This window comes from Nocardia sp. NPDC046763 (genome assembly GCF_040645495.1).
In the GTDB taxonomy this organism is placed as follows: domain Bacteria; phylum Actinomycetota; class Actinomycetes; order Mycobacteriales; family Mycobacteriaceae; genus Nocardia.
The window spans coordinates 113,685-171,355 of record NZ_JBEYYI010000018.1 but is presented as its reverse complement, the minus strand read 5'-3'; the positions used below and the strand labels follow the sequence as shown (position 1 = coordinate 171,355).

The following is a 57,671-nucleotide window of genomic DNA, read 5'->3' as shown; positions in this document are numbered from 1 at the left end:
TGCGGCGCTCACCAGCACGAGCAACGTGTTCGTGCAGGAGACCGCCCCTGTCGAGGTTCTCGAATACGACGAGATCATGGACGCCATCTTCGAGAACCCGAAGCAAGGTAAGAAGTATTACTCGCGCACGGCCGCCGACAACCGCCCACTCGCGGACCAGTTGCCCAAGCGCGTCGGCACGCGCACCCAGAGCGATGCGGCCAGCAGCGTGTGGATGGGGCAGGCGGGCAACCTGACTCCGCTGCACCAGGATCCGTGGCACGGCCTGCTCATCCAGTTGTATGGGCGTAAGCGGGTGCGGCTGTTCCCGCCGGACGAATACCACAACGTCTACGGCCGTGTCCCGGTGACCGCGTCCGATATGTACACCGAACTGCCATCCGAGGATTACGACCCTGATCTGGAAGAATTCCCGAAACTGCGAAATTCGCAATACTTCGACGTGACCCTAGACATCGGCGACATCCTGTATATTCCGATGTTCTGGTGGCACCAGGTCGAATCGATCGACCCGGCGATCTCCTATGTCGCGCGGTACAACCCGAACTATTTCGAGTTTATGCGTGCCGCTTTCTTCCCTCTCGCAGTCCGCGGCATCCTGCGCATCGTCGACACGGTGAAAGGTCTGATCCTCCGTCGCCGCTGACCTCGACCACTCCTCTGTTTCTGGCCGGACGGGAACGACCGTCCGGCCCGAAGAGTGGTCGGGGGCGACACGGCCTCGTGGCAGCCGTGGCCGACAGCGACCTCACGCCGGCGCGGTTGGCAACCCCACCACAGTGTCGGGTCGGCTTCGACAACGGATTCGACCCTGCATCGGCGACTTCCCATCGGAGGGAATAGTCGAACTTGGCGGGTTCACTACTTTCGTCGAGGTTCGAGGCTCGCTCGTTTGATCGGGGCGAGCCATGACGTGAAGCGCTGTCGAAGGGTTGAGGATTCGTATGCAGTCGGGGCGTCGTTCCGCACGCGGCACCCGCCGCCGCACCCATTTCCTCTCGTTCGCACAAGTGCTGACCGCGGCCGTCGACTCCCACGCCGATTCCATCGCACTGCGCTTCGATCCGACCGGAATGCCGGGGGATCAACGCGTCCTGACCTACCGGGAGCTCGACGAAACATCCACGCGGCTGGCACGCGAACTGATCGCCCGCGGAATAGGACCGGGCGACATGGTCGCCGTCGGCATCCGGCGGTCGGTGGAATCGATAATGTCGGTCTGGGCAGTAGCCAAGACCGGCGCGGCGTACGTCCCCATCGATCCCGCGTATCCCGCCGACCGAATCGAACACATCGTCACCGATTCCGGCGTCGCGCTCGGACTCACAACCACCGCACACCGAGATTCCCTCGGCACACACATCGAATGGCTCGAACTCGACGATCCGTTCATCCGAGCGGCCGTGAACGAGCGTGCCGCGCACCCCATTTCCTATCTCGATCAAACTCCCCCGCTGCCCGGCCACGCGGCCTACGTGATCTACACCTCCGGTTCGACCGGCAAACCCAAAGGCGCGGTGATCACCCACGCCGGCATCGCCACCATGGCGCTCGTCGGAGCCCGCTACCTGGTGACCAGCCAGTCACGGGTATTGCACCTGAGCTCGCCCAGCTTCGATTTCTCAATGATGGAAATGCTGTTCACCTTCGCGGTGGGCGCGACATTGGTGATCGCCCCGCCCACCGTTTTCGGTGGCCCCGAACTGGCGGATCTGGTACGACGGCAACAGGTTTCACACCTACTCATCACCCCGGGCGCACTGGAATCGGTCGATCCGACCGGCCTCGACGATGTGCGCGTCGTGGTGTGTGGCGGCGACCGCCTGGGCTCGGATCTGGTGTCGCGGTGGGTTGTCGGCGGCCGGAGACTGTTCAATGCCTACGGCCCCACCGAGGCCACAGTCATGGTCACCACCGGGGAAATGCTGCCGGACCGAGCAATCACCGTGGGCTCGGAGATCGATGGCGTCGGCGCCTTCATCCTGGATGCGCGGCTGCGACCGGTCCCCGAGGGCGTCGTCGGTGAGCTGTACCTGTCGGGTGCGGGCCTGGGCCGCGGCTACCTGAACCGACCCGCTCTGACCGCGGAGCGGTTTCTGGCCAACCCGTTCGGCGCCCCGGACGAAACCCTCGGCAGCCGGCTCTACCGGACCGGTGACCTGGTTCGCCGCAACCCGGACGGCCTCATCGAATATTTAGGCCGGTCCGATTTCCAGGTCAAGATCCGCGGCCTGCGCATCGAACTCGGCGAGATCGACAGCGTCCTCACCGCGCACCCGGACGTAGCTTTCGCGGTGACCCTGGGCACCACCCTGCCCTCGGGCGTCACCGGACTGGTCGCCTATGCCCTACCCCACCCGGGCACCGTTCTCGACTCGGCCGAGCTGCTGCGTTTCGCCGCCGAGTCGTTGCCCGCCTACATGATTCCCTCGGCGCTCGTCGTGATCGACGAGGTCCCACTGACCCCCGTCGGCAAGCTGGACCGCGATGCGTTGCCGCAACCGGTGTTCGCCTCCCGGGAATTCCGCGCCCCCACCACCCCGGCCGAGGAGACGATCGCGACGGTGTTCGCGGCGCTGCTGCTGCCCGCCGACAGCGACACCCGGATCGGACTCGACGACGACTTCTTCGAGTTGGGCGGCAACTCACTGCTGGCGGCGCAAGCAGTCGCGCGTATCGGGGACGCTCTGGGCGTCCGAGTGTCGGTGCAGTCGCTGTTCGAGGACTCTTCGGTGGCGGGTCTGGCCACTCTGATCGCGCAAACGGCGGAGGGGCGAGGCGGTTCACGCCTGCAGGCGATGCCGCGACCGGCGCAGATCCCGCTGTCCTACGCACAGCAGCGGATGTGGTTTCACACTCGCTTCGACCCGGCGAGCGCGGTGGACAATATGCCCTTCGTCGTGCGCCTCAGTGGCATATTGCACGTCGACGCCCTCACCGAGGCAGCCCGTGACCTCGTACAACGACACGAGGTACTGCGCACCCGCTATCCCGAACTCGACGGTGTCGGATACCAGGAGATACTGCCGCTCACCGATTCACGTGCGCTGCCGACGGTCACGGTCCTCGATGTGAGCGAGGACGAAGTGCCCGCACTCGTCGCCGAGATCGCCACGACCCCGTTCGACCTGACCGCCGCACCACCGATTCGACTGCGATTGCTGCGAATCGAGGCCACCGAACACGTCGTGGTCTGCGTGGTTCACCACATCGCGGGCGACGGAGTGTCGATTCGCCCGCTGACCCGTGATCTCATGACCTCCTACCTGGCTCGTACGCGTGCGACCGCGCCGAACTGGGACCCGCTGCCCGTGCAATACGCCGATTACACGCTGTGGCAACGCGAGGCCCTCGGCTCGGAAGACGACGAGCAGTCCGTAATCTCCCAGCAGATCGCCTACTGGCGCCAGCAGCTCTCCGGCCTACCCGATCAGCTGGACTTGTCCTCGGATCGACCGCGGCCGGCGACTGCGTCCGGGCGCGGCGCCGCCGCCGGCATCCACATCGATGCGGCACTGCATGCCGCGTTGACTCGCCTCGCACAGCAGCACAATTCAACGCTGTTCATGGTGATGCACGCCGCGCTGGCGATCGTGCTGGCGCGGCAGAGCAGCACTCGCGACATCGCCATCGGCACGCCGATCGCCGGTCGCGGTGAAGCGGCGCTCGACGATCTGATCGGCATGTTCGTCAACACCCTGGTGTTGCGGGCCGATATCGATCCGAGTCTTTCGTTCACCGAACTCCTGCACCAGGTCCGGCGATCCGACGCGGCTGCCTTCGGCCACTCCGACGTTCCCTTCGAACAACTGGTGGACGTGCTCAACCCGCCACGGTCACCCGGGATGAATCCGCTGTTCCAGGTGATGCTGTCGTTCCACAACATGGAAACCGGCACCTTGGAACTGCCGGAACTCACCATTTCCGGCGTCGATCTGCGGACCCACCTGGCCAAGATGGACCTCGATCTGACTGTGGTGCCATTCGAAATCGACGGCGCACCCGCCGGTATCGACGCGACCTTCATCTACGCGACCGATATGTTCGACGAAGGCACGGTCGCGGCGCTGGCCGATCGACTGCGGCGCACATTGAGCGCCGCCGCCCAGCAGCCGCAGCGCCCGATCGGCGACCTCGACCTGCTCAGCGATGCCGAACGCCAAGCAATGCTGGTGAGCTGCAACGATACCGCGCATACGCTCGCACCCGAGTTGCTGCTGGACGGCTACCGCAGAACCGTCGCCCAGTATCCGGCCCGGGTCGCGATCACCTTCGAAGGCACGGCCCTGACCTATGCCGAATTCGACGCACGGGTCAACCAATTGGCGCGCCTGCTGATCGCACGCGGAATAGGCGCCGAGTCCCTGGTAGGTCTCTCGATTCGGCGCTCGCTGGATCTCGTCGTCGGCATGTACGCGATCCTCACGGCGGGCGGCGCGTGGGTACCGCTGGATCCCGATCACCCCGCCGACCGCATCAGGCACATTCTCGACATCGCCCGCCCCGACTGCGTTCTATCCACCACCGCGGACGCGATCGAGATTCCCTTCGATATCGACATCGTGCACACGGATACCGCTGCGCTGCAGTACTTCTCGACAGAGCCTGTCACGGCGGACGAATTGCGGCGGCCGGTGCGGCCGGACAATCCGGCCTATGTCATCTTCACCTCCGGTTCGACCGGTCGCCCCAAAGGTGTGACAGTCAGCCACGGCGCCATTCACAACCAGATCAGCTGGATGCTGAGCGAATACCCGCTGGGCCCGGGCGACGCCTACTTCCAGAAGACCGCCACCACCTTCGATGTGTCGCTCTGGGGCTATTTCATGCCTCTGCGAAGCGGTGCGAGACTGGTGATCGCCGACCACGACGGTCACCGCGACACTGAATATCTGGCTGAACTCATTGCTGCACAAGGTATTACGGTCACCGACTTCGTGCCGTCCATGCTCACCGTGTTCGCGGCACACACCCGCCCGGGCAGCATGCCGTCACTGCGCGACATCTTCGTCATCGGCGAAGCCCTGCCGCCGGAAACTGTCACGGCCGCAAGGGCTTTGGGATCGGACATCCGGGTCCACAACCTTTACGGGCCGACCGAGGCCGCGGTCTCCATCACGTCCTGGCTTGCGGACGGAACCGATCGAAGCAGCGTGCCGATCGGATCGCCGCAGTGGAACAGCCAGGTATATGTGCTCGACGCGCGCCTGCATCCCGTCGCAGCCGGAGTCCCGGGCGAACTGTATCTGGCCGGTGACCAACTGGCCCGCGGCTACCTGGGCCGCCCCGACCTCACCGCGGACCGCTTTCTGGCCAATCCGTTCGGGCCGAAGGGTTCCCGTATGTACCGCACCGGCGACCTGGTGCGCTGGCGGGCCGCGGACACGGAGCAGCCGGCACGACTCGAGTACATCGGCCGCACCGATTTCCAGGTCAAGTTCCGCGGTCAGCGCATCGAGCTGGGCGAGATCGAAACCGCGCTGCTGGCGCAGCCCACCGTCTCCCAGGCCGTGGCATCTGTCGTGGCTACCCCGCTCGGAGATCACCTGGTGGCCTACGTCGTGCCGACCCCCGGCGCGGTCATCGACCCGCAGTCGCTGCTGACTGCTGTCGCGGACAGCCTGCCCGCCTACATGATTCCATCCACTGTGGTGGCCCTGGACGCTGTCCCGTTGAACACCAGCGGCAAGCTGGATCGCAGGGCCCTGCCGGAACCGATCTTCAGCACCCGCGAATTCCGCGCTCCCGCCGGCGAGTCCGAGATCACGGTAGCCCGCGTGTTCGCGGATGTCCTCGGCCTCGAACAGATCGGCGCGGACGACGACTTCTTCGACCTCGGCGGCAACTCGCTGATGGCTACCCGCCTTGCCGCACGCCTGGGCGAGGCGCTCGGCACCCGGATCGCGGTGCGCGAACTGTTCGACACCTCGACCGTGGCGACCCTGGCCGCACGGCTGGTACAGGATTCACGACCATCCGAACGCCCGCGCCTGCAGCCCGTGCCCCGGCCCGATCACGTGCCATTGTCGCTTGCGCAGCAACGCATCTGGGTGATCAATCAGATCGATCCAGCCTCCCCCGCGTACAACCTGCCCTTCGCAATCCGTCTGACCGGCGCGTTGCGTGTCGACGCGCTACAGCAGGCCGTCCTCGATGTGCTCGAGCGGCACGAGGCACTGCGCACCCGATTCCCGATCGCCGACGGTCTCCCCTTCCAGGACATCCTCTCCGCCGACGCGGCATTGCCGCACGGGCTCGAGGTCGTCGCGGGCAGCGCCTCGGTCACCGACCACGTCGTAGCGATGATGACCGCGGGCTTCGACGTCACCGCGTCCGTGCCACTGCGCGCCCGCCTGTTCACCGACGCGGCAGCCGAAGAACACATCCTGGTGCTGGTCATCCACCACATCATTGCCGACGGAGCCTCCTTGGCTCCGCTGGCACGTGATCTGGTGACCGCGTACCTGGCCCGCAGCAATGGCAGCGCTCCGGCCTGGACTCCACTTGCGGTGCAATACGCGGACTTCACGCTGTGGCAGCGATCGACGATCGGGAGCGACGACGACGAGAATTCCATAGCCACCGCACAATTGGTGTACTGGCGCGAGCAGCTTCGCGACCTCACCGACCGGGAACTGCCGACCGATCGGCCTCGGCCGCACACACCGTCGGGGCGGGCCGGCACGATCGAGTTCACGGTGCCGGACGACGTGCACCGAGCGCTGCATACCCTGGCCCACGCGCATCGCTCGTCACTGTTCATGGTGGTCCACGCCGCACTGGCAGCACTGCTGGCCCGGCTCTCGGGTGGCGACGACATCATCGTCGGCACACCGATCGCGGGCAGGGGCGAGCAGGCTCTCGACGACCTGGTCGGCATGTTCGTCAATACCCTGGCGCTGAGGACCCGCGTCGATGGCGGCACTGCTTTCGCGGACCTCATCGACAGCGTGCGCGAGACCGACCTGTCGGCCTTCGCACACGCCGACATCGCGTTCGAACGAGTCGTCGAGGTCGCCGCACCCACCCGCAATACCGGGGGAAGGCCCCTGGTCGAAGTTGTGCTCTCGTTCGAGAATGTCGAACAGGCGAGTGTGGAGCTGCCCGACCTGACCGTGTCAGCACTCGAAACCGGTGAGATCGCGGCCAAATTCGACCTTCAGGTCGTGGTCGTGCCGCAGGTCGATGCCGACGGCACGATCGGCGAGATCACGATCGGACTCGTCTATGCGACCGACCTGTTCGACGAGCCGACCGTGGCCGCATTCGGCCGGCGCTTCGCACGCGTGCTGGGGGCCGTCGCCGCCGACTCCCGAATCGCCGTGGGAGCCATCGACATTCTCGACGACAGTGAACGCGCACGTTTGTTCGCCGGGCCAGCACCGACGACGTCAGCCGTCTCGGTGACCACACCGCAAGTCGCGACCTTGCCGGAGCTGCTCGAGGCCGCCGTCGAGCAGAATCCCGACGGTCTGGCACTCGTTCATGCCGATGCCGTCGAAACCCTGTCCACGATGGAGTATTTCGAGCTCGACGAACACTCGACACGCCTGGCGAGACTGCTCATCGACCGTGGTGTGGGCCCCGAGGATCGAGTGGCGCTGGCCATCACCCGGTCCGTCGAGTCGGTGGTGGCGCTCTGGGCGATCGCCAAGACCGGCGCGGCCTTCGTTCCTGTGGACCCGCGGTATCCGAGCGAACGCATCGCCTACTTGCTGACCGATTCGGGTGCGACCCTGGGTCTCACCGTGGACGCCGTCCGCACCGAACTGCCCGACACCCTGGACTGGCTGGTGCTCGACAGCACCGAACTGGGCCGGCGAATCGACGACTACCCGAGTGACCCGATCACCGACGCCGACCGGGTACGGCCGCTGCGCGCGGCTCACCCGGCCTATGTCATCTACACCTCCGGTTCTACCGGCCGCCCCAAGGGCGTAGCGGTCAGCCACGCGGGCTTGGCGGGCCTGTGTACGCAGCAGCGTGAACGCTTTCGGGTCACCAATTCGTCGCGCACACTGCATTTCGCCTCGCCGTCCTTCGATGCCTCGATCCTGGAGCTGCTGCTGGCCGTAGGCGCGGCGGCGACCATGGTGGTGGTCTCCCCCGACGTCTACGGCGGCGACGACTTGGCGGCTGTGCTGCGTCGAGAGAAGGTGACCCACGCCTTCATGACCCCGGCCGCGGTGGCGTCGCTGGACCCGGCCGGGCTGGACCGGCTGCGCGTCGCGGTGGTGGGTGGTGAATCCTGCCCGCCCGATCTCGTACGGCGTTGGGTGACACCGATTTCCGGTCGGCGTACACGGGAGTTCTACAACCTCTATGGACCGACGGAAACCACGGTCGCGACCAATATCAGCGCCGCGCTGACGCCGGGAGACCCGGTGACCATCGGCGGACCGATCCACGCGGTGGCCGAATACATCCTCGATAGCCGGCTCGCGCCCGTCCCCGACGGAGTGGCGGGCGAGTTGTACATCGCTGGTGCGCAACTCGCGCGTGGCTATGTGGACCGTCCTGCCTTGACCGCCTCGCGGTTCGTGGCCAACCCGTTCGAGCCGGGCGAGCGCATGTATCGCACCGGCGACCTGGTGCGCTGGGCCGGCGACGACATCGAATTCCTGGGACGCAACGACTTCCAGGTCAAGATTCGCGGATTCCGCATCGAACTCGGCGAAATCGACGCACTGCTCACGGCTCATGACGGCGTGGACTTCGCCGCGACCGTCGGCCATCGGCTCGACACCGACGCGACGATACTTGCTGCCTACGTTCATGCCGCACCAGGCGCGCAGCTGAACGTCGAGTCGCTGCGCGGTTACGCCGCCGAGCGTTTGCCCGCGCACATGGTGCCGAGTTCGATCACTATCCTCGAGTCGATTCCCCTGACCCCGACCGGCAAACTGGATCGCCAGGCACTGCCGAGACCTGTCCTGCGGGTCAAAGACTTCCGTGCCCCCACCGGGGACCTCGAGATCTTGGTCGCGGAGATATTCGGCGAACTGCTGAATGTCGAGAATCCGATCGGCGCCGACGACGACTTCTTCGACCTGGGCGGCAACTCCCTCATCGCCACTCGAGTGACAGCCCGGGTCGGTGCGGCGATCTCGTCGCATGTGCCGGTGATTCTGTTGTTCGAGGCATCCACGGTAGCCGGATTCGCCGCGCGACTGCCCGAGCACGACCTCGACCGCCGTCGCCCGATGACGGTAGTCCCGCGACCGCAACACATTCCGCTCTCCCCAGCGCAGCAGCGCATGTGGCTGCTCAATCAGTTCGACCCAGCCTCGACCGCCTACAACATTCCCCTCGCGGTGCGGCTGTCCGGTGTACTCGACACCCACGCGCTTCAGGCTGCGATCACCGACGTCGTCGCCCGTCACGAAATTCTGCGCACCGTCTATCCGCGAGCCCAGGACACGGCGGCTCTACCGACACAGGTGATTCTGCCGGTCGAGCAGGCAGCCGTGCGGATGGGCATTCACGCGGTCGCCGTGGCAGACGTCGTCGCGGCGGTGTCCGCGTTCATCACCGGCACAAGTTTCGATGTCACCCTCGAGGTGCCGCTGCGGGTGGCGCTGTTCGAGATCATCGACGCCGACGCCCCAGAGTTCGTGCTGGCCTTGGTGATTCACCACATCTCCGGCGACGGCTCCTCTATCTCTCCCCTCGCCCGCGACTTGATGATCGCCTACACCGCCCGTGCGTGCGGACACGCGCCCGAGTGGGAGCCGCTGGCAGTGCAGTACGCGGACTATACGTTGTGGCAGCACACCCTGCTCGGGTCGGAATCCGATCCTGATTCCCTTGCCGCTCGGCAGATTGCGCACTGGAAGACCGCTCTGGCCGGGCTGCCTGAGCAACTCGGGCTTCCCACCGATCGCCCGCGTCCGCCGGTCCAGTCTTTCGTCGGCGACAAAGTAACGTTCGGTGTCGACGCCGAAACACACACCTGCCTGGCAGCTTTGGCACGGGCGCACAACATGACGTTGTTCATGGTGGTTCACACCGCCCTGGCGGTGTTGTTGGCGCGCCTGGCGAACGCTTCGGACATCGCCATCGGCACGCCGGTGGCGGGACGCGGCGACGCCCAGCTGGACGGCTTGATCGGGATGTTCGTCAATACCCTTGTCTTCCGAACCCAGGTGGACACGGGGGCCTCCTTCGCCGAGCTGCTCGTGCGGCAACGCGAGACCGATCTCGCCGCCTTGGCCAACGCGGACGTGCCGTTCGAACGACTTGTCGAAGTTCTCGATCCGCCACGCTCGGCGGCTCGCCACCCGTTGTTCCAGGTCGGGCTGTCTTTCCAGAATCTGGCTCGCAGCAGCCTCTCACTTCCGGGACTGGCCGTGTCCACCGTCGACTTCGATCTGGAAGTCTCCCAGTTCGACTTGCACTGGATCATCAGCGACCACTACCTCGAGGACGGCAATCCGGCGGGAATGGACGGGGCGCTCACTTTCGCGACGGCCTTGTTCGACCCGGCCACCGCTCAACGGTTCGTCGCCCAGTTCATTCGGCTGCTGACCGCCGTCGCCACCGATCCCGAGCTACCGGTCGGCGACGTCGAGCTGCTCGACGACGACGAACGCGCCCGCATGATCGACCAGTGGAACTCCACCGCCCGGCAGACACCCGATCCGGCAACCCTGCCGCAGCTACTGGCCGCCGCCGTCGCACGAAATCCCGATGCCCCAGCGCTGATCTCCGGAGATATCCGCCTCAGCTACGCGGAGCTGGACAAACGGGTCAACCGCCTCGCGCGACACTTGATTTCCCGGGGTGTCGGTCCCGAACAGCCGGTCGTGCTGGCGTTGCGTCGTTCGGTGAGCCTGGTCGTAGCCATGTACGCGGTATCGGTCGCAGGCGGAGCTTACGTGCCGGTGGATACGGATCAGCCGGCCGATCGCATTCGCCACATCCTCGAATCAGCCGCCCCGGTCTGCGTCCTGACGGACGCCGATGCCAGGTTCCAGACCGCGATCGCGCCGATGGTACGACTCGACGAACTGGTCCTCGACGACGTCAGCGCAGACCCGGTCTCCGATTCGGAACGCACAGCGCCACTGCGTGATTCGAATACCGCGTATGTCATCTTCACCTCCGGTTCCACAGGTCGCCCCAAGGGTGTGGCGTTGCCGCATGGCGCGGTGGTGAACCAGTTGTTGTGGAAGGTCACCGAATTCGGGCTCGACCCGGCGGATGCGGTGCTGCTCAAGACGGCCGCGACCTTCGACTTGTCGGTGTGGGAGTTCTGGTCTGCGGTGGCTTGTGGTGGCCGTCTGGTCATCGCCGCGCCCGACGGGCACAAGGATCCGGCCTACCTCAATGAGCTCATGGCGCGCGAGTGGGTGACCACGCTGCATGTGGTGCCGTCGATGCTGGACGCGTTGCTCACCGACGGGCTGCCGGACTCGTTGTGGCGCATCCTGGCTATCGGTGAGGCGCTGCCAGGCCCGCTGGCCCAGCGGGTGCTGCGGGAACGTCCGCGCACCGAGCTGTTCAACCTGTACGGCCCGACCGAGGCCGCGGTATCGGTCACTAACCACCGGGTCACCGAGCGCGACGAGTTGTCGGTGTCGGTCGGCTCGCCCGAATGGAACTCCCAGGTGTACGTGCTGGATTCGCGGCTGCGGCCGGTGCCGGTGGGCGTGTCGGGCGAGCTGTACCTGGCCGGTGCGCAGCTGGCACGCGGCTACTTCGGCCGCGCCGACCTGACCGCCGACCGCTTCGTGGCGAACCCGTTCGCCGAGAACGGTGCTCGCATGTACCGCACCGGTGACCTGGTCGCGTGGGAGGCGAACGGCGAGCTGGAGTACCGGGGCCGTACCGACTTCCAGGTGAAGATCCGTGGCTTCCGTATCGAGCTCGGCGATATCGAATCGGCGCTGCTGCGGGTGGAGTCGATCGCCTCGGCGGCCGTGGTCGCGCATACCGATCCGGTGCTGGGTGACCGCTTGGTGGCCTATGTGGTCGGTACCGACGGTGATCCGGACAAGAAGGAGTTGCAATCGGCGCTGGCCGCTGAGCTGCCGTCCTACATGATTCCGTCGGTCTTCATGCCGTTGAACGCGTTGCCGCTCAACGCCAACGGCAAGCTCGACCGCAAGGCACTGCCCACACCCGTCCTTGCCGCACAGGAATTCCGTGAACCGGTCACCACCCGGGAACGGACGGTCTGCGCGGTATTCGCCGAGGTGCTCGGTGCCCAACGAATAGGTTTGGACGACAACTTCTTCGAACACGGAGGCAATTCACTGAGCGCGACTCGATTGGCGAATCTTCTCGGCCACGCGCTCGGACACCGAGTTCCCGTCATGCTGGTATTCACCACACCCACCCCCGCCGGGCTGATCGACGCAATAGCCGAGCAGGACACCGGCAGCGCGGCATTCGACGTACTGCTGCCGCTGCGAACCACCGGCTCCGCGCAACCTCTGTTCTGTGTACACCCGATCGGTGGCATCGCCTGGTCATTCGCGGGTCTGGCCGCACACCTCGACCGTGACCGGCCGCTGTACGGACTACAGTCTCCAGCCCTGCGCGGCGACGAGCCGCTTCCCGACTCGATCGAGGACTGGGCCCGCCGCTATGTGAAAGAGATCCGAACCGTCCAGCCGACAGGTCCCTATCATCTGCTCGGCTGGTCGCTCGGCGGCGTCATCGCACACGCCATGGCGGTACAGCTACAGGAAGAGGGCGCGGAGGTCGCCTTGCTCGCCATGCTGGACAGCCACCTCGAAACCACCGCACGCACGGCCGCATCCCCGCAGGGAGCAGTCCCACTCGCGGAGCTGCTGGGCGGCCTGCTCGGCGACGTCGCCGACACCTTGCCCAGCCTGGACTCCACACCGGAGCAACTGGCCCAGCAGCTCGCCGTACTCGGAGAACCGTTCGCCTCCTTCGGTGCCGACCGAATCGCGGCGGCGATCGACAACGCCGCCCGATCAGCCCAACTCATAGGCAGCTACCACGCTCGCACATTCCACGGCGACCTGACGTATTTCACTGCCGCACAAGTCCTCTCGCCCAATAGACAAGGGGCCGGCACGTGGATCGAAGTCATCGATGGACACATCCACAACACCCACGTGGACGCCACCCACTGGAGAATGACCAGCGACAAGGCACTCCGGCACATCGCGGATGTGCTCGCGAATGTCCTGACTACCCAGACGACCGCTGAGTGAGACGCGCCTCCACCTGATCTGCAAAATCCCACACCCACAGAAGCATGCACAACGCAATCGGCAACCCGAGCTTCTCACGCCGGACCACACCCCGCCCCGGCGCGAGAAGCTATGACCATCCACAGTCGTCACGCTTCACGCCCCAGCGGCAACCTCCGCAGCGAATAGCAGTGGGCAGCAAACACTTTCGCTGCACGCGAGCAGGTCGTCGCAACCGGAGGCCAACGCTGCCCGCAGGGTATCTCGAACGGCAGCTTGGGTCTGTCCAGATATCTGGACAGACTCCGTCAGAGCGAGATGTATCGGATGATCAGCAACTTCGCCGAGATGACACAGTGACAGACCCGACCAGCTCGTTGTCCTGGCCGGGGCGGTCAGCTGGGGTTATGCCGTCGGCGAATGGTTCTTACGTGGTTACGAACCCTCATCCTGCCGATGAGTCGGCCGAGTATTGGCTGGCTGTCCAGGGCGGCGCACCGGGTGTCGGGGAGAGCGTCACCGTGATCTCGGTTTTGCCTGCGGTTTCCGAGCCTGGGAGTGGGTAGGCGTCTTCCAGCCAACGGTGGATGTTGTTGCTGCGGGCTTGTAGCCAGGTGCCGGTGGGTTTGTCGTCGACGAATACCTCTGCCGACTGGTTGCCGGCGATCTGGTCGGAGATCCGGCGCAGCAGAACGCCGCGGTTGTCGGGATGTATCTGCAGCCGGAAGGTGATCCGGCCGCTTCCCACGTCGACCGTGCCGGGCACCGCAACCGCGTCTTGGGTTCCTTCATACTGGCTGACCAGGTGGTATCGGGTGCTGTCAGGGGCGGAATAGGCGTGCTGGCTACGACTGGCCGGGTCGGCGAGGTCGAGGCTGTCGCTGTTGCTCATCGCGGCGTCGGGTTGGGTGTACAGGAAGGTGGTGGAGCTGTAGTCGGCGTCGATGAGGTCCCGTTTGCCGTGTTCCATGCCGAACCTGATCCCCGACCGGTAACCGATGGCGTCGGCCAGCATGACCCGGTAGGTGGACAGACAGTAGTCCGCGCAACCGGGACTTGCCCCGTCGTGGGCCGGCATACCGGTGAACGGCGCGCTGTAGTTGGTTCCGCCGATCGGGAAATGATCGGGTTCCGCCTTGATGTCGGGCGCCCATTCGATGTGCGCCAGAAAATACCAGCCACCTTCGTAGAAGTCCTCGGTTCCAGTGCCATACAGCTGCGGTGAGCGCAACCCGTCCACGTACACTCGCTCGGCGCCTTCGAGGAAAGTCGGGGCCGCAGGCGAGAACGAGGTCGGCGTGCGGGTGCCGCGCATGGTCGCGTTGACACCGACGATCTTGCCCTGGCCGGACCGGTCGGTGAACATCCAATCCTTGCCGGATGCGGTCGGCGCGGAGTCGGAAACAGTGGTGAAGTAGCCGGCACTGTGATTGTCCAGCGCCTTGGCCCACTGCGGATCCGGCGCGTACGCGACGTCGGTGTGGACTCCGGCGATCTTATTCATCGTGGTGTTGACCAGGCTGACGTGTACATCGTGCCCATACGGCATGGGCCACCAACTCGACATCCAGCCGTTCGGGTCGCCTGCGAACAGCAACGACCGCACAGGGTCTGTGCCCAGGCCGGAGCCGAAGTACTCACCCACCGGTGTATCGACGGTCTGGTGCCCGTCGAACGATATCCGCAGCCGTAACCCGGATCTGGCTTCCTCACTGTCGGCCGAAAGCCGCAATCGCAGCGCCGCGATACTGCCCGACCCGGTCGCTGTCGCGATCGGGAGCGTCGCGCCGGGCGGGACGTCGACAGTGTGCGTTTCGTCATGGGTTCCCGCGAGCGCGGGTTTGGGGTCGCGGGTTCCGGCTGACTGGAGGGCCGCCACCACATCGTCGGCGTGGTCGGATGGATCGAAGGCCCGTACTCCGTCCGCGCTAGGGAAATGGCGGTAGTAGACGTGGTAGTACTTCAGCTTCGCCTGGACACTGACGCGCATCGAGTCGCGGTAGGCCATCGGGACTTTGATGTACACCCCGCCGCCTGCCTGTTGGGCGTTCGCGACGAGCGGGAACATGTAGGGTGCGCCGAGGCTGCCGTTGACCACCGATTGCAGTGGAGCGTTCAGCGCGGTTCGCCCGTCGAGTTCGATCTGGATGTTCCCCATGGCCGAGACGTCACCGCGGACACCGTTCACGTCGTTGGTGAACCAGATCGAGGAAATCTCACCCGCCCCGGTGCCCTGGGCGATCACGCATCCCGCGCCGCCCGTGCTCAGACATCCCCCGCTGCCGTTGTCATTTCCGGTATATGCCTCATAGGTGCCGCCCGAGCGATCGAAACTGGAGAACTCGAGCGTCCGGGAGTCGTCCTGGAGATACGGCAATCGATCCAGTCGGCGGTAGGTGTCCCAACCGGTCAGCGGCACTTGGGTTTCCGTAGGGTGTGCTCCCTTCGACACAGACGTGCCCGGTCCACTAGTGCAGCCGGTCAACAGCATGATCACCCCCGCAGCGGCGAACCCGGATAGCACAGGTCTTCACCGGCTCCGCCTCGACATCACGGCAAGAATCTCCGCCACCTCCTCGACCTCATGAACGTGATCGAGATCTTCCAGCTCGACCACCGGAGCTGTCCCCAGCGGTACCACCACATCCGGGAAGGCCACCCCTGGATGTCGGCGATGGATGCGGGTTACCGCACGGCGAAAAGCGAGCCTCACGAGCATGTTCGGAGCCGCCGGTAAGTCGCCCGTGACTGGGCAGCGCTTGGTCGTGAACGTGAGCCACCACACAGGAGCTGCGGTATTCGTGGTCGCGAATCTGAGAACCACCACGGAGTCGTAATGGCTAGATGGCCGCGCGTCACCAACCGGTATCACTGACATACTCATGCGGCCTGGCCACTGAAGTCACACACAGGAAACTGGCCTCTACGTGGAGAAACTCCTCTTCGACGCTTGATAAGAGAAGTTATCGAGCTTCAGAACAAAACATCTCCAACCGACTTGCCGGGGGGTAGATACTCCACAGAAATCCATGCTTCGGCTCGCGCGCTCGGATGCGATGCCGGAGGCCGCCAGCGGCCTCGAAGTTCGACAGAACACCAGGTCAACGGCAGGAATACCGCCTTCCCCAAGGCTACAGAAGAACCTGGGACACACAGCGGTGACGAGCAACCGAATCGAGAGCCCCGCTCGACCGACCAGCCGGTGGCCTTGCCCGGCCAGACAGGCCACCCGCCTCCTCGAGATGCGATTCCCCAACACGCTGCGGTACGCCGGCGCTCGCCCGCAGCGGTCAGGACAGCTAGAAACCAAAGTCCGTGTCGGCGCCCCCTCCCCCACACGATCGATGACTCGGGCCGCGATCCACCGCTCTTCCCGAACTCGCAGCGCACCTGAGCTCCGCCATGGGTTCTGGTGCGCCATTTACGCAGGTCAGCAGGCAATTGCCCCCCATTTCCTCGTGGAGCCGTTTTTGGCGCAAAATCGGGCACAGACACCATTTGGGCGCCCAGTTCGCCCCACGGCCCAAATAGGGCACATTCTCGCTATCGTCAGGGATTGAGACACCGGAATATGACCGAAACTGTCAGCTTTGTCCCGTGAATCAGCATCCTCTCAGCAATCACCATGCCACGGGTGGTTCACCCGCGGACGGGGCGCCCCGGCAGCCGGTGAAGGATGAGAAGACGGCGATGCCGCCGCACTCGACGCCACTGCCGAGGACGTTCGGATCCACTCGGCATCACGGTCTCGGCCCCGGATCGACAAGACAGTTCGCCGACATCCCACCGAGGTCATCGTCTCGCTGCCATTGGCCACCGCTCCCCCATCAGGGCCGCGCGTCCGTTCGCCGTGGCGACCACGCCGAGGAGGTGAGAGGTTCTGCGCTCCGACCTTGGAGGATTCAATACACCTCTCCCGCGCCGGGCGATCGGCGACACAGGGCAATTCGGGTAACTCATTGCTCGATCGTCGAACTCTGCACCCTGTCGGGTATCGACGAAGCGACGACACAATCGAGCCCAACACAAGTTCTCAACGTCGATGGCATGTCGGCTGCCTGCCAGCAGTACTCGGAGCCGCGATCGTCGCCCACGTCCGGCATCACATTCGACCTTTCGGTTCCCCCAAGGTTCCAGCGGATCGGCACGATGCACGGTGCATCTCACCGCTATCGACAATCACCTGGGGTTCGGCGCACAAGACTTCGAATCGTGCCGACAGCCGCCGCACGGTGTTGAACACCTCCGCGGTTGCACGAGGGTCCGCGCTTTGAGGTCGGAACCAGCTGCCACGCCGGACGCTTGCCGCTGTCAGTCGCGCTCGACCGATCGCTCATCGGATCCGTATCCACTTCCCCCGGCCCGCTTGTCCGTCATGCCCTCCGAAAGGCGCGTACCTATGGGTGTTGCCGACGCCGGTGCACCACCGACGAGCCGCCCGGAAGATGCAGCCGCGAGCGCACACTCCCCGGGCACCCGACATGTAGGCAGGCTTCGATTTCCAACGAGTCCTCGTCTTCGAATCCTGTTGCCTGGGTAACGCGAATCCGCCGGTTCTCGGAGGTCTTCGTCACTCCTGAGCGATGCGTGCCGCTCGCGGTACCGATTTGCTTCGCCTGAACCGATCCCGCCATTGAAGACGAAATGCACAGCCCTCCTCGTTGCAATGTGAACCGGGGACTTGGATGCTTCAGTAGCCGCTTCGAACGAGGCGGGGGAGGTCGGCTGGGCATCCGTGTGGTGACTCTGACCCTACGTTTGATTGCCGACGCCGTCCATCAGGTCGGGCATTGATTTCGGGTTTCGCGCTAGACTTCGCTGCAGCAACGACAGGCCGAGTGCGCAACGCGGAGAGGAGGAGTCATGACGGAGCAGTCCGCGAATGTGCACCCCCGGCCAGCTTCGATTCCTTCCTCCTCCAGCGCCCGCAGACGCCCTCGATCCTGGCCTGACGCACAGGCTGATCTGGCGATAGAAAAGCGTCCCTGCCTGCTGTTTTATATGAATGCATGCCATTCGACCGTCAATGTAGCCGTCAGTACGACCGTTGCTAACGTCGTACATACGACGGCTTCACAGACTGATCGTACGACGTTAGATACGACAGTGCGTACGACGTTAGCAACGGCAGTACATTCGGGGGCTTTGCGTACCGACAGAACTGCGATGTCCTGTGCCAATAGTGTGATCGATCATCGGAACGGTCGACATGCCGCTAAGATCACTTCGTCGCAGGCCTTTCGGATCGTTTCACAATGTGCCGTATGCATGAGCAGTGTTGGGGCCACTGCAATGGTCTTTTACTTGGCCTGTGAGAGTTCCATTGGAAGCACTCCTGATATGGCAGCATTTCGAGTCAGGTTTGGCGCATCGAAACGGGTACGTCAAAAGATCACTGAACCTGTTCGTTTTACGGATGTCTATCAGGTCTTTGTGCAGGTAGGTTCAGTGCCGCCGTATGCGGTCTTGTCATCTACGTGTGTTCAGACAGTTGAGAATGTGGTACACAAGCCTCGTGTGTCGACAAGAAAGACAACCGTGACCACCACCGGTCGAATGGTTGTTCCTGTCGCATCATTTGATGGGAACTCCTCGGCCCATCATTCGACACCACTAACACCTCTACATCAGGTAGATTTCTGGACCGCACTTACGAACAGTCTCTATGCATGTTCAGAGACCGCTATTCGGGACGTCGTCAGTACTGTTGATACGAAAGCTGAGAAGGTCGACGAATCAGCCGTCAGCATGGCGAGAACTCAGCTCATCGAACATGGCACACGTCATGTTGCTTCTATGCTCGGAAAACCTGCGGTTCCTCATGCAGGCAGCTATGCATGTCAACTTGGCGTATACGGTGCCTGTGTCACTTGCGTTCCAACGACAGCACCCATGGACAGGCGCGACGCCTCTTCTCTCACCTCGCATGCGCACCAACGAAAGATCGCTGATATACCCGGAAATCCGCCCTGTACTCCTGAAGCAGACATGGCAGCTCCAATGAACGCCGTCGCTACCTCGCCAGAGACCCTGAAACCAACCGCTGGACAGGGGATCTCGAACGCTTCTGTCTGGACCAGCAACCCGGTCTGTCCCGCGAGCAAGAAGCAGGCGTCTTTCCGGGTCTGATGCGAGGTAGACACACTGGGCATTCGGGTGATGGTCTCCACTGTCGCATCACCTTCCCGTTGATTGCTCGGACGCTGTGCTGGAAGGGAGATATGTTGCGTGGGACAGGGATTGACGATCTGACCAGCCTTGGGACAGAACCGTCCGAAGAGTGCGACACACCCCCTTCCGGTTGTTGTTCGTGAGGTGATCACTCGGGTAGCGTCGTCGGCGTGACAAGTACGCGTTTGCTGCCCGTTCCCCGCGCCGTGAGACGAACCATCTTGGTGGCCAATCAGAAGGGGGGAGTGGGCAAGTCGTCGATCGTCGCCGCCATCGCGGTGGCTGTCGCCAAACGGGGCAAACGAGTACTCGTCGTCGACGCAGACCAGCAGGGCAACTGCACCATCCGCGATCTCGGCGTCAACGGTTCCGACGAGGGCCGCTCCCTCGCCATGACTCTCCAGTACGGGTCCGCGCTCGAGCCGGTGCTCGATGTCCGCGAAGGCCTCGATGTGGTCTGCGGGGGAAAGCTTCTGGCCATGGCGGGCACCGTGGTGTCCAATGCTGAGCAGCACGGGATCGACCCTCGCCACAACCTGCTGACCGCGCTGGAGGCACTGATCGAGTCGGGTCGCTATGACCTGGTGCTGATCGACTCGGGCCCGGGGGACCGTGGCGTCCTCGACCTGCTGTTGCAGGTGGTGAGCTGGCTCGTCGTGCCGACCAAGGAGGACGACGGCAGCATCGACGGCGCCGAGTTGCTGGCCCGCCGGTATCTGTGGGCCCGCAAGAACGGTGCGCTGGTCGAGTTGATGGGAATGATCCTTTTCGATTGCAATCCTCGTGCCGTGCGTCGCAACGAGGACACTCTCGGCAAGATCATGGATCTGCTGGACGGCACCGGAATTCAGCCCTTCCGGAACTTCATCCGCCAGGACAAGGCGACCGCGCTCGACGCGCGAGCATTCCACCTGACCCCGGAAGAGCTGATCAACTTCACGCCGCCGAAGGCCGGAGACAGCGCCGGCGGCGAGGACGGCCCGACCAAGCGATGGTCACGTGACACCGAGCCGCTGGCCTCGGACTATCAGGCCTTGACCAAGGAAATACTCGTTCGCCTGGCTACCGGCGAACGCACGAAGGAGGCTGTGTAAATGAGCCGCAAAGGGGCTTTCAAGGCCGACGATCTCGACGACATCGACGATCTGCTCCCGCCGCCTCCACCCGTCGCCGCGCCGGTCGCGCCTGTCCCTACGCCCGAAACTGTCCGCGTCGACCCCGTCGCGGCCTCGACCGCGGCAAAGTCGACCCGCAAGGTCCCGGCTAAGGCCGCCGCCGAGACCGCGACTCCAAAACGGCCGCGCCAGACCGCTGTTCGTGCCCGCGCCACTCAGTCCACGCCCGAGGCCCATGTCGCGGCCGTGGTCGCCGAGGCGCTGCGCCAGGTGACCCACCGTGAGAAGCAACAGCGTGGACGTGGCCGCAGCTACGGCGAGGTGGTGCTCGACGCCATCGAGCAGTTCGAAACCGAGCTGCGAGACCATTTCGCCACCGCGGCCGCCGCACAACCCAAGGGGCGGTTGTTTCAGCGCGTCGACCACTCTCGTCCGCGGCGGCGCCGTCACGCCGAACCTCCGGTGAAGATCCCGCTCGCCGGGATCATCACCACCGACGTCGAATCGCTGGACACCCTGGCCGAGGAGTGGCATGCAGGCAGTCGCAGCGCACTCGTGGACCAGGCACTGAAGTTCTATCTCGCCGAGGAGATCGCTGAACGCGCCGGTGACTCCGAGGACTCCGAGACCTCCGAGACCTCAGCGGACAACTCGGCAGCGATCTGACCCGACCGCACAGCAAGGCCTTCGGGGCGTACGCCGCTCGGTGGTACACGCCCCGAAGGCGGGGTTTGCGGACGAGGCCGCCAGTGATGCCTGCTCGATCATCTGGAGCGCGGTGGACCTGATATCCGGGGGCCAAGCCGAGAACAGCCGGGGCCTCTGTGGGGACGTGCGTGGCCAGGCCTCACGGCGGAAGTGTCAGCGGCCGCGGTTGCACTGGTGACGTGCTGCGAAAGCGCTGCGGGGGTCGCCAGCGGTTGGTCATGAGGTGCGATCTTCGAACGGGGTCCGAAAAGGCGTGCCGGGAAGAGGGTGGGTGTCCGGTGGGTCTCGACCGAACGGCATTGAGGGACATCAAGCCCGAGCCTGGAAGGGAGGGAGTCCGGATCCTGGTTGCGGACAATGTTGCAGGACAACCAATTCCACCGCGATCAAGTGTGGGTGGACGGATCAGACGCTCGGAGAAGAACTTTCACGGCTCGGACGGCCGGGACATTTGGGGGTGCGGCCGTGCGAGGTCTCTATCCACAGCCTCCACCACCCTACTACAGGAATCTCTTCTAGGAAAAGAACTACATGGGGCCGCGATTTATGGCGTGTCACCTGCGGAAATACCGTGTCGGTGTCCGCAAGTTATGCGTGCGGTGTCCGCAAGTTATGCGTGCGGTCCTGGGAAAACAGTCTCGGGCCTGTCCGCGAGATATGCGTGAACAGAAGCCTTTTCGGCCACGTTATCCACAGGCTGAGTCCCCACGCGTCCGCAGGATATGCGTGGATAACCGCAGCGATCGGGTGTCCGCATCTTATGCGGAGCTACTCGTAATCGAGCACGCATAAGACACGGACACGCCGGAGCAGAATCCGGTCGCAACCAGCACCCAAGCTGTTCCAGCCCGATGGCGCGACCCGTCATGGCCACGCATATCTCGCGGACACAAGTTATCCACCGTCCGCGAGATATGCGCACGCCATGTCCCGATGTCCGCAAGGTATGCGCGGGCCGGGGTCGAACGTCCGCAAGATATGCGTGCCGATCGTGGGGGCGTCCGCAAGTTATGCGTATCGGGGGGAGTGGTCGGGCGAGGTGTACGCACCCAGCCGGGCGGACGTCCGCAAGGTATGCGCAGCCGACCGCCGGTCAGCGCGTGTCCGCAAGATATGCGTGTCCAGACCCCTGTTCCTGGGGCCGGAATCCAGGCCTCTGACCGCGGCGGTGTCCGCAAGTTATGCGTATCCGCCCACACAGTGGTGGCGTGTTCACCAGCGGATGTCCGCAAGATATGCGCGTTAGGCAGTGCGGAGAGGCTCTGCTACCGGGGGTGGGGGGAGAGAGAACCGAACACACCGGGGCCGGGGTGAACTGGCAAATCCCGGCGTACGTGCAATGCTAGGGGCCATGCCGCGACCCAAAAGATCTCCTTTGGACATCGTGCGCGCTGCCGCCGAGGTGTGGGATGGCGAGCAAGAGGTCGGCTACCTGGCTCGTGTGTTCACCCAGACCTCGCTGCCGTACCGGGATCCGGGTGACGTGCCCGCCTGGGGACGGCGCAACGGCGACCTGGCGCTCACGGTGCAGCCCGGAATGACCACAGACGAGAACAACAAGCCGCAATCGATCGGTTACCCCTACGGCACGATGCCGCGCCTGATCCTGACCTTCCTATCGACCGAGGCGGTCCGCACCGGATCCCAGGAGATCGTGCTCGGCGACAGCCTCACCGATTTCATGGGCTCGATGGGCCTGACCGCGACCGGCGGGAAGAACGGGTCGCTGACCCGGATGCGTACCCAGTCGCACCGGCTGTTCAACGCCACCTTGACCATCGAGTACAAGGGCGACGCCAACCGGCGCATCGGTGCGAAACTCTATGTGGCCAGCGCCTACAACATCTGGTGCGGCAGCGACGACGAACAACCGTCGCTGTTCACCTCGACGGTGCGGCTGAGCGACGAGTTCTTCCGCGAGGTGACCGCCCATCCGGTCCCCCTGGACATGAACGCGATCAAGGCGCTGGGCGGATCGGCGTTGCGCCTGGACATCTATGCCTGGTTGACCTACCGCATGTTCTCGGTGAAACGGGAAACCACGGTGCCGTGGGAGTCACTGATGGTGCAGTTCGGTTCCGCCGCCGACAGTTCCGATCGCCGCCGCCGTCACCAGTTCCGCCGCGATTTCACCGCCGCCCTCAAGCAGGTCGTGATTGTCTATCCGCAGGCCAATGTCGACACCACCGACGCGGGAGTGGTGCTGCGGCCCGGTCTGCCGCACATCCCGATGGCTCCCGGATTCCGCGCGCTGGCGCGCCCCTGAATCGATGCTCCCGGAGCCCTTCCCGGAGACGGCGTCAACTCGGCTGGACGAGAGGCGATTTCGACTCGTGTCCGATCTCCGCGAGATATGCGGTCGGGGCGGGGTATTCCAACGGCTGGGAAGTCCCGAAACTCATGCGAAGCTGGGGCTGTGTCACGACCGAAACGCAGCCCGCTGGACATCGTGCGTGCTGCCGCCGAGGTGTGGGATGGCGAGCAAGAGGTCGGATATCTCGCCCGGGTGTTCACCCAGACCTCGCTGCCCTACCGCGACCCGGGTGACGTGCCCGCCTGGGGACGGCGTAACGGAGACCTGTCGCTCACCGTGCAGCCGGGCATGACCACCGACACGAATAACAAGCCGCAGTCGATCGGTTATCCGTACGGGACGATGCCGCGGCTGATCCTGACCTTCCTGTCGACCGAAGCGGTCCGCACCGGCTCCCAGGACATCGTGCTCGGCAACAGCCTGACAGATTTCATGAATTCCATGGGGTTGGCTGCGACCGGGGGGAAAAACGGATCCCTCACGCGCATGCGCAATCAGTCGCATCGTCTGTTCAACGCGACCTTGACCATCGAGTACAAGGGCGACGCGAATCGCAAGGTCGGTGCGAAACTCTATGTGGCCAGCGCGTACAACATTTGGTGTGGTGGCGAGGAAGAACAGTCATCGCAGTCTGCCTCGACGGTGCACCTGAGCGATGAGTTCTTTCGTGAGGTGACCGCCCATCCGGTCCCGTTGGACATGAACGCGATCAAGGCCCTCGGCGGTTCAGCTCTGCGTCTGGATGTCTACGCCTGGCTCACCTACCGCATGTTCTCGGTCAACCGCGCAACCACGGTGCCGTGGGAGTCGCTGATGGTCCAGTTCGGTTCGGCCGCCGAATCCAGCGATCGCCGCCGCCGTTATCAGTTCCGCCGCGACTTCACCGATGCACTCAACCAGGTCGTGACGGTGTACCCGCAGGCCAATGTCGAGCCCACCGATGCCGGCGTGGTGCTGCGCCCGGGCCTTCCACACATTCCGATGGTGCCGGGTTTCCGGACGCTGGCCCGTCTCTGAGCGGAGTCGCCGAGCGGCCGTTCAGAGTTCGTCGACGAGTGCGGCCGCCTCGCGTGCGCAGCCGTAGGCGATCGTGACGCCGGAGCCCCCGTGCCCGTAGTTGTGAATCACCGGGACGCTCGGCCAGCAATCGGTGTCGAGCTCGAGACGGACCTCTGCTCTGCCCGGGCGCAGACCGACCAGTGTTTCGATGACCCTGCACTCCGCCAGCCGCGGCGCCAGATCACGGCATCTGTCGAGGATCGACTGTGTCAACTGCGGATTCGCGGTGGTGTCCCATCGATCACGATCCAGTGATCCGCCGAGGATGCAGTCGTTCTCCCGGGGATGGACGTACGCGCGTCCGAGCGGGTGCGCCTCGTCACGAATCGACACCGACAGGCCCGGATTGGTCACACGCACGATCTGGCCGCGGATCGGATAGGTTTGCCGATCACCGACCAGTTCGCTCGCGCGCAACCCCGCGCAATTGACGACCACATCCGGTGCCAAGTCCGCGAGATCGTCGAGCCGGCGCACCTTCCGATGCAGCCGATGCCCACCCGCGGCATCCACCCGATCACGAAGGTACGGAAGGTATGTCGGCATCTCGACGAACGGGACGGCAAACCGGAAGCCGAAGTGGTAGCCCAGCGGCAACTCACCGCGATCGGCGGTCCGAAAAGCGCGGACGCTGCTCGACCACGTAGGTACTACGGGGTCTTCCCGGTACAGGGCCAGCGATTCCCGCATCCTCACCCCCGGCGTCTCCTGCGCGGCCAGTGCCTCCAAATACTCGAATGTTTCAGCACCCCAAGCGCGCACTCGCTCCGTCGGCCCCGCAGCCGTGGGGAACCACACGGCCGCAGAGAGGAAAGACGTTGTGGCTGTGATTGATTCGTCGCTGATAATGGTGACTTCATGCCGCCGACGCAGCAGCTCCGCGGCGGTGCCGAGGCCCGAAATCCCTGAACCGATCACAATCACCCGCACGGCGACGAGCGTATCGACCACGGCCGCATACCTGTTGCCAGCGGTGGTGAGAAGCTGTCCGCGAACCGATAGCGTCGTCAGTCCGACAGCTAGAGCCCTTCCGAAATGCCTGGGTCATGGTGGCGAGTGATACCGGACAGCTTCTCACCGGACCGCCCGTGCACCCCACAGAGCATCTCTTCGAGAGACGGGTCGAACGCCGATATCTTCGGAATCGATGGCCACCAAAGGCTTTCGAGCTCGTCGTCGCCCTGCCCCCAGTGTAGAGGGCATGCACTCGCCATCTCCTTGTCCTACCATCCATTCAGGACAGGGGGCTGCAGGAGAAAGCGTACGTATTGTTCTTGATGTGGATGAGGCTCCTCGGTTTCACCTTCGATCACACCGTGACGGCACTACGGCAGATGCTGGCCGAGGGATCCGTCCAGCGGCGAGGGCGGCTCTTCCTTGCGGGACAACGCCTGATCGAGCAACTCGGCAATCGCACGGGTCGTCATCAGCCGGCCAATCGCCAGGTTCGTCTCGAAGGTGGTGCGGTCCTTCGGTCCTCGCTCGGATTCCGCATACGCTTTGCCCGCCAGCGGATACAACAGCGCTTCGGCATACCGCTCCACCAGTCGATCACAGTCGAAGCGCAGCCGCTCGACCAGTTCCACCGCGGTCGATACGGCCAGGCCCGCATCGACGAGCCGGGTTGCCAGATCACAACACCGCGGGTTCGACAGCCGGTAATCATTGAGTGGATCGTCGCTGGAAGCGAGTGCCCTTCTCAGGTAGTCGGGCAGGCCGGGGGAGTGCTCGGCGATTTGCGGCGTCACCGGTTCTCCGCCCTCGGGCTGGTCGGTGACGCCCAGAATGTCGGCCAGTCCGTCACCGCGGTCCCAGGCATCCAACAGCTCACGGATGCCGTTGAGCTTCATCCCGCGGCTGAGCAATCGACTGATGGTCTGCAGTCGGTCGAGATGGTTGTGTCCGTAGTAACCTATGCGTCCGCGAACATCGGGTGAGGGTAGGAGCCCGCGTTCGTGGTACACGCGGACACTGCGCACGGTAGTGTCCGCTGCCCGCGCGAGTTCATCGATCGTGTACTCCACTGTTGTGCTCGTCCTCGGGATCAAGTCTGCAGGTTCACGACGACTCGGAGCTAACGCGCCGTCGTTCAACGATGCAACAGAACTGCGCCCAAGTCAATGTCCCGTTACATAACGGGAAAAGCCTTGCGGGGTCCGGCTGGTCTCCGTTAACGTGCGAATTGCCGGCCATGGCAGCCGGTTTCCGGGGACTGTTGAGCAGCCCTGACGCCCGTCCGATCAGTGGGGCACGCCAAAGCCTTTGTGCCCTCGCATCATCCGGAGACGGCTATGAGCTTCACCATTGCCCCTGTACTGGACAGGGCTACCCGTGTGACCAAGACGACCAACAGCGCGGTCCGGTCCAATCGACCGCCGTGCTCGGAGGGGCCGAACGACTGGGACCTGGATATCGGCACACCAGATGCCTGGCGCGCCGCGGTCGAGGTCTGCCGCAGTTGCCCCCTGCTGACCGAGTGTGCGCAACTCGCGCAGGGATTCATCGATCGCGGCGACGCACCCCGCTCGATGATCTGGGCGGGGGTGCCCTACGACAACTCCGGGAAGATCGTCGAGAACCTGGATCGGCACCGCATCGCCCCTTTCGATCGGAAGCGGCCCATGCGGATCATCCGCACCAGCACCAGCCCCAGCCCCTCACACCACGAACTGGCGTCGTCGGCTCCACGCCGACACCTGGTACTCGGTCAACAGTTACGCCCGACCGGTACCGATGGCGCATAAGCCCGGGGACGGACCCGATCCGATGAAATTCCTTCTCATCAGAGGCGATTCATGACTTTGCTGGCACTGGCAATCGGTGACGGTCAATTCGCCGCCGCCCAGGTCGCGGCCGGTGCCGACGCCGATCAGGTCGGCCGGATCCCGCAACCGACCCGGGATGTGTGGCCGGCCTGCCGGGACCTGCTGCTGGACAAGGCGGCGGGTACCAGCGTCAGCGCGGTGGGCATCGCGTGCAGCGGACCGATCGATATGGCGACCGGAGTGGTGGCACCGAGCGAGATCCCCGAATGGCGCACCGGGTTCGGGATCGTGGAGGCGGTGCGCAAGACCTTCCCCAGTGCGGAAGTGACCCTGGCTCTCGACGGTGTGTGCCTGGCTTTCGCAGAGCGAAGTCTCGGACCTTTGCGAGATGCCGTGGATTCGGTGGTGATCTCAGCATCCACCCACATCAGCGGTGGGCTTCAGATCGGTGGGTTCACCGTCGTGGGCCGGACGGGCAACGCCGGGAATTTCGGTCATACCCTGGTTCCGGGCTTCGACGAGCCCTGCGAATGCGGCGGAAGGGGCTGTCTCGACGCCGTGGCCGGTGGTGCCGCCCTGCTCCGATGGGCTCGTACCCAAGGCTGGCGGGGAGACTCGGCGACCGAATTGGTCCGCGCGGCCGACCAGGGTGACCACATCGCCCTCGCCGCCGCCGACAGAGCCGGCACCGCGCTCGGCCGCGCGATCGCGTCGGTCGCAGTCCTGCTCGACGTCGACCTGGTCATTGTCGGCGGCAGCCTGGCGCTACCCGGCAACGCGCTGTGGAGACCGCTCGGCAAGGCGGTCGCCCAGCACGCCAAACAGTCCTACCTGACGACGCTGCGAGTGGTTCCCTCCACGCTGGGCGAGGACGGCGTGCTGATCGGGGCCGGCGTGATCGCGGTGGTGAACGGGTCGCGTTGAGGCGCGGGTCGGGGCCGTCATCGCTCGGTGGTCACTTGGGTGTTGCCAGGCATCGCGCCCGACCGGCACAACGAAAGTCCGTTGAATGAGCCGCTAAATAACGGTACATTGAATTCTGGCCCTCCTCTGTGGGGGGTCGAATCCTCAGAACGGCTGGTACGGCGGGAACGATGCAGGGCAGCGCGGTGATTCCATGGGTAACGGCGGAAATCCTCACGCCGGACGCCATCTCGGTGGCCTCGGTCGGAGGCGTGCCGCGCGGCTTCGCCGGATGGCAGCGAGTATTGCAGCGGCAACTGGCCAAGACTCCGGCCCTCTACGACGGGGTGACGACCTCGTCGCTGACCGACGCCGTCCAGGTCGCTCGCGAATTGGCCCAGGATGTCGACCTCAGGATTCCCACCAAGTCCGGACCCCACGCGCTGCACATCAGGCCGGTGCTCGGTCCCAACCGCGAGGTGCATGCCATACGACTGTGGATGGGTCCCGCCAAAGCGTCTGTGCCGCAACCCGGATTGGCGATCGGCGCCATTTGGGACCTCGCATCCCAGACGATCGCCGTGCCCAGCGGTTTCGCGGAACTCACCGGAATCTCCCCGGCGGAATACGCGCCGCGGATATCCATCGCCGAGCTGTTTCAATACGTCTCGGGACTCGATCGCCACATCGAGGTTCTCGATCTCCTCGCCGATCCCAGCCCTGGCGCGAAACTCCAGTTCGTGGGGTCGGTTTCGCGGGGCGCCGGCCACACCGGCCGCTGGTGCGTGACGATCCGCGCCCGCAACGATGAGCATGGTCGCGGTGCCTGGTTGCTCATCGAGGATGTCACCACCAACCAAACGGTCGATCAGTGGCCGGACCTCGAATGTGTCGGCCTGCGGGAAGCGCACCGCCGAGCCGGTACCCACCTCGCGGTGATTCACCTCGAGCACACCGGGATCTCGCACTGGCTCACCGACCCGGCGCCATGGATCCGATGGGATTATCTGTTCCACCCCGGCGATGTCATCCACCCCGACGAACGAGTTCATCTCGCGGAGATGGCCGATCATGTTCGTGCCGGACACACGGTCCGGGCGACGGTGCGCACCCTCGACTACACCGGCGGCTACAGCCCGAGCTCGGTGGTGATCTACCCCTATCCCGGCTACTCCAAACAGCCCTTGGCCCTGGTCCAGTTCGACGCGATCCGCGAGGTCGCATCCCTGCCCGAACTCGCTGTGGTCGGAACTGGAAATAGTAGTTATTCGCAGCCGGTCGGATACGACGAACAATTACGGCATCGAGTTGCGGAACGAATGCGTCGAACTCCCGTGCACTGACGTTTTCCCAACTGTGGGGACACGCTTGAATTGGATTCAAGCGCCGGGTCTCTACCATTTCGAGAGTGAATACCAGAGGCGGCAGGCGAGCGGAATCCGGTGAGGCTCTGCTCCGTAGGATGTCCGTGCGTCGCCGCCGCGAGAACATCATCGTGGCCGTGCTGGCATCGCTCGCGGTACTCGGCGGCGGCCACGCCATACTGGACGCGTTCTCCACGCCTCCGCCCGGACCCTCGGACAGCTCGACGATTTCGCTCATCGGACGCGAACGCCTCGCCGAATGGTTCGCCCGGGAATTCATCGTCGTCTACCTCAACGCCACCGCCGGCCAGCAGGACAAGATCGCCGAATTCGTCGGCGGTACCGGACAGGTCGCGCTGCCGACGAGTGCTCGGCAGGCGATCGACCCGACCGTCGTGTACGCGACGCGGAGCGTGTCGAACGGCGACATCGATGTCTGGACCGTGACCGTCTCCGTGCGAGTCTCCAAACGGCCGGGGTCCACCGACGATGCCCGCCAGTACTACCGGGTCGCGGTATCGGTGGTAGCCGGTCGGCTCCGAGCGCTGTCGCTGCCGGCCGTGGTGGAGCCGCCGGCCCACGGCTCGGACCTGGTTCTGGACTACGGGACCTCGTGCACGCAAGGCACCCCGCTCGCAGAGGTAGCGGGCGGATTCCTGCAGGCGATGTTGACCGGTTCCGGTGACATAACCCGTTATGTCACCACCGATTCCGGGATCTCCGCGCTGCGACCCGCGCCGTTCACCACCGTGGAAACCGCCGCGGTCAGCGCCGACGACTCGGGGTGCGGCGCCACCACCGATCGAGCCCGGGTGCTCGCGACGGTCAACCTCAAGACCGACGGCGGCGCGGCACCGGCTCTGACCTACCCCTTGACCATGATCCGCGCCGCGGGGCAGTGGCAGGTGCAGGCGATGGATCCCGTTCCCGCTCTTCGGTCTCCGCTCCAAGTCGCCACCGATCAGGGGCGCGAAACCTCCCCGCCGTCCGCCTCGGCGACGCGGCCACCCTCGAGCGCGGCGCGGATTCCGCCGCCGACGCAGAAATGATCGGGAAAGGAATTCCTTATGGGTACCAATATAGAGTCCATTCTCTACCTGATACTCCAAGCGGTTCGATACATCGGCATCCTGATCCTGATCATCTCCAGCATGGCGATACTCGTGTCCGAGGCCGCGAAGAATAAACTCTCGCCCGGCAAAATTCTGACCGTTGTCGGGTCCGCGATCATTGCCGCGCTGCTGTTCTGGGTGCTGCCCAACCTGATCTATTACGCGAGGTCGGACACCGGCAGGATTGTCCCGGACCGCCAGATCGGCCAATACGGACATTGAGTCAAGTAACCATCAAGGTCTTCACCCCGGTGAAGCGTGTCCCGACCATGATCGGGAAGGCGCAGAACGGGCAGAAGCTGCCATTCGGTCCCTATACCCTCCCGCAGGTCGCGGTGGCAGCGGTGCTGCTGGTGGTGACGTCGATCGGCTGTATGTCGCTACCGGCCAATCCGGCCATCATCTTCATCGCGGGCCTGGTGATCACCGTGGTGACGGTCTTCGCCATCGGGCTCATCCCCTATACGGGCGTCCGCCTGACCTCACGGGTGGTGTGGGTCGGCCGCCTGATCCTGTCGCGAGAGCCGGTGTCCGCCTCCGGTATGCCGGTCGACGCGGCCTCCGCCGGCAACACCTTGTTCATCGAAGAATCCGTGGTCGTCATCCTGCCTACCGTCGCAGCGAATGAGCCACCCTCCGGGCTCTCCGGGGTCTCACTGCTGGAAAGGCTTGTGGGAGACCGTAGTCCGATGACAAAAGGCAGGCTTTGATGGGTTTCGATCGTGATCTGCAACCGACCGCGGCAATCCGGGGCCACCTCCAGTTCACCCACGGGGGATTGGTCACCGCCACGTATTTCATCAGCCCGCTCGGCTACGGCTTGCGCAAGTCCAGCGACAAGTACGAGGTCAAGGCGGCCCATCACGCACTGATCAACGCCTTGCCCAGCGGGTCGCTGCTGCTCGGGATCCAAGCCGGCCTCAACACCCGGGACGTGCTGAGCAAAATGGTGGAGGGCGTCGACCTCGACGACTGTGAGGCCTACGCCGTCGAGGTGGTCGCCGCGTTCGAGCGGGTGCGGGCCATCCGGCCCCAGACCCGCATGTTCCTGCTGTCCATACCCGTCGGCTCCACGAATCCCGGGGTGTCGTCCCTGTCGCGGCTGTGGCGTGGCGGCACCGCGTCCGCGGATGCCGCCGCGATCGCACGCTCGGACCTCGAGGCCTATGAGTCGAAGGCGAACGAGATCCTGTCCCGGATCGGCGGGGACTTCGACCCGGTCCCGGTGCCCGCCGCGCTGTTCCAATGGCTGTGGGAGCACTACCTTTCCCGGGGCGCCGACGGTGATCCGGTCGCACCGACCCGGGAAGGGGTGCTCGACGACGCGACCGCGGCGGTGTTCCGCTCCGCCGCACTCGACGAAGGGGCGCGAGCCGACAGCAGTCGGCGCCTGCGCCCCTCGTTCGTCCCGGTGATCAAGGTGGTCCAACCCGATCGCGATCTCCCGCCCTCGTATCAGGCCATGCTGACCCCGCACTCGTTTCCCTACTCGGGCATGGCTTTTCCCGGCGGCAGCGAATTCCTCAATGTACTGGAGGGATTGGCCGCCGAGGTGACCGTCGACTGGGGGATCCGGGTATCGACCAGACCCGCCGACCAGGTACTGAAGAGCAACGAGACGAATCTGCGGCGGCTCGGCGAGCAGATGGACCAGCGGGATCAGGAGGTGTCGTTCGCGCACAACACCCTGATGTCGAAAGCGCAGATGCTCGGCGAGTACAACAATCACTTCGAGGTCAACGGCGGCGAATCGGAGGTCGCCTTCACCACCGTGATCGCCGTGGGCGGCCGCGACCGGGAAACGACCATGGACGCGGTCAATACCCTCAAGCGTCGGTACAAGCGGTTTCAGGTCGACCTCACCGCACCACTGGGCGCGCAGCTCGATCTCTGGTCGATGCTGGTGCCCGGCAGTCCGTCGCGGCGCGCCTTCGACGACTTCGCCCATATCGTGCCCTCGGACATGTGGGCCGGTTTCGTGCCGTTCACCAGCAGCCAGGTCGGCGACGACAGCGGTCCGGTGATCGGAGTCAACCTGATGTCGGGGCATTTCGAGCCCATCCATTTCGGCATCATGGAGGCCGCCCTGCACGACCTGTCCGCCTCGTTCGCGGTCACCGGCGAACTCGGTTCCGGCAAGTCGTATCTGCTGAAACTCGTTGCGGCGCTGGTGAACGATATGGGCGGCCAGTTCCTGGCCATCGATCGCAGTCAGGTCGGGGAGTGGGAGCATTTCGCCACCGCCATTGACGACGCGGTCGTCATCGATCTGGCCAACCCGACGGTCTCGCTGGACCCGCTGCGCCTGTTCGCACCGCAGGTGGCCGGCGAACGAACCCTCGATTCCATTCTGCCGCTGCTGGATCTGTCGCCGACCTCGGGCGCGGGCGCCGCGGCCAGCGCCCTGCTGACCACTCGCGGCATCACCGAACACCGCATCGCGTCGCTGCTGGATCTCTACCATGTGGTGCGGCGCCTGCGCGACGAGCCGGACGCCAATCCCGAATACGGTGATCTGGCAGCGCGTTTGGGCACCGTCGCCGATCGCGTTCCGGTGTTGTTCGATCCGCAACTGCCGCCCTTGCGACTCGACGCTGCCGCGACAGTCATCCGGAGCCACAATGTCGCCCTGCCGACCGCGGAGGAACTCACCACTCCGCATCTCTACAACCGGCTGCCCTTGACCAAACGGCTGGGTACCGCCCTCTACGAACTCGTCGGCGTGACCGCGCGCGAGGCCTTTCTCACCGACAACGGGCGATTCGGCCTCCTGGTGGGGGACGAGGCGCACCACTTCACCCAAACGCAGGTCGGCGCGGCGGTCACGTCGGATTTCAGTCGAGATGGCCGAAAACACCTGGCGGCCATCGCCTTGGCCTCGCATGACCCGGCCACCGACTTCCAAGGCGCCGCCCACAATCTGATCCCGAACCGGTTCGTCTTCCGTCAGCGTGACGAAACTCTGGCTCGCAACAGTCTGGAATGGCTCGGGGTCGATCTCGACGAGGCACCATATCTCTTGCAGGTGCTGCGCGAGGAGACCTCCCCGCCGGTCGGTGTCGGCCGGCAGGTGCCCGAGGAACGCCGCGGCGAGATGTTCATGCGCGACGCGCTCAATCGCATCGGCCGCGGCAAGGTGCTGGGTCCCGCACGGCCCGATCGGGCGGCCGCCATCACCAGCACGCCGGGGATATCACGGGCGGGTGCGGCCGGCCGGCGAGCGGCGGGGTGACCATGAACGACAGTGAACGCCACCATGATTCGGCGGGGACCACCGCCCTGTTCGACCTCGAGCGGTTCTGGGACGAGCGCCGCTGGCGGCCGAGCGCGGTCCTGGGCGCGGCGCGCGCCTGGGCCACCGTCACCACGCTGCGCCGGCGGACAGTGATCATCATCGCGGCGGTCATCGGGCTGTTCGTCATTCCGGGAATCCTCGGCGCGATCGCGCAGGCCGACCCCGGCAGTGACACCCTGGTCTCCCCCAACAGCGCGCTCAGCTGGATGTACGTTCGAGATTCCGCGGGCGTGGACCTTTCGAACTACGACCTCGCCACCGACCTCCAACAGGACATCTTCCACTTCGATCTCAAGGGCGGCGGGATCGTCGTGATCCTGTCCTTCGAGTTCAGCGGCTGGATCATGATTGTGGGCGGTGGCATCTGGGTGATCGGCTACGTGCTGTCGTTCCGCTGGCTCGATATCCTCATCATCCCGCTGCGCACCGTGTCCCATTCCCTCACCGGTACCATTGCGACCCCGTTGATGCTGATCACCGCGGTCACTGTGGGCGGCGGGTGCGTGGCCTGGTTCGTGCTGCGCGGTCAGCCCGCCAAGGCCGCCGTGCAAGTGGTCACCATGGTGGTGGTCGCGGTCATCGGACCGGTGTTCCTCGCCGACCCGTTGGCGAGCGTGCTGTCCTCCGACGGCTTCCTGAGCCGCGGCCGCGACGTCGGTCTCACGGTCGCCGCCGGACTCAACGGCGACCGCTATACGCCACCGGCGCAACTGATCACGAACATGCAGACGCACATGGCCGACAACTTCGCGCGCCACCCTCTGCAAGTCTGGAACTTCGGGCATGTGATCGACAGCTATCCGGTGTGCCGTGACGCGTGGACGAACGCAGGTCTGACGGGTCATGAGGGCGCCATGCTGGACGTGTTGAGGACCTGTGACAGCAATGCCTACTATTCCGTCAAACATCCGTCCGTCGGGCAGATAGGAACCGGACTGCTCCTGCTGCTGTGCGGGATTCTCTTGCTGGCGTTCGCCGTGGGCTTGGCCTTGCGGATCGTGCGGTCGGCACTGGATTCGGTCTACCACGGTCTGCTGGCCATCTTCGGCTTCGCCGCGGGAGGATTCATCTACGGCCCGAGCCAGACCTTCCTGGTCCGAAACATCATGGACGGATTCTTCGCGGCCGTCCGAATGACCTTGGAAACCATCTTCCTCGGCATCTATATCTTCATCCTCGGCGATATCTTCACCTTGGTTCACGGCCAGGTCATGGAAGCCTTCTTCATCGCTTCTATGCTCGAAATCGTGGCGATCAGCCAGCTCAGACGACTGACGACCAATATCGATCGCGGAAACGACTGGGTGGCAAACCGATTCGCGCTACGCCTGCAGGCCGAAGGAGGCAACAGCGGACGCGCCCTGGGAATGGGCGCGGACGGAGCTCGCTGGCACATGCCCGGGCTCATGAAATTCCTCGCCGGCAGCCAAGTGATCGTCGCCGGCGAGTTGGCCCCGCTCGCGATCCTCAGGCGCCTCGGTCAAGGGCTGGATCATGGGACAGGACGACACACTGCCGGGGCCCTGGCCGCGGCCGCGGCGCCCGCGCCTGTTCCCGCGATACCCGGCCCCGCCGGCCCCCTTCCCCCCGCTCCTGGCGGCCCCCCTGCCCCTGGTGGTGGACCTGCTGCCGGTGGTGGCGGACCTGCTGCCGGTGGACCTGCTGCTGGTGGTGGAGGGAACCCGGGGGCACCTGCGGCTCGGCCCGGTCTTTGGCCGTGGTGGCGGCGCCCCGCCGCCCCGCCGGCCCCGGCACCCGGCGGGGTGGCGGGGCCGGCGGTACCCGTGGCTCCACCCGGCGGCCGGATGATAGGAGGCCTCGTCATACCGCCGGGCTTGATGCACATCCAGACGACGGCTTCGGGCGTGGGCGGGGTCGCCCAGGCCATGGAGCACGTACGTGGCCTGGCCAACCGGGCCTTCGCCACCGGAGACCCCGCACACATGGCCGAATACCAGGCCGGGCTGACGCAACTCCACCAGATGTCGTCTGCCTTCCGTCACGCCAATATCGCGGGTGAAAACCTCGGCACCGACGCCCAACGGCAGTTTGTCGACCGCTACATGACCAATCCCTCGCGAGACGATCTGGTGGCCCTGGGCCACCTCGCCCACAGCACGGACCTGACCGGGCAGCCCCCGGAGATCGCCGCCCGGATCGCGCAGATTCAGAGCCAGGGGATCGACAGCTATGAGGCACGACGCATCTGGGCGGGAATCGGCTACCGGCAAGCCGACACCGTGCACCAGGCCATCGACAGGCTCCAGGGGCAGGCTTTGACCGACCCTCAGGCCCTCGCGGACTTGAGCGCCGCGATGAGGGCCGTCGACCATGCCCAGATGGTCGGAGAACGGTGGACGCCCGCCGAGATGCCGTCGATCTTCCAATAGATCACTTCGCACGAGTCGACCGGACTACTTGCTCGGAGGGCAGGCTATGGGACAGGGGACACTGCTCGGTGGAATGGGCCGGGGGCGTCTGATCGCTCCGGTCGCGCTGACGGTACTGCTGCTGCTTCTCGCCGCGATCATTGGGGTTCTCGGCGGCGCCACCGCGGCCTTCGGTGTGGAATATAACCAGTGCGAATCGGCGGTCGGACCCGACCCGGCGATTACGGAGACACCCACCGTCACGCTGTCGGATCCGACCGGCGAACCGGAATTCACCACGACGATTCCGCCGACCGCCACCTCCGAGGTCGAGGTCACCATCGCGCCGGACAATACGACCGCGTCCCAGTGGGACCGAGACTGTGCGAGCGCGATGCGGTACGCACAGCCTCAGAAGTCGCCCTTGCGGACTCCGTACCGGGGTTTCGCCGCCGAATGCGCCCGCCAGGCCGCGCTCGCACAGCTGAACGGTTATACGAAAGGGAACTCGCGGGTCGTCGATCAGGCGGTGATGACCGCAGCGGTGATCCGTACTGCTTCGCTCGGTGCGCTGAGCGGAGTCTGCCGGTCGGCGACCACCGCCGAAACCGACCCGCGACAATCCGGAGTCGGCGAAAGCCCGGTGGCGCAGGATGATTCGGCGACGGCTAGATGTCAGGATCCGGCCGCCCGGGCGGTCATCGTCTTGCCGGAAACCCTCGACGTTCAGGGATTCTGCGGGCAACGGGTCGATCCCTCGGCGGTCTCCCCCGGGGATCTGGTGTTCTGGGACCACGCGCACCGCGGTCATGTGCCCGGTCACGTCGGTGTCTGGATCGGGCCGAACCTCATCGTGAGCAGCGATCCGGTCTCCGGACAGGTCCGGGAGTCGGAGATGCCCACGGGGCGTGATGTTCTCATCAAACGGGTGCTCGGAGGGCTGCCATGACGAGTCTCGAGCCCGCGGGTGAGATCGAGGTCGCCGAATTCGACACCGAGCCGGTGGCCGACACCACAGCGGCCACCGAGACCGGTCGGACAACCCGAATCCTGCACTCGACCCCGTGGACCACCCGGACGAGCTTCCCGTCGCCGGTCCAGTCGGCGCCGCCCGCTCGATCTCCTTCCAGTGAAGCGACATCCGCGACGTCGGCCGACATTCCTCCGGGCGAGTCTCGGCCGACCGCGACGACCGTTTCGGCCACACCGACCGGGCCGACCGCGGTCACCGGCACTTCAGCGGCTCCGTCCGCGGCGGCCCCACCGATACCGGCAGCTTCGGCGGCCACAGTGCCGCGATCAGCGAATGCTGCTGTCCAACAGCGGAATCCGACATACGCACCGACATCAGCGACGAACCCCGGGGCTACCGGCCTCGGGCAACCTCCAATGCTGGACACGGCCCAACCGGCTACATTCGGACATTCCTTTCCGAGCATGCTCGCCCCGCTCCTGGCATCGGCCCTGGCCGACTCCGCGAGATCGGGAGCGACACCCACGGCCAGCAAGGTGCCGAGTGGCGCACTCGCTGCGCGAGCGCAGACCGCGCTTCAGGCGGCGCAGCAGACATACGGCACCCGGCAGACCACGCCGCCGGCATCCACGAATTCAGCGCCCGGCAGCGCCCGACCACCTGGCAGCGCGCAGTCGACCGGCGCCATGACGGGCGCCGCCGCGGCCGCGGCGAAGGCCGCGCAGCTCTATCAGAGCCATACCGCCACCGCCTACTACAACATCGACAGTCAGTTGGCCGTGTACCTGGATGCGCTCGCCGGGTATCACGATCTGGATGTCGCCGCGGTGAAACGTCTGCTCGGCGAACTCAATGCCGCGCTCGAGGCCCTCGGCCCGGAGGCGTACACCCCCGCCGGTCAGAAACGTGTTCATGACCTCGTGACCATCGCGCTCGTCGCGGGAGACAATATCGTCACCGGCGGGCACGCGAGCGCGAGTGACATCGCCGGGGCCATCGATCAACTCACCGCCCTGTTCCTCTACAACATCGCCGGAAAGCGGCACGACGGAGTCACGCTACCGAACGCGCCCGCCGCCGCACTGCGGCAAGCCGGATACACACAGCCGGGCACGCCCGCCGCCGTCCAGCAGGCGATCTCGACAGCGCTGTTGCAACAGGGAAAACCGTATGGCTGGGGCGACACCGGGCCCGATTCCTTCGACTGTTCCGGACTGATGCAGTACGCTGCGGCATCCGCCGGGATCTCGATCCCGCGCACCTCCCAGGAGCAATACGCGCAGCTGCCCGCGGTGAACCCCGCCGATATCCGCCCCGGGGATCTGATCTTCCTCGAGTTCGGGGCCGACGGTCCCGGCCACGTCATGATGTATCTCGGAAACGGGCAGTGCGTCGAGGCTCCGCACACCGGCGCGTATGTCAGGGTGACTTCGTTGCCCGACAGCTTCGAGGCCCGGCGACTGCCTTAATGCCGCCGCGGCCGTGCGACCTGTAATCGCTGGTGCCGCTGTGTGATTCGTGTGGTACATGGTCCGCTCAGGGCTCGGGGGAGTCTCGTCATCAGCGAATTCTCACTCGTGGGGAGCGGTCGCTGCGCCCGCTGCCGGTGATCGATAAGGTCGTGCGCACCGTCTGTTCACCCGTCAATAGATTCAGGGCGGCGGGTGGGCAGCGGTCTCGAACTCGTCGCCGCTCGACGCCGACGGCGAGAGGAGCGGATCGATGGAGCAGCCGGCAGGCGAATTGCCTTGGCCCACTTGGGGACTGGACTTCGCCGAGGTGCGCCGCGGGGGCTGGCGACCACTGGGCTTCCATGAGTTCGTCGTGAAGGTCCACGGCCGCTGCAACCTGGCGTGCGACTACTGCTACATCTACGAAATGGCCGACCAGAGTTGGCGTTCCAAGCCCAAGGCCATGAGCCGGGAGATCTTCGTCGAGTCCTGCCGGATGATCGCCGATCATGCCGCCCGGCACGCCCTGCCCGCGATCGGGCTCGTCTTCCACGGTGGTGAACCCCTGCTGGTCGGGCCGACCGAACTGGAGCACTTCGCGCGCACCGCGACGACGATCATCGGTGCGAACAGCAAGGTGCGCTTGGGAATTCAGACCAACGGCGTGCTGATCGACGACGACGTCCTGCGCGTCTGCGAGCGGTGGAACATCCGCGTCGGAGTCAGCCTCGACGGCGGCGAGTACGAACACGACCGGCATCGGCTCGACCACGTGGGCCGCGGCAGCCACGAGAAGGTGGTGGCCGCACTGGACCGATTGCTGGCACCCGCGTATCGGCATCTGTACTCCGGGCTGTTGTGCACCATCGACCTCGCCAACGATCCGGTGCGGACCTATGAGGCGCTGGTTAGGCATGATCCGCCCACCGTCGATTTCCTGCTGCCGCACGGAAACTGGACCACACCACCGCCCGGCCGTATTCCGGACCTCACCGTAACGCCCTACGCCGACTGGCTGATCCCGGTCTTCGACCGCTGGTACGACGCGCCGGAGCTGGAAACCCGGGTGCGCCTGTTCGACACCATCATTCAACGGCTGTTCGGGCGCCCCGCCGGCTCGGAAGCCATCGGCCTGGAACCCATCCGGGTCGCCGTCATCGAAACCGACGGCTCCCTGGAACAGGTCGACGAGCTGAAGTCGGCCTTCGAAGGCGCCGCCACCCTGGCGATTCGCGGCGACGGCAACCCGCTCGAGGCGGCCCTGTGGGAGCCGGCGATGGCGGCCCGCCAGATCGGTGTCGCTGCGCTCGGCGACACCTGCCGCGCCTGTGCGCTGCACACCGTGTGCGGTGGCGGACATTACGTGCACCGCTACCGCCAAGGCGCGGGATTCCGCAATCCCTCGGTGTACTGCCCCGACCTGATCGCCCTGATCACCCACATCGAAAACCGGGTGCGCGAGGACCTCGGCACTGCCCTCGACCGGGCCACGACATGAGGTGCCGCTCGCAACCCCGAAGACACAGGAGACGCACCATGCCCGCGACGGCGCACGACCTCGGCGACATCGTCATCGATCTGAGCTCCGGGTACGGCTCCGAGGACAGCGTCGCGGCGCTCACCGGCGGCATGCTCGACCTGCGAATGATATTGCTGCGCACCCTGATCGGCGGCCTCGACGCGCAGACGGCCGCCGAAGCCGGAATCCCCGTGGCATACCGAACGCTTGCGGAACTGCAACTCGAACACCCGGAAACGGTCGCGGCGCTGCTGTGTTATCCGCACACCGGCCCGTGGCTGACGCACACACTCGCGCGTATCGCCGATCCTGGCGACTCGGAGATTCCGCTATGGGCCGATTGCGGTTATCTCGGATGGCTCGCGGCGGCCGCCGGCCTGAGCTGCCGGCTCGAAGGCGCCATGCGGCTGGTGGTCCGCAGCGGGGTGGTCATGCTTCCCATGCTCGGGCTGGCTCGGCTCGAATCCCCGGACTACCACGGGCACTGTGAACTACGGTGGTCTGCCACCGGTGCACTGACCTTCACCTCGGCGGCGGGCAGCGTCGAAATCGATACGGTGACAGCCGAATCGCATCCGAATTGGTCACCGCTGCGTTGGGTACACACGGCCGACGGCGAAACGAAGGTGTGGCTCGACGACCTCGACCCGTTCCGGCAGCTGGCGGCGACCTCGGACGAGCCGCCGAGGCTGGACACCGAACAGGCCCGGCACTGGCAGCGCGACTTCGCCGACGCCTGGCGACTGCTGCGCGACAATCTGGAGAACTGCGTGCCGCCGATGCGCGAGACCCTGCGCAGCCTCGTCCCGCTCAGCGCCAAACCCCTGGTGGCCAGCACCAGTCACACCGCGGCAGAGAGCCCCGGCTGCGTCTACACCACCGCGCCCGCCGACGGCTGCCAGCTGGCACTGACCCTGATCCACGAAATCCAGCACTCCAAATTCAATCTGCTGATCGACCAGGCGCAGCTGTTCGACGCCGACCCCACCTGCCGGTTCTACGCTCCCTGGCGTGACGACCCGCGCCCGATCCTCGGTCTGCTGCACGGGATCTACGCCTTCTTCGGCGTCACCGACTTCTGGCGGATGCACCGGCATTCGGACTGCCACGGCTCCCAGCAGGCCCACGCCGACTTCGAACTGTGGCGCCGGCAGGTGAGTACGGCCATCGCCCAGGCGCAGACCTCGGGACTGCTGACCGCGCAGGGACACCGATTCGCCGACGCCCTCGCCGACGCCATGCGCCCGTGGGCCGAGGAGACGCTGCCACCGGCCGCGAAACACGCCGCCACGGAGGCGATGACCGCGCACCGGACCTTCTGGCGCGTCCGCAATCTCGCCCCGGACCCGGCCTGGATCGCCGACCTGGCCACCCGCTGGGCCGCAGGCCGCCCGCCCAGCGCCGAAGTCCCTGCCGTGACCTACCTCGACCAGCGATCGATCCCCGAACACCACCTGCGTCTTCCGCTCGCCGCCCAACTGAAAACGACGGACCGCGCGGCCACCCCCGGCCGCCTGCCCGGACAACCGGAAGGCGACAGCGCCTACCTGGCCGGATACCGCAGCGAAGCGCTCGCCCTCTACACCCGCGAACTGCATACCGATCCACTGCGCCCGCAACTGTGGGCCGGATTGGCATTGACCGTGCCGAAAATCTACGGCACCCGGCGCAGCACGATTCTCGATCTGCGACCCGAGGTCGCGGCCCACCTTTACGACGCCGCGGGCCCGGACACCGACATCCTGGCCCTCCTGCGCTGGCTGGCATGAACGGTGGCGGTTGTTCGCACCGACTTCTCAATGGTGGGAATCGCCGAAAATGAGCGCAGTAGCCTCGGGCTTCTTGCCTTTCGGACGACTGCGGTGGTCGGTCGGAGCGGAGTGACAGGCCACCATGCTTCTGCGTCGATCTGTGACTGGTGAGGGACGATGGGAATCTGGAGCGAGCTCCAAGAGAAGGCAATTCCGGTACTGGGAATTGTAGGAATGGCATCGAAGTTCATTCCGCAGCTCGCATGGATTGCACCGGCTGCGGGTGCTGTGATCGGCGCAGGGGTTGCTTGGGAAAACCACGAAGGTTTCGATGGTATCGTTGAGAATGCGGCGATTGACGCAGCATCTGTCGGCTTTGGTAATAAGCTCGGCAGAGGGGTCGCGGAGATAACGGATACCGCCAAGGCGGGCAAGGGTACTTGGTCCCTTTTGAAAGGTGGAGCCGCAGCGGGTCTTTCCTCGTGGTTCGGAAGTCGTTTCCACGATAGTTTATCCGGATCACATCACGACCAGAATGGCGACCCTGGGTCTGGGCATCAGCCCAAGCCGGATGGCACTCCGAAACCGGCTCAGTACGTTCAGCCGGGCGGTGTCCAGAGGGTAGATATTACGGATCTGAATGGGCAACTCCTCGGTTGGTCAGGTACGTCGCAACCGAACGGGCAGGTGCCCAGTGCCTGATTCTGGTATGTCCCGTATCTATATGCCCGACCCGAGGGCTTTGGTGATCGGGAAGAATCCAGTTATTCTGTGGCCGGGCCTCGTCCAGCATTATCTGGATTTACCGAACACGATGTTCAAACCTGCATACAACTCTCTCGGTACCGGTAAAACGACGCCGCCTCCGACGCCTCCGACGCCCTCTACTTCCGATGCATCAGCGATAGCGGGCGGCATGGCAGGTGAGACACTGGCGGGATACCAGGAGTTTGTGGATAAGTTGGCTCGTCTCCAGAAATCCCTCACTGACCTGGAGAAGCAAATCCCGCCAATTACGGACCGCTTGACATTTATTACGGCTGATGCACGAGAGGCGCTAAACCTTATCATCGATACGATGAGTGCGAACGCGGGGAAAGGCCCGGAGTCTGCGGAACAGGATGAAAATACCTGGATTATGAAATTCGTCGATGAGGCAACCCAGACCTTTGACACTCGCATGAACAAAGCAAACAGCGACCTGTTGGAAAGCGTGAATGGAACGCAGGCGCTGACGGACAGGATGAGCGCTCTGGCTGCTGAAATTGCGGCAGGAAAAACTCAGGAAGCCACTGACACAGCCTCGCTAAGGTCGCTACTGGGTGCTGCGGGCGACGCGGGGAACGGGAAGCTGGGGAACGGTTCGGCCGGTAACAGTGCAGCGGATCTGCTCAAGGATCTGGGGTTGGGTCAGCCCGGAGGTTCGGACTCCGGGAAAATCGATGGCTCGAATTCGCCGACTTCGACCGGCAAAGATGGAAATTCGAACACCCTAGGTAATGGGTCGGATACCACAGGCAATGGCGGACTGAATCCGATCGGTGATTCGACCGGCGGTACGGAAAATATTCCTACCCAGTCGGGCTCGGCCCAGGACGCCGGGTACAACGCATCGCCGTTCTCGGACCTGGGGTCGTTGGCGATGCTCTCGGCTATCCCGAATATGTTGAATTCCATGAACCAGGGCTTCGGTCCCGACCCGGCTCTGAACGCCGCGTATCGGACGCCGCAGCAGCCCTTGCCGGCCGCGCCGTTGACTCCGCAACCGGGGACCACCCCCGCCGCGCCGGTCACCGCGCAGTTGTCTCCGCAGTCGGTGTCACCGGACGGCACCAATCCGGGATCCCCGTCCTCGGTCATGCCGCCGCCGGACGCCGACGGGGGCGTGCCGTTCATCTTTCCCGATGGGAAGTCGCAACGGGTCTGTGTCACCGTGTGGAAGGCGCTCGATGCCGCGTTCCACAACCCGGCGGTGCTCGACGCGCGTCAGGCCTACGACAAGACCTCGTCGAGTTGGTCGGATGACAAACACATCGGTGATCCGAAGGACCCGTACGAGCTGATCACCGGAGATGTCGTCGTCTGGCAGGACCCGCCGAAGACCGCCATCGTGCGGCGACTCGGCGGGGCCGGCGATGACGATCAGATCGAGGTCATCGTCGACAAGCGAGTGCAGACCTACGCCGAGGAGATGTCCGACAGCACCGGCAGTTTCAAGGGATTCGGTGGCTTCGCGCGTCCGCGCGGCATTACCGAGCCCGGGAAGCCCGCCGATTCCGACTCGTCCACCGCCACCGGTCTACCCACCGACGACCCGTCGGCGGGGCTGAACACCGGGGCGCTGACGATCTGACCACCTACCGCCGGAGGAATCGACTGTGGACCTGAGCGTCGACCCCGATGCGCAGCTACGGGCCGCGCAGGCGCTGGACGCACTGCATCGCCGCCTGTACGCCGGGCTGCCCTCGGCCTGGGCGCAGCCCGCGGGGCATGACGTGAACTCGCACGCCGTGACCACCGGCATCAATGCGGGAATACAAGATTCGCGAAACCAGGCCATCGCGCATTTCAACGAGCTGGCACGCCATCCCCATCTGATGGGCGCCGCGATGGCCGACCTGACTCAGACCGATGGAGACGGCGCGCGGTCGATCGGCGGCGGTGGGGGAGAGGGACGCCCGAATCCGATCGAGCCACCGCCGACCTATGCCCCGCACTCGGCACCCGTACCGACGCCGCCTTCCGCCCCGCCGGTCGATCCACTCACCTTCGCCCGGCAACTGCACGAGGGTCGGGGCACCGGGCCGACCCGCGACCTCGCGGACTCGCTCCGCCAATATCGTTCCGGCCCTTACAGTTCCGCGCTCGACGAACTACAGACGCTGCTCCCGGTGATCGCCGACTGGACACCGGTGGGGACGGCCATCGCGGACCATCTGGGGACTGTTCAGCAAAAGCTGAGCGACCTCGGCGACGCGCTCGACGGGCACGCCTCGGCGCTCGACAATTACGCCGACGCGTTCGATACCGCCAAGAACCGGCATCCCACGCCCCAGGAGATCCAGTACACCCGCGACAAGCTGCTCGCCGCGATGAAAACGCGGCCGCAGGACCCCGTCGCTGTCGCGGAGGCGCTCGCCAAATTCAACGAGCACAACGCGCGGTCGGTTCAGACATTCACGGAGTACACCGCCAAGTCGGGAACCTCGCCGAAGCCCGGTGACCCCGGCGGTGACCCGTCGAAACCCACGACGGGCGGCGGACAGCCCGTCCCGGGCGGAACCGGCACGTCCAACGGCAACAACGGCAACAACAACCAGAACAGCATGATGGCCGAGATGCTGCCGGCGCTGCTGAGCGGCGCGATGTCCGGCGCGAACAGCCAACTGTCGCAAAACAATCTGTCCAACCAACCGTCGCTGGTCCCGGCCTCCTACCCTGACACCCCACTGCCGTCCGTTCCGACGTTGTCCGACTACGGCGGCGGTGGTCCCGGCCTGCCCGGCGGCGACCCGGGTGGACCGAGTGTGCCGACGGTGTTGACCGACCCGGGACCGCTGCCGGTCGTGGGCACGCCCGCGCTGGCCAGCACCGTCTCTTCCGCGACTCCCACGGCCGTCATCGAGCCGCTGCCCACGGCGGCGAACGCCCGGTCCGCCGCCGGCGTCGGCACCTCGCCGATGGGGCCCTATATGCCGGTGACACCGGGCATGGGCGGCGGTGCCGGTGGCAGCGAACGCTCCCGGGTCGTCGCCTGGCACCCCGACCAGAAGATGTTCGTCGATCACACCCCGCATGTGGAGGCCGTGATCGGCGAGAAACCGACCATCGCGCCGACCCCGACACCAGCCACACCGGCTCCCGCCAATCAGACGGCCACGAAGACCGGAGGTTCCGTATGAGTGACATCCATCCCGACGTGCAAGCCGCCCTCGACGCCGCACGCGATCTGCGCAATCGAATCGCCGACGTCCGCGGGCGGATCGATGCCATTCGCGCCCGCCGCCCGTCACCGACCGGCGCGGTGGTGCCCGAGATCGATGCCATGGGCCGCCTGACCGATCTCTACCTCGCCCCCGGCACCACCGGGCAGTTCGACTGCGAAGAACTCGTCGCCGAGATCATGGCCGCCATCACCGAGAGCACCGCCGACGCCGGACGGCAGTACCAGGCCCTGATGGACTCCGATCCGTGGCACGACTCCGAACCCGCCTCGGCGACACCGGAACACGCCTCGTGAGCGACGAGCTCGCGAACGACGAGAACGACGTCACGGTCGCGGATACCGTGCGCTGGCTGCACGACGAGGGATTGGCGCGGCTGTGCGGCATCGGCGAACGCGCGATGAGCCCGATCGTCGCCTACACCGTGGACGTCGCCACCGGGACCGTCACCGCGTTTCCGGCAGCGGTCACCGGACCCGGCACCGACGTGGTGGCCATGCCCGCCGACGACCTGCCGGCCCCCGGCCCGACATCCAAACGCCTGATCGTGGTCGGGGTGACCGCCACCGAATCGGTCCTGGTGCTCGACCTGGCCGTCATCGCGGCGCTGGGCATCAACGCCGAGCGGCCCGAAGCCACCGCCCGGTCCTGGGTCGCGCAATTACTGCTCGGTCCGCAGATCACCATCGTCACCAACAGCCCCGAACTGGACGCCCCGGCGGGGGCGCGCTGCCGGCACACCTTCATTCCCGGCGGCGCCACCCTGTTCACCGTCGATGACGGGCAGCCACCGGTCACCACGGTGACCCTCAACCCCGCCATCGACGGGCCCGACCATCTCGACGTGGCCGACGACGGATCGGCGGAACTGTATCTCGGCACCCGCTTCTGGCAGCTGCAGCACGCGCTGAGCGTCAACGACCTCACCTGGGCGGCACTCACCGCTGAGCTGGAACTGCCGGCGGAAGAACCCGATTCGCTGGTATCCGGCCGAGCCGGCCATTAATTCAGGAGTATCGATGAGCGACGATCACGACGACCTCGACCCCGCCGCACCGGACTGGCGCGCCCTCAGCTACGAGGTGTTCAACCCCGATCACACCGTCGGTGTCGCCTGCAACCGCGACGGCGAGATCATCGGCCTGCATCTCACCGACGACGCCCGCGACAACGGCGAGACCTGGCTCGCCGCCGAACTGGTGCGCCTCGCGCGGCTCGCGCACCAGAAGTCCCGGCTGGGTCTGCGCACCGAGATGGAGCACAACGGAACCCGCGGTCATACCATCGATTCCTTCGACCTCCCGACCGAGGCTTCCTACCGGGCCATGGAAGCGGCCGAATTCGGCACGCAACACCACTGAGACGACGGGAACCACCATGGTCGACACGTTCGACATCGATGACCCGGACGAGATCGTCGCGGCCGCACACCATCTCGCCTCGGTAGCCGCGGCCATCGCCGGGCAGGTGTTCGACGCGGTGCGGGGCTTCGACCTACCCCGCAAGCCGGTGTCCCCGCTGGACTGTGCCCTCGACGCCGCGAAGCAAGCCCACGTCTTGACGCCCGTGAAAGGAGCCGCGTCGGCGTTTCGCGCCAATTCGGCCGCCACCTGCGACCTGGCAGCGGAGATCGCGCCGGTCTACCGGGTCGTGGACGATACCGGAGCGACCGCGATCGGCCGGGCCGGTCGACCGATCCGATGGACGTATGGAACCTGATCCGGAAGATCCGCGCTGGAAAGAGATCGTCGGCGACAACTGGCCCGACAACGGACCGCGGGAGTGGGGCGCACTGGCCGCGGCCGCCCGTGATGCGGCGGCCACGCTGGACAGCACCGGCTTCGAACAGGCTCGCCGGGATTTCGACGAAAAGGTCCGGGCGAGTGCCGGACTGCAACCGGCGAAGGACGCCATGCGCGCCCAAGCGGGCCGAATCCGGGACCTCAGCGGTGCGCTGGACGCGGCAGCCGACGCCTTCGGACAGATCGCGGATCTGGTGCACGGGACCCAACACAAGATCATCAACATCGTCCACGAAACGAAGGCGCGGCTCGACGAGATTCCCCCGGCACACTCCGAGGACACCTCCGACGATGACAACCGGCAGCGAGATCAACAGATCGGCGAAATCCTCAGCGAGGCCCGTGCCGAGGTGGCCGGATTGGTGAGGCAGGCCGCGGACCTGGTCGGGCCGCAGACCATTCCGGGCTTCGCGGTGATCGCCGAACTGCTCGGGCACACGGGAACCGCGGACGGCGGTGGTCCCGGCCACCGAGCACCGGGACACCCGCCCACCGGCCAGGGCGATTCACGTGGATCCGGCGCGGCGACCGCTCCGACAGCTCCGGTCGGTCCTGGACTCGGATCAGGGACACCGGCAACCCCTGGGCCGAATGACATCGGCTCCCCGGCCCCCGGCATCACACCCACGCCAGGGCCGGAGTCACCCGGCGGCCCGTTCGGCACGGTGCCGGATACGAGGACTCCGAGCATCGCTCCCTTTGGTCCCGACCGGTTCACCGGACGGAGTCCGTCGATCTATCCGAACACCGTCCATGGCACCGGCACCGGATTCGCGGGCGACGCGACAGACCGTTTCACCGACCACTCGCCCGATTCCACCGACCACTCCCCGGCGGTCACCGCATCGCGCGGCGTCGCCGTCAGTGCCCACCAGTCGCCGAACGCGCCGAGTACCGTTGCGGCACAGTCGAACAGCCCCGGGTATCAGCGAACCGACGGCGCACCGGATCCGGTGCGGCCGGATCCCTCCCACAGCGAATCGACGGCCACCGACGATCCCGCGACCGGCAGCGTATCGACTCCGGCCCGCGAGTCCGCGCGGACTGCCGACTCGCGCACGGCCGCATCCGATCAGGCCCCCGCGGGGACTGCCGAGCCGGGCGCCGGTCCGATCGGTGACGTGAGCGCGTTCATGCCGGCGTTCTCCCTGCTCTCGCAGACCGCGCTCCCACAGACCACCGCCGCTGCGGCGCCCACCGGTGCACAAGCCTTTGTGTCGCAATCGAATCCAGCCGCGCAGTCGTCGTCATCGACCGATGTGCGGGGTCCGGGCACCATACCCCGGGTCACCGCATCGACTGCGCAGACCGGTCCGCCCGGTTCGGCCGGTGGCGGTATCGGCTCGACGCTGCCGGCCCCGCACACCGAGCAGCGGAATCAACCGCGCGGCACTCACACCCCGGCCGCTTCCCCCGAGGAAACCGATGACAGCGCGGCGGAATCGGTGCGCGATGCCGTCGGAACCGCGATCGCGGCCGCCGCCGGCCCGCGCTTCGTGCTCGGGGAGCCGGTGGACGGCGATCTGGTACTCGCGCGGACCTTGCTGCGCAGCATCCTGGCGGCGGTCGAGCTGTCGCCGATCGCGCCCGCGTGGGCGGTCTCGGTCATGCGGCAACCCGCCGGGGTCAGTGTCTTCCTCACTTCGAACGAGGGCCGTGGCTGGCTCCCGTCCGGGCTCTTTCTACCCCGCGAGCTCTCCACACCGTGGACCTGGAAGATCTCGCGCGAAGCCCCCTGGGAGGGTTTGTCCGATCCCGCGCGCATCCTGGCCGAATTCGGGCTCGCCTGGGGATCGGCCTCGGGCACGCGACTCTCGGCGATCGCTTCCTCGTCCCCGATCGACCCGCGGTTGCGTGCCGACCTGCGCGAGGTTTCGTGCGAGGGGCAGGTCGGCGCCGCACCCGAACTGGTCCTGTCCGCGCCCGGGCCGGGTTTGGTCGATCGGCTGGAGACGACCGCCTCCCGGCGGCTGCTGGAGCGGGTCGCCGGGATCGGCACGGCCGAGATCGGCGATCGATGTCTCGACCTCGCCCACGACCTGCAGGGCCGCCTGGCGAGTGTGACGGCCGCGACCGGTGACCCCATGGGGGCCAGCGCTCTTCGGGATCGCATCCTGACCGCCATACGAAGTCGCCGACCGGTGCCCGAGGACCTGTGGACCCAACTCCGCGATATCGACGACCTGCTCGCGGCCACGGTCGTGGCGCAGCGTGTCGACGTCGCTCGTATTCCCCTGGGCGGACTGCGCAACGATCGGATCGATGAGCTGACCGCGCTGCGCGCCTTGTCTTTTCAACGGCTCGGCAACGAGCTGGTGCTCCTGCTCGCGCGGGCGCCCGACCGTTCGTGCCTGCGAGACGCGGTCTACGTCCACGCGCACCTCGCCGACCACCCCTTCTTCGACCGATCGGGTCCCACCGCGGGCGAAGACGGACCCGATCGGCGCCGGGTGACCACCGCACCGCCCGGGACCTGATATTCGGGGCGGCGGAACGACTGTGACCGTCGTCGTTGGCCCGTGCTTCCCACCGGCGGGAATTCGGCTGAGCTCACCGGCACCCGATGCCGCGACAATCGACCGGTTGGTGATGGAAGGAGAACCGCATGGCAGACAACGTCAGCTATGACTTCGCTGCGATGGAGCAGCTCGCGCAACACCACGAAGCGCGTAAGGACGAGATCTCCGCCTGGTCGCAGATTCCGAAGGAATGGCTCCGCACGTTCCCCACCAACTACGGCAGCATTGCCCACAAGGTTCACGATTCCCTGAACGATTTCTACAACGCCCGCTACGCGGCCGGGCAAGCGCTCGCGGACCACCATCAGAAACTGGCCGACGACCTGCGCACTGCCGCGAAAAAAATGCAAGATGTCAGCGGCGACGGCGCGGACGCGATCCGAGGCGTCGGGTCCGGCGACGGCTCACCGACCCATCTCCCCGCCCCGACGGGCGGCCCCTCCCACCCGGCCGGGCCTGTCTCGGGTCCCGTCACCCCGGTCGAGGCACACCCCACCGCACCCGTCGATGCACAGCACCCGGTCGGCTCACACCCCGCCGCGCCTTCCCACTCCGGAGCACCCGCCGGCGACCACGGACCCGGATCCTCGACCTTGGCCGTCACGCCCGACCTCTCCGCCGCATCGATGGAACAGACGTCCGCGCCTGGCTCCGGCTCACCCGTTGGCGGCAGCACTGTGACCGGCGCGCCGTTCGCCGGCCCGTTCGACGCGTCCTCCGACCCGTCCACTATGGGACCGGTCCTCCCGTCGGCGGGCGATCCGTCCTCGAACCAGTCCGCCGACGCTCCGACGGCCGACAGCGACGCGGCATCCGCCCCGCTGCTCACTCCGTTCGCCGCGGCCGTCGCCGCGGCCAAGGACAAGGCCGCCGCGCCCGCCTTCGTCGTGAACGAAACGACCAACGAAGACCTGGTCCTGGCCCGCACCCTGCTGGGGGCGGTACTGGCCGCCGCGGATTCGCCCGCCGTCGGACTGGCCTGGGCGGTGTCGGTCATGCGCGGACCGGCCGGGACCCGGGTGTTCATCACCTCCAACGAGGGCCGCGGCTGGCTGCCCGCGGGCATCTACCTTCCGCGCGAGGTGTCGACACCGTGGGCCTGGGACGACATGCTCGCCGCCGACGGCGGATCCCCGTGGGAGGGCGTCGCCGACCCCGCCCGGATCCTCGCCGAATTCGCGCTCGCGTGGGGGGCGAAGTCCGACACCGTGCTGTCGGCGCTCGTCTCCTCCGCACCCATCGACGCGAGCCTGCGCGGCGCGTTCCCCGATGTGGCCGTCGAGGACATGGTGGCACCGGTCTACGACCTCGACCTGCGCAACCCGACGCCCGACACCCTCGACCGACTCGCCCTCTCCGGATCGGCCACCGCCTCGGAAGACAGTGCCGCCGTGCCCGATTCGGCGATCCGCCGGCGCCGCGTAGAGCTGGCGGTCGCCGCACACGCCGAACTCGGCCGGGCCCTCGCCACGCCGCCCGAGGCCCTGAGCGCCCGCACCCTGCGCGGCCGGGTGCTCGACGCCATCGCGGCCGGGCACCCGGTGCCCGCGCAATTGTGGCAAGACCTCCGCGACGCCGACGACCTGCTGGCCGCCGCCATGCTGTCCAGGCGCGTCGACGGCGGGCGGGTCGAACTCGGCAGGCTGCGCATCGACGACGAGGCGGAGGTACTGCGCACCATGGTGTTCGAGCGTCGCTGCACCGAACTCGCACTACTGCTGGCAGACGAACCGACCCGGCAGACGCTGCGAGACGCGTTGTATGCCAGTGAGCAGATCATGTCCCACCCCGGCTACCTCGCTATTGCGACCAGTCCCGTCCGGACCGCGGCCGAGCGGGCAGTCGTCCACACCGACGGCGCGACGACCTCGCCCACCCCCACCGGCCCGCCCCGCGGTGCCATCGTCGGCCCGTCCGATGCACCGGCAGCGCCCGCACCGACGGACGGTCTGTGAACAACCGGAGGTAAACCAGACGATGGCGTGGGATCGTGGACGATCCCACGCCATCGAGGGACCGGCAAGTCGTTGACCCGCCAATGGCAACTCCGGCGGAATCCGCGCCGGAGCCCGGCGATGCGCACCCGGCGGCCGACAACGCAGGTGGGACGGGGATCCCGATGACGGATCGGACCCTGCGCGCCACAGCATGTTTCGGCTGCCGGCCGTGCTCGTCAAGCGGGGACGTTCGCCTGCGGGCTGTTCGGCTGGGGCGCGTTCGGATCGGTGCTCGCGGGTGCGGGTCCGGCAGGATTGGGTGCGGTGGCAGCGGGAGTGTTCGGGTCGGGCTGGGGCGTGGGCGCCGGTGCGGGTGGCTGGCCGTTCTGGTTCTTGGCGTCCGCGTTCTGGTTGTTCGTGTTCTGCTGGTTTTGTCTCAGCATTTCGAGCAGCGACGGCAGCATCGAGATGCCCATCATCGGCAGCATTGTCAGTATCTGCATCAGGCCGCTCATCATTCCGTCGCCGCTGCCCGACCCCGAGCCCGCCGCGGTGGGGGAGCCACCGCTGGAACCGGTACCGGTCGATCCGCCGCCCTGCCCGCCGCCGGCCATCTGCCGGTTGTGCTCGGCGGCCTGAGTGACCTGCGCGTACACGGCGTCGACGGTATCGGAGACCTCGAGTATGAGGGGGCTTTCCTGCGTGGGCTTCAACGTTTGTGAACCAAATGTGGCGCACGCTGTTTTCAGGTTGTCGGCCAGCCGGCCAACGCTCCGCATGATCGTCGCGAACGTTTGAGTATTCGCCGCCGCTACGGTATTCGACACCTGCAACACGGTGTCGTCCAGTTGGGTCAGCGCCGCCTGGCGATCTTGCAGCAACTTGAGGACCTGTTGATAATCCGCGCTTGTCGCACCTTCACCGAAATCGGCGATGATCACGTCGGTCGAAGGTGAATCGATGGTCGGCGGCGGTTCGGTCGTACCGATGCCGAGTAGATCCACCGCCATCTGTATCTCGACAGCCGCCGTCGAGATGAATGTCTTCAACCCCACCGATGCCCCACTGGGGCACGACAATTCCGGAATCTGGTTTCCGGGCGGCCGAACAGGTTGGTTCTGCTGATTTGCCATGTCTGCCGGGACCGCCTCCTACTCGATAGAGCTTCATTGTCCGAGGTTCCCGCAGCTGGGAAGCCACACCGGCGATCTTCGGGCATAGTCGAAGCGCAGGCGCAGCCGGCCGGCGATGCAGGGGGTTCCACATTGGCTGAGCCACAAAGCAACTGCCGCTCTTGGAGGCGATCAACGATGTGCGACAACGGGTGGTGCGAATGACGACCGCTCTCACCGGAGATCTACACGACGTGCTCGGTGCGCTACTCGGCCTCTACGGGTCGGGCCGGCCGGAGGGCGCGCAGTCGATTCCTGTGTCGAAAACCATCGCCGACTCGGGCGCACTCACGGGAGCTACGTCGGTCGGATACACCGACGCCCACGCGATACCGTTGCTGATCGCCGACGCCCATGCCAGACGCGAGGAAATCGTCCAGCAGGCCGTCACGGAGTCCGGTGGCAATACGCTCGAGGGCCGCAACCGGCTGACCAATCAGATCGCCGATCTGCAGTCTCGGGTACAAGCGATCGCCGCGGTGGGCGACACTCGCTTCGGCGGCCCGGCGTTACTCGACGCGGCGCAGATCGCAATAACGAACGCCGCCAAGCAGGTCGACGCGGACACCGTCGCCGCCCGCGCGCTGGCGGCACGAATAGCTCCCCCGTCGCTGCCGAAGATGATCATGACTTCGCGAACCGCGGCGCGGCGCCCCCGCTCTCGCCTCCGGTCACGCCGCCACCCCACGGTGCTGTCGGACGCGACCTCGGGCGGCAATGCCGTGCGGGCCGCCACCGGGTGGCTCGGCACACCGTACGTCTGGGGCGGCGGCGGAATCGGTGGGCCCAGCAGCGGTGGATTCGACTGTTCGGGGCTGACCCAGTACGCGATCGCGCAGGCCTCCGACGGCCGGGTGGTGTTGCCGCGCACCACCTACGAGCAGATCTACAGCGGTTCACGGGTTCCCGTGCACGACGTGCGCCCTGGCGACCTGGTCTTTCCGGCCAGCTCGTTCGGCAGGCACGGTCCCGAGCACGTGCAGCTGGCCGCCGGCAACGGCATGGTCATCGAAGCACCCAACTCGGGTTCGACGGTCAAATGGTCGCGCATGCCGCGCAACGCCGTCGTCGTGCGGGTGCTGTGATCGAGCATGATCATGATGGTCGTATCGATCGTGGTGGGGGGCGCTGCCGCGGGAATCGTGCACACCGTCGCAGTGGCCATCTTGTACGGGATCCCTTGGGTGTCGAGGAATCGCGGAACCCCGAGCGGGAGCGAGGGGAAGCCCTCCGACGGTGGTCGCCGAGGTCTCGGGATGAAGCTCCTCGGTACCCAGATCGAGATCTATGCGATAACCATCGGGTTCGAGTGGATTCATCCGCTCCTGCCACTCGACGGCCTGCTCGGTGCGTTCTTGCTGGCCGTGCTGTTCACCGTATTGCGGAGCTTCGCCCCGATCTGGGCACTGTGGCTGCAAGGGGTGTACTCCGGCCGCTACCTCGCGATCGAGGCCATCGGCGGGACGCTCGGCAGCGGCGCTGTCGTGCTCACGCTCTACGCGTTCGCGCTGTGGTGAGGTGTCTCCGCGGCGCTCTCGTCCACCAGGCGGCAATAGTTCATTCGGTAGGGGCGTAAAAGTGCGCGCATGAACGCGGGGCCATCCGAAATCGTGACGGGAGGTAACACCGCCGGGGTCTCTATCCCTTCCCGGTACCAGTGCAGGGCCAACGGGCATCCGCGGTCTTCGGTCACAGTCAATTCGACCGTCCTGGTTTCCGACAACCGGAACTCGGCCACCCGCTGCCACGCGTCGCGTCCATCGAGCTCATAGACCGCGACCAGGGTCGGCGTTATGGTTGTCGGTCCCATTCCCGCGCGCTCACTCTCTCCTCGCGTCCATTGAAGCGTCCGCGAGGGCGTGGCGACGATCGGGAATCCCCATCTTTGGGAAGCTGGGTTGGTGGAATAGTTGCTCCAGCCAGCGCAGAACCCATTGGAGCGCCGGACGCCACCGGGTGTCGTGAACGGTCCCCTAGTTGGCACCAATGGCGGCAGAATTTGCCAGCGCCATCCCCTACCCTCACTGGAATGCTCAGTGCGGCAGAGCCCCGCGTGAGTGTGCATCGTCGGATGACGAGGTCGGGATGGACGGCTCGGAGAATCGGCCCCACCGGACAGCACGACGACAAACCGGCAGGATTGCCGCACGTCGAGTTCGGGATGAGGCAATGTTCGGAAGGAAGTTCGACTTTCATGCGGATCACCACCAGCCGTTGCCGCAGCTTCGATTACACCGTCACGAGGCCGAGTCCGTGTGCCGTCGGCCTGGGCGCCGTCCAGCTCGGGTCGACCTATCGTTTCTCCGACTGTCTCGTCGCGACGATCGAGATGGAGCACGGTGATCAGGTGCTGGGAAGTGCGGTGGCGAGAGCGATTCGGCGCATCGCGACCCATAGCGACGCCGCGATGATCGTCATCGACGGCTACCTGCGTCCCCCCTCCATGAGTGAACGCGAATCCCAGGACACCGACCTGCTCACCGATCTCGCCGATGCCCTCGATCTGCTCACCGATATCAATGCTCAGCTCTCGCGCGGTAACGACGATGTCCACGTGATGCCGTTCGGATGGCATGTCCGCGCCCGGGCCGACGTGTTGAGCGGCGCGTTCGGCCAGCGATCGATTCAACTCGGAGGTGGTGATCCGATGGTCGCGGGACGGGTCGTCGCGGTGTTGGATGTGCCTGTGGCGCAGCGATTTTGGGAGGGATCGCCGACCTCGGCGCCGGTCGGGGCGTAATCGCCGAACCGGAGTGCGGTCGGCGGCTGTCCCTAGCCGCCGGCCGCAGTCGAGGCCGCCGTGTGGTCGAGGCGAACTCCGGATGTGGCCGGATCCGGAGCTCGGGGATCCGACCACACGATCGAAGACACGGGATGAGGGAGCCGTGCCTTCCACCGTCTTGGCCGCTATATAACGGCTCGTTAGATAATGGCAAATAATTCCGTCGCGCTCAGCGCGAGCTGTTCCCAACCGTGGGAGACTGCGTGACCGTGCCGGTCCGGCCTTCGCCTCGCATGATCAGTTTCCGCAGCAGCCTCGACTGCGCGGTGAATTCATGGACGAGCGTCCAGTCGCCGCGTCGCTCGCGAAACGACACGGTGCCCTCGGGCGGCATCCGTGGATCGATCTCGATCAACTCGCGGGAGAATCGGATGCCCTGCTCCAGATCCGACTGATAGATGCGCACACTCGCGCGCGGAGTCAGGATCAGCGATGGTGCCCTGTCGAGATCCCCGTGCGGAATCCGCAGTGACACAATGGAAAACGGCCCCTCCTGCGGATAGCCCTGGAACTCTCGCGTGCCCGCAGTGAAGCAGCTGACCTCGCGCAGCCGGACCGAACACGCGAACTCGATCGATTCGGTGGTCAGTGGCCCGGCAATCGAGGAGAGCGCGGTCGTGGTCGCGTGAAAGCGCTGGATCTGCGAGGGAATCGCCATGCTTTTCGCCGTCCGGATTCGGTGAGGGAGTGGTGGCCTGAGGCATTCAACCTGCGTATGTGGCGAAGATTCTTCCCGCTCGTGGGAAGGTCGCTTGCCGCCGACGTGTCTACCCTTCGAGCAGACCGGATCGGCGGAAGGAAAGCCCGAGTTGTCAGCGGCCGAGGACGCGTTCTACACCGGAGTTCAAAGTCTCGGAATGGTCGGAGGGGGTGTACGCAACGACGTACATGCGCTGGCCGCGTTCCGGGCGGCAACCGACCTCGACCCCGACGCATGTGATGCTTGGCTGGGGCGGGCCATGGCCGGTGAAGTCACCGGTGAAGTCATCTATGGCGCCTATCGATCCGTGCACAATCTCTACCGGGACCAGCAGCGTGCGGGTCTGTCCGACCGATCTCTGTGGTGCCAGATCGAGATCGGTGTCTACGGCCTGCGGATCGCCATGGCCGACCGCGATCAGATCGCCATCGCCCAGGCGTGTCAGTACGCCGACGGTGGCGAATGGGACGAGGCCATGATCATCCTCGACCAGCTCCCGCATGACGGCGTCGCGCAGTTCACCAGGCTGTCCATCTACTTCAGAACCCAGCGCTGGCTCGACGTCATCGCGGCCCGCGCGGCGAACCCGCTGATCGAGGACGGACTGCTCGACATCGCGGCCGAACTCATGACCGCGCAGGCACTGGCGCAGCTCGGCCGGTTCGGTGAGGCGCTGCCGCGCGCGCAGCGCATCGTGGAGGACAGCACCTCCGGGAGCCTGTCGTTCATCTGGGCCGACGCGCATTTTCTGCTCGGGATGGTGTTGCGCCACAACGG

Annotated in this window: 36 protein-coding genes (2 of these 36 cut by a window edge); 31 read left to right on the top strand and 5 right to left on the bottom strand. The window is 65.7% G+C overall.

All coding sequences use genetic code 11. The features are described from left to right. A protein-coding gene (locus tag ABZ909_RS27410) for a cupin-like domain-containing protein (RefSeq protein ID WP_357004755.1) crosses the window boundary here: on the top strand, positions 1-646 show its 3' portion. 272 nt of this gene lie to the left of the window's left edge; the window shows 646 of its 918 coding nt (coding positions 273-918); the start codon falls outside the window, past its left edge; its stop codon occupies positions 644-646. Positions 647-944: 298 nt separating this feature from the next. Beyond that, positions 945-13,190: an amino acid adenylation domain-containing protein gene (locus ABZ909_RS27405; protein ID WP_357004753.1), complete on the top strand. Its 12,246-nt coding sequence runs from the start codon at positions 945-947 to the stop codon at positions 13,188-13,190. Between the two features lie 424 nt (positions 13,191-13,614). On the opposite strand, the gene ABZ909_RS27400 is transcribed toward ABZ909_RS27405, so the two are convergent. Next, complete coding sequence (locus ABZ909_RS27400; RefSeq protein WP_357004750.1) at positions 13,615-15,588, bottom strand: glycoside hydrolase family 172 protein; 1,974 nt, start codon at positions 15,586-15,588, stop codon at positions 13,615-13,617. A gap of 3,922 nt (positions 15,589-19,510) precedes the next feature. Between ABZ909_RS27400 and ABZ909_RS27395 the strand changes: the two genes are divergently transcribed. The 4 genes from ABZ909_RS27395 (at position 19,511) to ABZ909_RS27380 (ending at position 24,494) form a co-directional block, all read left to right on the top strand. After that, positions 19,511-20,434, top strand: a complete 924-nt coding sequence (locus ABZ909_RS27395) for a ParA family protein (RefSeq protein WP_357004748.1) — start codon at positions 19,511-19,513, stop codon at positions 20,432-20,434. Further along, positions 20,435-21,121, top strand: coding sequence for a hypothetical protein (locus tag ABZ909_RS27390; protein ID WP_357004746.1), 687 nt, complete (start codon positions 20,435-20,437; stop codon positions 21,119-21,121). Between the two features lie 1,393 nt (positions 21,122-22,514). After that, entirely contained in the window at positions 22,515-23,429 is a 915-nt protein-coding gene (locus ABZ909_RS27385; protein WP_357004745.1) for a replication protein RepA, read from the top strand. Positions 23,430-23,669: 240 nt separating this feature from the next. Then, on the top strand, positions 23,670-24,494 hold the full coding sequence (locus ABZ909_RS27380; protein ID WP_357004742.1) for a replication protein RepA: 825 nt from the start codon (positions 23,670-23,672) through the stop codon (positions 24,492-24,494). Between the two features lie 21 nt (positions 24,495-24,515). On the opposite strand, the gene ABZ909_RS27375 is transcribed toward ABZ909_RS27380, so the two are convergent. Both ABZ909_RS27375 and ABZ909_RS27370 read right to left on the bottom strand, forming a co-directional pair. Next, positions 24,516-25,487 carry an FAD-dependent oxidoreductase gene (locus tag ABZ909_RS27375; protein ID WP_357004739.1) on the bottom strand — a complete coding sequence of 324 codons (972 nt, stop codon included), beginning with the start codon at positions 25,485-25,487 and terminating at the stop codon, positions 24,516-24,518. A 374-nt stretch (positions 25,488-25,861) separates the two neighbouring features. Further along, a complete protein-coding gene (locus ABZ909_RS27370; RefSeq protein ID WP_357004736.1) occupies positions 25,862-26,560 on the bottom strand; it encodes a MerR family transcriptional regulator in 699 nt (232 codons plus the stop codon). A 309-nt stretch (positions 26,561-26,869) separates the two neighbouring features. On the opposite strand from ABZ909_RS27370, the gene ABZ909_RS27365 reads away from it, so the two are divergent. The 21 genes from ABZ909_RS27365 (at position 26,870) to ABZ909_RS27265 (ending at position 52,258) form a co-directional block, all read left to right on the top strand. Next, positions 26,870-27,280: a hypothetical protein gene (locus ABZ909_RS27365; RefSeq protein WP_357004733.1), complete on the top strand. Its 411-nt coding sequence runs from the start codon at positions 26,870-26,872 to the stop codon at positions 27,278-27,280. 51 nt (positions 27,281-27,331) lie between these two features. Beyond that, positions 27,332-28,225, top strand: a complete 894-nt coding sequence (locus ABZ909_RS27360; RefSeq protein ID WP_357004730.1) for an ROK family protein — start codon at positions 27,332-27,334, stop codon at positions 28,223-28,225. A gap of 170 nt (positions 28,226-28,395) precedes the next feature. Continuing rightward, positions 28,396-29,547 carry a GAF domain-containing protein gene (locus ABZ909_RS27355; protein WP_357004727.1) on the top strand — a complete coding sequence of 384 codons (1,152 nt, stop codon included), beginning with the start codon at positions 28,396-28,398 and terminating at the stop codon, positions 29,545-29,547. Positions 29,548-29,666: 119 nt separating this feature from the next. After that, positions 29,667-30,617, top strand: a complete 951-nt coding sequence (locus tag ABZ909_RS27350; protein WP_357004724.1) for a conjugal transfer protein — start codon at positions 29,667-29,669, stop codon at positions 30,615-30,617. Between the two features lie 18 nt (positions 30,618-30,635). Continuing rightward, on the top strand, positions 30,636-30,902 hold the full coding sequence (locus ABZ909_RS27345) for a hypothetical protein (protein WP_357004721.1): 267 nt from the start codon (positions 30,636-30,638) through the stop codon (positions 30,900-30,902). Next, positions 30,899-31,390: a hypothetical protein gene (locus ABZ909_RS27340; RefSeq protein ID WP_357004718.1), complete on the top strand. Its 492-nt coding sequence runs from the start codon at positions 30,899-30,901 to the stop codon at positions 31,388-31,390. The genes ABZ909_RS27345 and ABZ909_RS27340 overlap by 4 nt, the downstream gene beginning before the upstream one ends. Then, the gene (locus ABZ909_RS27335; protein WP_357004715.1) at positions 31,390-33,912 is read left to right on the top strand and encodes an ATP-binding protein; all 2,523 of its coding nucleotides are present in this window, start codon (positions 31,390-31,392) and stop codon (positions 33,910-33,912) included. The genes ABZ909_RS27340 and ABZ909_RS27335 overlap by 1 nt, the downstream gene beginning before the upstream one ends. 152 nt (positions 33,913-34,064) lie before the next feature. Next, positions 34,065-36,365: a hypothetical protein gene (locus ABZ909_RS27330; protein WP_357004712.1), complete on the top strand. Its 2,301-nt coding sequence runs from the start codon at positions 34,065-34,067 to the stop codon at positions 36,363-36,365. A 46-nt stretch (positions 36,366-36,411) separates the two neighbouring features. Then, positions 36,412-37,293 (top strand): NlpC/P60 family protein, encoded by an 882-nt coding sequence (locus ABZ909_RS27325; protein ID WP_357004709.1) that lies wholly within the window; start codon positions 36,412-36,414, stop codon positions 37,291-37,293. A gap of 488 nt (positions 37,294-37,781) precedes the next feature. Beyond that, a complete protein-coding gene (locus tag ABZ909_RS27320; RefSeq protein ID WP_357004706.1) occupies positions 37,782-38,786 on the top strand; it encodes an NlpC/P60 family protein in 1,005 nt (334 codons plus the stop codon). A gap of 253 nt (positions 38,787-39,039) precedes the next feature. Beyond that, entirely contained in the window at positions 39,040-40,266 is a 1,227-nt protein-coding gene (locus tag ABZ909_RS27315) for an FxsB family cyclophane-forming radical SAM/SPASM peptide maturase (RefSeq protein WP_357004704.1), read from the top strand. A gap of 38 nt (positions 40,267-40,304) precedes the next feature. After that, complete coding sequence (locus tag ABZ909_RS27310; RefSeq protein WP_357004701.1) at positions 40,305-42,056, top strand: HEXXH motif domain-containing protein; 1,752 nt, start codon at positions 40,305-40,307, stop codon at positions 42,054-42,056. A 159-nt stretch (positions 42,057-42,215) separates the two neighbouring features. Beyond that, entirely contained in the window at positions 42,216-42,740 is a 525-nt protein-coding gene (locus ABZ909_RS27305; protein WP_357004699.1) for a hypothetical protein, read from the top strand. A 7-nt stretch (positions 42,741-42,747) separates the two neighbouring features. Beyond that, positions 42,748-44,391 carry a hypothetical protein gene (locus ABZ909_RS27300; protein WP_357004697.1) on the top strand — a complete coding sequence of 548 codons (1,644 nt, stop codon included), beginning with the start codon at positions 42,748-42,750 and terminating at the stop codon, positions 44,389-44,391. A gap of 25 nt (positions 44,392-44,416) precedes the next feature. Beyond that, entirely contained in the window at positions 44,417-45,940 is a 1,524-nt protein-coding gene (locus ABZ909_RS27295) for a hypothetical protein (protein WP_357004696.1), read from the top strand. Then, positions 45,937-46,278: a hypothetical protein gene (locus ABZ909_RS27290; RefSeq protein WP_357004694.1), complete on the top strand. Its 342-nt coding sequence runs from the start codon at positions 45,937-45,939 to the stop codon at positions 46,276-46,278. Before ABZ909_RS27295 ends, ABZ909_RS27290 begins: the two co-directional genes overlap by 4 nt. Continuing rightward, positions 46,275-46,988, top strand: coding sequence for a hypothetical protein (locus ABZ909_RS27285; protein WP_357004692.1), 714 nt, complete (start codon positions 46,275-46,277; stop codon positions 46,986-46,988). Before ABZ909_RS27290 ends, ABZ909_RS27285 begins: the two co-directional genes overlap by 4 nt. Positions 46,989-47,001: 13 nt before the next feature. Further along, positions 47,002-47,343, top strand: coding sequence for a hypothetical protein (locus ABZ909_RS27280; RefSeq protein ID WP_357004691.1), 342 nt, complete (start codon positions 47,002-47,004; stop codon positions 47,341-47,343). Positions 47,344-47,359: 16 nt separating this feature from the next. Continuing rightward, positions 47,360-47,701: a hypothetical protein gene (locus ABZ909_RS27275; protein ID WP_357004689.1), complete on the top strand. Its 342-nt coding sequence runs from the start codon at positions 47,360-47,362 to the stop codon at positions 47,699-47,701. Further along, positions 47,691-50,261 carry a hypothetical protein gene (locus ABZ909_RS27270; RefSeq protein WP_357004687.1) on the top strand — a complete coding sequence of 857 codons (2,571 nt, stop codon included), beginning with the start codon at positions 47,691-47,693 and terminating at the stop codon, positions 50,259-50,261. Before ABZ909_RS27275 ends, ABZ909_RS27270 begins: the two co-directional genes overlap by 11 nt. A 128-nt stretch (positions 50,262-50,389) precedes the next feature. Next, the gene (locus ABZ909_RS27265) at positions 50,390-52,258 is read left to right on the top strand and encodes a type VII secretion target (RefSeq protein WP_357004685.1); all 1,869 of its coding nucleotides are present in this window, start codon (positions 50,390-50,392) and stop codon (positions 52,256-52,258) included. 218 nt (positions 52,259-52,476) lie between these two features. Here ABZ909_RS27265 and ABZ909_RS27260 read toward each other — a convergent pair whose 3' ends face one another. Then, positions 52,477-53,373 (bottom strand): hypothetical protein, encoded by an 897-nt coding sequence (locus ABZ909_RS27260; RefSeq protein ID WP_357004683.1) that lies wholly within the window; start codon positions 53,371-53,373, stop codon positions 52,477-52,479. A gap of 200 nt (positions 53,374-53,573) precedes the next feature. On the opposite strand from ABZ909_RS27260, the gene ABZ909_RS27255 reads away from it, so the two are divergent. From ABZ909_RS27255 to ABZ909_RS27245, 3 genes are all read left to right on the top strand, one after another. Then, complete coding sequence (locus tag ABZ909_RS27255) at positions 53,574-54,497, top strand: C40 family peptidase (protein WP_357004682.1); 924 nt, start codon at positions 53,574-53,576, stop codon at positions 54,495-54,497. A gap of 171 nt (positions 54,498-54,668) precedes the next feature. Next, on the top strand, positions 54,669-54,929 hold the full coding sequence (locus ABZ909_RS27250; RefSeq protein WP_357004680.1) for a hypothetical protein: 261 nt from the start codon (positions 54,669-54,671) through the stop codon (positions 54,927-54,929). 677 nt (positions 54,930-55,606) lie between these two features. After that, positions 55,607-56,152 (top strand): hypothetical protein, encoded by a 546-nt coding sequence (locus ABZ909_RS27245; RefSeq protein ID WP_357004678.1) that lies wholly within the window; start codon positions 55,607-55,609, stop codon positions 56,150-56,152. A gap of 211 nt (positions 56,153-56,363) precedes the next feature. On the opposite strand, the gene ABZ909_RS27240 is transcribed toward ABZ909_RS27245, so the two are convergent. Continuing rightward, positions 56,364-56,852, bottom strand: coding sequence for a hypothetical protein (locus ABZ909_RS27240; RefSeq protein WP_357004676.1), 489 nt, complete (start codon positions 56,850-56,852; stop codon positions 56,364-56,366). A gap of 199 nt (positions 56,853-57,051) precedes the next feature. Between ABZ909_RS27240 and eccA the strand changes: the two genes are divergently transcribed. Next, positions 57,052-57,671: the start of a type VII secretion AAA-ATPase EccA gene (eccA, locus tag ABZ909_RS27235; RefSeq protein ID WP_357004674.1), read on the top strand. Its footprint extends 1,093 nt past the window's final position; 620 of the gene's 1,713 nt are visible here — the first part of the coding sequence; its start codon is at positions 57,052-57,054; the stop codon falls past the right edge of the window.

What these genes read in the sequence shown, in the direction of transcription:
- ABZ909_RS27290 (WP_357004694.1), top strand. Translation starts at nt 45,937, where the DNA reads ATGAGTGACATCCATCCCGACGTGCAAGCCGCCCTCGACGCCGCACGC.
- ABZ909_RS27300 (WP_357004697.1), top strand. Translation starts at nt 42,748, where the DNA reads ATGTCCCGTATCTATATGCCCGACCCGAGGGCTTTGGTGATCGGGAAG.
- ABZ909_RS27360 (WP_357004730.1), top strand. Translation starts at nt 27,332, where the DNA reads ATGACTTTGCTGGCACTGGCAATCGGTGACGGTCAATTCGCCGCCGCC.
- ABZ909_RS27320 (WP_357004706.1), top strand. Translation starts at nt 37,782, where the DNA reads ATGCTCGCCCCGCTCCTGGCATCGGCCCTGGCCGACTCCGCGAGATCG.
- ABZ909_RS27325 (WP_357004709.1), top strand. Translation starts at nt 36,412, where the DNA reads ATGGGACAGGGGACACTGCTCGGTGGAATGGGCCGGGGGCGTCTGATC.
- ABZ909_RS27355 (WP_357004727.1), top strand. Translation starts at nt 28,396, where the DNA reads ATGCAGGGCAGCGCGGTGATTCCATGGGTAACGGCGGAAATCCTCACG.
- ABZ909_RS27385 (WP_357004745.1), top strand. Translation starts at nt 22,515, where the DNA reads ATGCCGCGACCCAAAAGATCTCCTTTGGACATCGTGCGCGCTGCCGCC.
- ABZ909_RS27280 (WP_357004691.1), top strand. Translation starts at nt 47,002, where the DNA reads ATGAGCGACGATCACGACGACCTCGACCCCGCCGCACCGGACTGGCGC.
- ABZ909_RS27305 (WP_357004699.1), top strand. Translation starts at nt 42,216, where the DNA reads ATGGGAATCTGGAGCGAGCTCCAAGAGAAGGCAATTCCGGTACTGGGA.
- ABZ909_RS27350 (WP_357004724.1), top strand. Translation starts at nt 29,667, where the DNA reads ATGTCCGTGCGTCGCCGCCGCGAGAACATCATCGTGGCCGTGCTGGCA.
- ABZ909_RS27275 (WP_357004689.1), top strand. Translation starts at nt 47,360, where the DNA reads ATGGTCGACACGTTCGACATCGATGACCCGGACGAGATCGTCGCGGCC.
- ABZ909_RS27255 (WP_357004682.1), top strand. Translation starts at nt 53,574, where the DNA reads ATGACGACCGCTCTCACCGGAGATCTACACGACGTGCTCGGTGCGCTA.
- ABZ909_RS27390 (WP_357004746.1), top strand. Translation starts at nt 20,435, where the DNA reads ATGAGCCGCAAAGGGGCTTTCAAGGCCGACGATCTCGACGACATCGAC.
- ABZ909_RS27260 (WP_357004683.1), bottom strand. Translation starts at nt 53,373, where the DNA reads ATGGCAAATCAGCAGAACCAACCTGTTCGGCCGCCCGGAAACCAGATT.
- ABZ909_RS27345 (WP_357004721.1), top strand. Translation starts at nt 30,636, where the DNA reads ATGGGTACCAATATAGAGTCCATTCTCTACCTGATACTCCAAGCGGTT.
- ABZ909_RS27245 (WP_357004678.1), top strand. Translation starts at nt 55,607, where the DNA reads ATGCGGATCACCACCAGCCGTTGCCGCAGCTTCGATTACACCGTCACG.
- ABZ909_RS27335 (WP_357004715.1), top strand. Translation starts at nt 31,390, where the DNA reads ATGGGTTTCGATCGTGATCTGCAACCGACCGCGGCAATCCGGGGCCAC.
- ABZ909_RS27265 (WP_357004685.1), top strand. Translation starts at nt 50,390, where the DNA reads ATGGCAGACAACGTCAGCTATGACTTCGCTGCGATGGAGCAGCTCGCG.
- ABZ909_RS27250 (WP_357004680.1), top strand. Translation starts at nt 54,669, where the DNA reads ATGAAGCTCCTCGGTACCCAGATCGAGATCTATGCGATAACCATCGGG.
- ABZ909_RS27310 (WP_357004701.1), top strand. Translation starts at nt 40,305, where the DNA reads ATGCCCGCGACGGCGCACGACCTCGGCGACATCGTCATCGATCTGAGC.
- ABZ909_RS27315 (WP_357004704.1), top strand. Translation starts at nt 39,040, where the DNA reads ATGGAGCAGCCGGCAGGCGAATTGCCTTGGCCCACTTGGGGACTGGAC.
- ABZ909_RS27240 (WP_357004676.1), bottom strand. Translation starts at nt 56,852, where the DNA reads ATGGCGATTCCCTCGCAGATCCAGCGCTTTCACGCGACCACGACCGCG.
- ABZ909_RS27270 (WP_357004687.1), top strand. Translation starts at nt 47,691, where the DNA reads ATGGAACCTGATCCGGAAGATCCGCGCTGGAAAGAGATCGTCGGCGAC.
- ABZ909_RS27405 (WP_357004753.1), top strand. Translation starts at nt 945, where the DNA reads ATGCAGTCGGGGCGTCGTTCCGCACGCGGCACCCGCCGCCGCACCCAT.